At 69.0% G+C, this 57,671-nt stretch carries 52 protein-coding genes and 3 pseudogenes (1 of these 55 running past the window's edge); 23 read left to right on the top strand and 32 right to left on the bottom strand.

The features are described 5' to 3' along the window. Positions 1–242: the 3' portion of a hypothetical protein gene (locus ABZ078_RS24275; RefSeq protein ID WP_356578328.1), read on the top strand. It extends 1 nt beyond the left edge of the window; 242 of the gene's 243 nt are visible here — the last part of the coding sequence; its start codon straddles the left edge of the window (only 2 of its three bases are visible, at positions 1–2); its stop codon occupies positions 240–242. Between the two features lie 150 nt (positions 243–392). Beyond that, positions 393–668, top strand: coding sequence for a hypothetical protein (locus ABZ078_RS24270; protein WP_356578326.1), 276 nt, complete (start codon positions 393–395; stop codon positions 666–668). Positions 669–893: 225 nt separating this feature from the next. Here the strand turns inward: ABZ078_RS24270 and ABZ078_RS24265 are convergent, their stop codons facing one another. The 3 genes from ABZ078_RS24265 to ABZ078_RS24255 form a co-directional block, all read right to left on the bottom strand. Continuing rightward, positions 894–1,286: a hypothetical protein gene (locus tag ABZ078_RS24265; RefSeq protein ID WP_356578324.1), complete on the bottom strand. Its 393-nt coding sequence runs from the start codon at positions 1,284–1,286 to the stop codon at positions 894–896. A 143-nt stretch (positions 1,287–1,429) separates the two neighbouring features. Continuing rightward, positions 1,430–2,590, bottom strand: a complete 1,161-nt coding sequence (locus ABZ078_RS24260) for a S8 family serine peptidase (protein ID WP_356578322.1) — start codon at positions 2,588–2,590, stop codon at positions 1,430–1,432. Continuing rightward, entirely contained in the window at positions 2,590–3,300 is a 711-nt protein-coding gene (locus ABZ078_RS24255) for a hypothetical protein (RefSeq protein ID WP_356578321.1), read from the bottom strand. Before ABZ078_RS24255 ends, ABZ078_RS24260 begins: the two co-directional genes overlap by 1 nt. Positions 3,301–4,313: 1,013 nt before the next feature. On the opposite strand from ABZ078_RS24255, the gene ABZ078_RS24250 reads away from it, so the two are divergent. The 9 genes and pseudogenes from ABZ078_RS24250 to ABZ078_RS24210 form a co-directional block, all read left to right on the top strand. Then, positions 4,314–4,541, top strand: a complete 228-nt coding sequence (locus ABZ078_RS24250) for a hypothetical protein (RefSeq protein WP_356578319.1) — start codon at positions 4,314–4,316, stop codon at positions 4,539–4,541. 70 nt (positions 4,542–4,611) lie between these two features. Then, positions 4,612–5,937 (top strand): hypothetical protein, encoded by a 1,326-nt coding sequence (locus ABZ078_RS24245; protein ID WP_356578318.1) that lies wholly within the window; start codon positions 4,612–4,614, stop codon positions 5,935–5,937. 44 nt (positions 5,938–5,981) lie between these two features. Then, positions 5,982–6,479 carry a hypothetical protein gene (locus ABZ078_RS24240; RefSeq protein WP_356578316.1) on the top strand — a complete coding sequence of 166 codons (498 nt, stop codon included), beginning with the start codon at positions 5,982–5,984 and terminating at the stop codon, positions 6,477–6,479. Between the two features lie 58 nt (positions 6,480–6,537). Next, positions 6,538–7,050: a hypothetical protein gene (locus tag ABZ078_RS24235; protein ID WP_356578314.1), complete on the top strand. Its 513-nt coding sequence runs from the start codon at positions 6,538–6,540 to the stop codon at positions 7,048–7,050. A gap of 240 nt (positions 7,051–7,290) precedes the next feature. Then, the gene (locus ABZ078_RS24230; protein ID WP_356578312.1) at positions 7,291–8,634 is read left to right on the top strand and encodes an ISL3 family transposase; all 1,344 of its coding nucleotides are present in this window, start codon (positions 7,291–7,293) and stop codon (positions 8,632–8,634) included. A gap of 61 nt (positions 8,635–8,695) precedes the next feature. Continuing rightward, positions 8,696–9,106 (top strand): DUF4259 domain-containing protein, encoded by a 411-nt coding sequence (locus tag ABZ078_RS24225; RefSeq protein ID WP_356578311.1) that lies wholly within the window; start codon positions 8,696–8,698, stop codon positions 9,104–9,106. A gap of 180 nt (positions 9,107–9,286) precedes the next feature. Beyond that, positions 9,287–9,735: pseudogene (locus tag ABZ078_RS24220) on the top strand (transposase family protein); the annotation flags it as partial. Positions 9,736–10,255: 520 nt separating this feature from the next. Next, a complete protein-coding gene (locus ABZ078_RS24215) occupies positions 10,256–10,462 on the top strand; it encodes a winged helix-turn-helix domain-containing protein (RefSeq protein WP_356578309.1) in 207 nt (68 codons plus the stop codon). A 210-nt stretch (positions 10,463–10,672) separates the two neighbouring features. Continuing rightward, positions 10,673–10,807 (top strand): annotated as a pseudogene (locus ABZ078_RS24210) (IS630 family transposase); the annotation flags it as partial. A gap of 255 nt (positions 10,808–11,062) precedes the next feature. Here ABZ078_RS24210 and mycP (ABZ078_RS24205) read toward each other — a convergent pair. The 5 genes from mycP (ABZ078_RS24205) to ABZ078_RS24185 form a co-directional block, all read right to left on the bottom strand. Next, on the bottom strand, positions 11,063–12,427 hold the full coding sequence (gene mycP / locus ABZ078_RS24205; protein WP_356578307.1) for a type VII secretion-associated serine protease mycosin: 1,365 nt from the start codon (positions 12,425–12,427) through the stop codon (positions 11,063–11,065). Positions 12,428–12,600: 173 nt separating this feature from the next. After that, entirely contained in the window at positions 12,601–13,239 is a 639-nt protein-coding gene (locus ABZ078_RS24200) for a hypothetical protein (RefSeq protein ID WP_356578305.1), read from the bottom strand. 13 nt (positions 13,240–13,252) lie between these two features. After that, on the bottom strand, positions 13,253–13,894 hold the full coding sequence (locus tag ABZ078_RS24195) for a hypothetical protein (RefSeq protein ID WP_356578303.1): 642 nt from the start codon (positions 13,892–13,894) through the stop codon (positions 13,253–13,255). Between the two features lie 593 nt (positions 13,895–14,487). Then, on the bottom strand, positions 14,488–15,147 hold the full coding sequence (locus tag ABZ078_RS24190) for a hypothetical protein (protein ID WP_356578301.1): 660 nt from the start codon (positions 15,145–15,147) through the stop codon (positions 14,488–14,490). A gap of 518 nt (positions 15,148–15,665) precedes the next feature. Beyond that, the gene (locus ABZ078_RS24185; RefSeq protein ID WP_356578300.1) at positions 15,666–15,911 is read right to left on the bottom strand and encodes a hypothetical protein; all 246 of its coding nucleotides are present in this window, start codon (positions 15,909–15,911) and stop codon (positions 15,666–15,668) included. 668 nt (positions 15,912–16,579) lie between these two features. Here ABZ078_RS24185 and ABZ078_RS24180 point away from each other — a divergent pair. The 5 genes from ABZ078_RS24180 to ABZ078_RS24160 all read left to right on the top strand — a co-directional run bounded on the left by ABZ078_RS24180 (position 16,580) and on the right by ABZ078_RS24160 (position 20,191). Beyond that, a complete protein-coding gene (locus ABZ078_RS24180; protein WP_356578299.1) occupies positions 16,580–16,882 on the top strand; it encodes a hypothetical protein in 303 nt (100 codons plus the stop codon). Beyond that, positions 16,879–18,288 carry a putative T7SS-secreted protein gene (locus ABZ078_RS24175; protein WP_356578297.1) on the top strand — a complete coding sequence of 470 codons (1,410 nt, stop codon included), beginning with the start codon at positions 16,879–16,881 and terminating at the stop codon, positions 18,286–18,288. The genes ABZ078_RS24180 and ABZ078_RS24175 overlap by 4 nt, the downstream gene beginning before the upstream one ends. A gap of 2 nt (positions 18,289–18,290) precedes the next feature. Continuing rightward, positions 18,291–18,818, top strand: a complete 528-nt coding sequence (locus tag ABZ078_RS24170; protein ID WP_356578295.1) for a hypothetical protein — start codon at positions 18,291–18,293, stop codon at positions 18,816–18,818. Positions 18,819–18,883: 65 nt separating this feature from the next. Next, positions 18,884–19,492 carry a hypothetical protein gene (locus tag ABZ078_RS24165; RefSeq protein WP_356578293.1) on the top strand — a complete coding sequence of 203 codons (609 nt, stop codon included), beginning with the start codon at positions 18,884–18,886 and terminating at the stop codon, positions 19,490–19,492. 111 nt (positions 19,493–19,603) lie between these two features. After that, a complete protein-coding gene (locus ABZ078_RS24160; RefSeq protein WP_356578292.1) occupies positions 19,604–20,191 on the top strand; it encodes a GNAT family N-acetyltransferase in 588 nt (195 codons plus the stop codon). Between the two features lie 13 nt (positions 20,192–20,204). Here the strand turns inward: ABZ078_RS24160 and ABZ078_RS24155 are convergent. The 11 genes and pseudogenes from ABZ078_RS24155 to eccB all read right to left on the bottom strand — a co-directional run bounded on the left by ABZ078_RS24155 (position 20,205) and on the right by eccB (position 32,841). Further along, positions 20,205–21,325, bottom strand: a pseudogene (locus ABZ078_RS24155) (IS630 family transposase). Positions 21,326–21,710: 385 nt separating this feature from the next. Further along, a complete protein-coding gene (locus ABZ078_RS24150; RefSeq protein WP_356578374.1) occupies positions 21,711–22,829 on the bottom strand; it encodes a S8 family serine peptidase in 1,119 nt (372 codons plus the stop codon). 308 nt (positions 22,830–23,137) lie between these two features. Then, entirely contained in the window at positions 23,138–23,377 is a 240-nt protein-coding gene (locus ABZ078_RS24145; RefSeq protein ID WP_356578290.1) for a hypothetical protein, read from the bottom strand. A 741-nt stretch (positions 23,378–24,118) separates the two neighbouring features. Further along, positions 24,119–24,715: a hypothetical protein gene (locus ABZ078_RS24140; protein ID WP_356578288.1), complete on the bottom strand. Its 597-nt coding sequence runs from the start codon at positions 24,713–24,715 to the stop codon at positions 24,119–24,121. A gap of 630 nt (positions 24,716–25,345) precedes the next feature. Beyond that, positions 25,346–26,656 carry a type VII secretion-associated serine protease mycosin gene (gene mycP / locus ABZ078_RS24135; protein WP_356578286.1) on the bottom strand — a complete coding sequence of 437 codons (1,311 nt, stop codon included), beginning with the start codon at positions 26,654–26,656 and terminating at the stop codon, positions 25,346–25,348. 91 nt (positions 26,657–26,747) lie between these two features. Continuing rightward, positions 26,748–28,202 (bottom strand): hypothetical protein, encoded by a 1,455-nt coding sequence (locus ABZ078_RS24130; protein WP_356578284.1) that lies wholly within the window; start codon positions 28,200–28,202, stop codon positions 26,748–26,750. A gap of 36 nt (positions 28,203–28,238) precedes the next feature. Then, the gene (locus tag ABZ078_RS24125) at positions 28,239–28,589 is read right to left on the bottom strand and encodes a hypothetical protein (protein WP_356578283.1); all 351 of its coding nucleotides are present in this window, start codon (positions 28,587–28,589) and stop codon (positions 28,239–28,241) included. A gap of 55 nt (positions 28,590–28,644) precedes the next feature. Further along, positions 28,645–30,078, bottom strand: a complete 1,434-nt coding sequence (mycP, locus tag ABZ078_RS24120; RefSeq protein ID WP_356578281.1) for a type VII secretion-associated serine protease mycosin — start codon at positions 30,076–30,078, stop codon at positions 28,645–28,647. 186 nt (positions 30,079–30,264) lie between these two features. Beyond that, positions 30,265–30,555, bottom strand: coding sequence for a WXG100 family type VII secretion target (locus ABZ078_RS24115; RefSeq protein WP_356578280.1), 291 nt, complete (start codon positions 30,553–30,555; stop codon positions 30,265–30,267). Between the two features lie 121 nt (positions 30,556–30,676). Then, positions 30,677–30,988 (bottom strand): WXG100 family type VII secretion target, encoded by a 312-nt coding sequence (locus ABZ078_RS24110; RefSeq protein ID WP_356578278.1) that lies wholly within the window; start codon positions 30,986–30,988, stop codon positions 30,677–30,679. A 278-nt stretch (positions 30,989–31,266) separates the two neighbouring features. Further along, positions 31,267–32,841, bottom strand: coding sequence for a type VII secretion protein EccB (gene eccB / locus ABZ078_RS24105; RefSeq protein WP_356578276.1), 1,575 nt, complete (start codon positions 32,839–32,841; stop codon positions 31,267–31,269). A gap of 389 nt (positions 32,842–33,230) precedes the next feature. Here eccB and eccE point away from each other — a divergent pair, with 389 nt between their 5' ends. The 3 genes from eccE (at position 33,231) to ABZ078_RS24090 (ending at position 38,529) form a co-directional block, all read left to right on the top strand. Beyond that, entirely contained in the window at positions 33,231–34,553 is a 1,323-nt protein-coding gene (eccE, locus tag ABZ078_RS24100) for a type VII secretion protein EccE (protein WP_356578274.1), read from the top strand. Next, positions 34,553–35,407 (top strand): hypothetical protein, encoded by an 855-nt coding sequence (locus ABZ078_RS24095; protein WP_356578272.1) that lies wholly within the window; start codon positions 34,553–34,555, stop codon positions 35,405–35,407. Before eccE ends, ABZ078_RS24095 begins: the two co-directional genes overlap by 1 nt. Positions 35,408–35,616: 209 nt before the next feature. Next, positions 35,617–38,529, top strand: a complete 2,913-nt coding sequence (locus ABZ078_RS24090) for an SCO5717 family growth-regulating ATPase (protein WP_356578270.1) — start codon at positions 35,617–35,619, stop codon at positions 38,527–38,529. 86 nt (positions 38,530–38,615) lie between these two features. Here the strand turns inward: ABZ078_RS24090 and ABZ078_RS24085 are convergent, their stop codons facing one another. The 9 genes from ABZ078_RS24085 to rimP form a co-directional block, all read right to left on the bottom strand. Beyond that, positions 38,616–39,563: a bifunctional riboflavin kinase/FAD synthetase gene (locus ABZ078_RS24085; RefSeq protein WP_356578268.1), complete on the bottom strand. Its 948-nt coding sequence runs from the start codon at positions 39,561–39,563 to the stop codon at positions 38,616–38,618. A 147-nt stretch (positions 39,564–39,710) separates the two neighbouring features. Next, positions 39,711–43,424, bottom strand: a complete 3,714-nt coding sequence (locus ABZ078_RS24080) for a trypsin-like peptidase domain-containing protein (RefSeq protein ID WP_356578266.1) — start codon at positions 43,422–43,424, stop codon at positions 39,711–39,713. Between the two features lie 286 nt (positions 43,425–43,710). Further along, the gene (truB, locus tag ABZ078_RS24075) at positions 43,711–44,616 is read right to left on the bottom strand and encodes a tRNA pseudouridine(55) synthase TruB (protein WP_356578264.1); all 906 of its coding nucleotides are present in this window, start codon (positions 44,614–44,616) and stop codon (positions 43,711–43,713) included. Further along, positions 44,613–45,059 carry a 30S ribosome-binding factor RbfA gene (rbfA, locus tag ABZ078_RS24070; protein WP_099931662.1) on the bottom strand — a complete coding sequence of 149 codons (447 nt, stop codon included), beginning with the start codon at positions 45,057–45,059 and terminating at the stop codon, positions 44,613–44,615. The genes truB and rbfA overlap by 4 nt, the downstream gene beginning before the upstream one ends. Positions 45,060–45,107: 48 nt before the next feature. After that, positions 45,108–45,401 (bottom strand): DUF503 domain-containing protein, encoded by a 294-nt coding sequence (locus ABZ078_RS24065; protein ID WP_062156521.1) that lies wholly within the window; start codon positions 45,399–45,401, stop codon positions 45,108–45,110. 205 nt (positions 45,402–45,606) lie between these two features. Next, on the bottom strand, positions 45,607–48,714 hold the full coding sequence (gene infB, locus ABZ078_RS24060; protein WP_356578261.1) for a translation initiation factor IF-2: 3,108 nt from the start codon (positions 48,712–48,714) through the stop codon (positions 45,607–45,609). A gap of 146 nt (positions 48,715–48,860) precedes the next feature. After that, positions 48,861–49,157 (bottom strand): YlxR family protein, encoded by a 297-nt coding sequence (locus ABZ078_RS24055; protein WP_078504008.1) that lies wholly within the window; start codon positions 49,155–49,157, stop codon positions 48,861–48,863. 102 nt (positions 49,158–49,259) lie between these two features. After that, positions 49,260–50,246, bottom strand: a complete 987-nt coding sequence (gene nusA, locus ABZ078_RS24050) for a transcription termination factor NusA (RefSeq protein ID WP_271666103.1) — start codon at positions 50,244–50,246, stop codon at positions 49,260–49,262. 2 nt (positions 50,247–50,248) lie between these two features. Then, entirely contained in the window at positions 50,249–50,764 is a 516-nt protein-coding gene (rimP, locus tag ABZ078_RS24045; protein WP_356578259.1) for a ribosome maturation factor RimP, read from the bottom strand. Between the two features lie 220 nt (positions 50,765–50,984). Here rimP and ABZ078_RS24040 point away from each other — a divergent pair, with 220 nt between their 5' ends. The 4 genes from ABZ078_RS24040 to ABZ078_RS24025 all read left to right on the top strand — a co-directional run bounded on the left by ABZ078_RS24040 (position 50,985) and on the right by ABZ078_RS24025 (position 53,181). Beyond that, positions 50,985–51,563: a hypothetical protein gene (locus tag ABZ078_RS24040; RefSeq protein WP_356578257.1), complete on the top strand. Its 579-nt coding sequence runs from the start codon at positions 50,985–50,987 to the stop codon at positions 51,561–51,563. Beyond that, positions 51,560–52,024 (top strand): ferritin-like domain-containing protein, encoded by a 465-nt coding sequence (locus ABZ078_RS24035; protein ID WP_356578256.1) that lies wholly within the window; start codon positions 51,560–51,562, stop codon positions 52,022–52,024. Before ABZ078_RS24040 ends, ABZ078_RS24035 begins: the two co-directional genes overlap by 4 nt. Before the next feature lie 49 nt (positions 52,025–52,073). Then, positions 52,074–52,973 carry an aminoglycoside phosphotransferase family protein gene (locus ABZ078_RS24030; protein WP_356578254.1) on the top strand — a complete coding sequence of 300 codons (900 nt, stop codon included), beginning with the start codon at positions 52,074–52,076 and terminating at the stop codon, positions 52,971–52,973. An 85-nt stretch (positions 52,974–53,058) separates the two neighbouring features. Further along, positions 53,059–53,181, top strand: a complete 123-nt coding sequence (locus ABZ078_RS24025) for a hypothetical protein (RefSeq protein ID WP_356578252.1) — start codon at positions 53,059–53,061, stop codon at positions 53,179–53,181. Between the two features lie 231 nt (positions 53,182–53,412). Here ABZ078_RS24025 and ABZ078_RS24020 read toward each other — a convergent pair whose 3' ends face one another. From ABZ078_RS24020 to ispG, 4 genes are all read right to left on the bottom strand, one after another. Continuing rightward, complete coding sequence (locus ABZ078_RS24020) at positions 53,413–55,116, bottom strand: proline--tRNA ligase (protein WP_356578250.1); 1,704 nt, start codon at positions 55,114–55,116, stop codon at positions 53,413–53,415. Positions 55,117–55,188: 72 nt separating this feature from the next. Next, positions 55,189–55,755, bottom strand: a complete 567-nt coding sequence (locus ABZ078_RS24015) for a GNAT family N-acetyltransferase (protein WP_356578248.1) — start codon at positions 55,753–55,755, stop codon at positions 55,189–55,191. A gap of 116 nt (positions 55,756–55,871) precedes the next feature. Further along, complete coding sequence (locus tag ABZ078_RS24010) at positions 55,872–56,720, bottom strand: GNAT family N-acetyltransferase (RefSeq protein ID WP_356578246.1); 849 nt, start codon at positions 56,718–56,720, stop codon at positions 55,872–55,874. A gap of 126 nt (positions 56,721–56,846) precedes the next feature. After that, positions 56,847–57,671 (bottom strand): flavodoxin-dependent (E)-4-hydroxy-3-methylbut-2-enyl-diphosphate synthase (ispG, locus tag ABZ078_RS24005; protein WP_356578244.1); only part of this gene is annotated, 825 nt, incomplete at its 5' end.

Raw genomic sequence — 57,671 nt, 5'->3', positions numbered from 1 at the left:
TGCGGGCCTTCATCGATGGCCAGGACTGGCTTACCGTCTTGCAGTTACCCGCCTACGCGCCCAAGCTCAACCCGGTCGAAGTGTGGTCACCTGCTGCGACGCGGCTACACCGCCAACGTCGCCTTCACAACCCTGACCACCTCATCCGCACCGTCCGCGAGGGCCTCCGCAAGCTCCAGTACCGCCCCGCACTCCTCGACGGCTGCCTCGCAGAAACCGGACTCGCTCTCCGGCCCAGATAACTCACCCCGACACCACGAGTTCAAGCTCAGTAATGCCGGACAACGCTCAAGGTGCCCACGCTCCAGAAACATTGGATACCGCCGCAACTGTGAAGGAAGCTGACAGCCTCCGATGCAGTCCGGGCCACCGCATATGCCTGGCCAGCCCCCATGTACGGCGCCGGCGCACCGCCGTTCCAGGCGCCGCCCTTCGGGCAACGGCCGAACGCGAGCGGTCATCCGGTGGGCGCGGTCTTCCTCGGGTTCTTCGTCTCGGTCGTCGCCTCGCTGCTCTACAGCGGTTTCCTCCTGATCGCGTACAAGGATCAGTCGGTCGCTGTGGCCGTCGTCGCCGCGCCCGCGGCCATGTTCGGCTACACCAACGGCCTTGTGCTGATCTCCGCCGTCGAGGAATCACCCATGGCTCTCAGGGACTTGCTGGAGTAGGAGCCGTTCTTCCCGGGCCAAGGCACAGTGGAACCACTAGACCAGCGGCGGAGTCGACTGGTTCTCCCCGCTCGGCCTCGTACTCGCCGCGGCCGCCGCTTGGGGCATCGCCTACCTCATCGGTAACAAGCTCGGTCAGACGTGACTTCTCTTCAGATACCGGTCCGGGCGGCCACCGCCTGGCGCCCGGTCGGTAGCTGAACCCTGACTTTCGGTCGGCCCGCCTCAGTGAAAAGCGGGGCTGTCGCCAACCCCCGCCAGCGCTGCCGCGATACAGGTGACCATCATCGCCCAGCGAGTGTGGCCCATTCGCGCCAGCACAAAACTCCAACCGCCGAGGGCCACACCCATGGCATACGTGGCAACCCAGACACCGAGCGCATCGCCCTGCCCGAGGCGCACGACGATCAGGACCAGACAGACGACGGCGACCAACCCGGCGAGCCCCGCGTACACCCCGCGTGCCTGCCGCACGTCACGCCGCCGCTGCTCCGCGAGCCCCGGTCGGCCCTGGGCCTGGAACTGTGCCCGCAGCTCCTCCGCGCTCGCCTCGGAGGTCAGGGGCCGCCCGCCCGTCCCGTCCGGCCTGTTCACCGCGTCACCGCCTTGCGTAGTCATGGCAGCGGAGCTTAGCGGCCGACGGCCGACCTGACAGAGCCGGGACAACGGCGAGCCGATCCCGAGGCGGAGGCCCAGCGGGGCCTCTGTGCTTGTCCCGACACCCCGGCGTCTCGGCGTCCCGTCGTCCCGACGCCGACGTCTCACACTGCGGTTCTCTGTCGCTTGCTCTTGCGGAACAGCAAACAGCCACAGATCACCAGCAGCAGGCCCGCACCGGCAGCACCGAGGCCGACCGTGAGCAATTCCGTCTCCATCGGCGGGTGGGAGATCTTGTTGGTGCCGGTCGGCGACGCGAAGTGCTCGACGTCTCCCTTGTACGGCTTCGGTGCCGTGTCGACCTTCGGCGGGTTGGCTGCCGCGCGCACCGCGGCCGCGGCGTTGATCTGGCCGGCGCCGACAAACGCGTTGTGTCCGCCTGCCGGATGGTCGGCCGTCCGCATCAAGATCGCTCGCGTCTGGGCCGGGGTCAGGTCCGGGTTCTCGGCGAGCATCAGCGCGGTGACACCTGCGGCGAGCGCCGTAGCCGGGGAAGTGCCGTTGACCGGACGGTAGCCCCCGTCCTTGTCGGCGCTCATGATGCCGACCCCTGGGGCAGCGATGGTGTTGTGGGTACGCACGGTCGAGAAGCCGACGCGCTGGCCTCCCTGATTGGTCGCTGCGACGGAGATGACGTTCGCGTACCCGGCGGGGAAGTTGCCTTCGTTGCCCTCATCGCCGCTGTTACCCGCTCCGGCCAGCAAGGTGACGCCCTTGTGGACAGCACGGGCCGCGGCCGCCAAGTCCTCGCCTTGGAACTCGTGCACGACGCCGCCGCCGAGGGACATCGAGATGACGTCGGCCCCTTGGGCGACCGCGTAATCGATGCCGTCGCTGATCGGGCTGAGTCCTCGCTCGAGTGTTCCCTCCTCGCTCTCGTCGTCGCTGATCACCCGGACGCTGATGATCTCTGCCTTGGGCGCCACCTTGAGGACGTCCGACACCATGGCGGTGCCGTGCACGCCATAGTTGTCATCGCCGGGCTTGAGACCGTCCGAGTCGTAGAAGTCCGGGCCGACCTTGGTCACCCGGCCCTTGAGCGCAGGATGATCAGGGTCGATACCGGTGTCCAGCACGGCAACGGTCACGCCCTCCCCCTGGGTGGTCGCATGCGCCTGCGGCAGGCCAAGGGCAGCCGACTCCCAGCTGACCGGGGCGTTCTCGGCGGCTGATGCGGGGGCCACGCCGAAGCAGAGAGCGGCACCGGTCAGGACCGTCAACGCGGCACCCGTCACCGCCGTGTCGCGCATGAAGCCGGTCTTCATCACGAATCCCCCATCTGCAGGCGGTCCATGTGAGCGCGGAAGAGGGTGACGAGATCCGCGGCGTTGGCACTCCAGGACTCGCGATCGACGTTGTCGCCGTTGCTGTCGCCCCACTCGCCGGGCAGATCACCCGCGACGTAGCCATCGACGGAGCCGACACTCGCCGCCACGACGTACGGCATGTGCTCACCACCCACCGGGGCGAGATCGGCGCCGTTCCGGTGCTTCCACTTGGCGGCCAGAGTGCCGGGGACGGCGTAGGGGACAACCACTCCGTCGTCGAAGAGATGGTCCTGGTAAGCCTCGTAGATGTTGGTCCTCGCCCCGATCTCCGAGGATCCCTCCGGCAACACCACGACCGCGACTGTCGCGACCATGTTCGCGGTGGAGTCGACGTACGTGGCGCGCAGCACCGCCTTGCAGCCGTTCTCCTCGGCGGCCTTCAAGGTATGGCTCGTGAGGCCCTTGTCGCACTCGGTGTCCGGAGAGATCCCTACGCGGTTCCAGATGGCTGCCTCGCGGTCGTGGAGGCCGCCGTTGTATCCACCTCGGCCGCCGAGTGTGGCCGGGAAGAAGGAGTCCACCGGCTCATCCCGCCACATCACGTTGCCGTACTCGTAATTCGGCAGCTCCTGCTGGGCGTTGCTGTACGCGTGCGCGGTGAGCGCGCCACCACCGAGGAGCAGCAGAGCTCCGAAGGCGGCGAGCAAGGAACCCGCTACCTTTCGGCCCGTCCCGCTGCCGGGGGCTCCGCTCTGCGGGCCCTGCGGCGGCCAGGGCGCCTGCCCGTGGGTCGGGACGGCTGTGCCGGGCGGTGGCGCAGCCGACATCGGCGGCTGCTGGGCGTACGGATTGGCGCTGCCCTGCGGGCTTTGGCTTTGCACCGGCCATGGCGCCTGGCCGGGAGGCGGAACCGCTCCTTGGCCAGGCTGCGGTGTGCCCGGGCCCGACGGCTGCTGCGCATACGGATTTACGCTGCCCGGAGTCCCGGGCGGCGGGTACGACATCGGTTTCAACTCCCCCACACGATGCTGCTTCTGCCCGGGGGCACCTGTCAGCTGCAGTGAAGTAAAGATCGTCGGCTCGGCCGGTTCGCCCCCGGAGGGGATACGGTAACCCGTAGCGACCGGCAGCTTTGCGTATCCCCCCGCGAACGTCTGCTGCACCGCAGTACTTCGTTCGTCAACAGGGGTTGTTCTGCTTTTCCGGAAAGAACTCCCGTACCTCTTCCGTAAGAAGTCGTGAAGGTTCTGCGAACGGGCAAACACTCGGTCGGGTCTCACAGGCCCGTCGGATCGCGTGTGGCTTCATGCTGACCTCTGCCTTGACGAGCCCCGATGGCCACCGCGTCATTGCCGGCCCGCCTCGACCCGCTGGCGAACCTGACACGGAGATCTCGGCCGCGGCCTCTTCGAGGCGCTGACCGCGAACGACCACACAGTTGAACAGGCGCGAAGGCGTTCGGGATCGCCAGGTCCAGCGTGGGCAGTGACACGTCGCGGGCGTCACTGGTTCAACTCTGGTTCGCAGTCGCGACTATACTCACTTGCGGCAGACGTGCCCACGTCAAGCACCGATGCTTTCGTTCTATAGCGAACGTAAATCGACAGGGGGGCATGGCGTGACAGCCGGGACGGACATCCAGGATCCGGTAGAGCTCAACCGGGCGGGCGCTGGCGCACGCGAGATCAGTGGGCGCACACGAACCTCAGGGGCTCACCCCGTGGACGAGACGCGCTCGGCATCGCGGGACTTCGGCCCTGGCAACTGGGATGGAGGGCTGGGCTCGGCACTGACTGTCCTGTCGGAGACCTGGTCCTCTCAGGTCTCCGCACTCGTAGCCGACTGCGACAGCCTCGCCAGCCAGTGCGGCGCCTCGGGAACGCTGTATCAGCGCACCGAAGCCACGAACACGCAGAACATGCACTCCCTGGCGAGCGACTTCGGCTGAGCAGTCCTCAGCTCGCCGCCACCGAGCAACCAGCCAGGTCTCACGACTCCGCAAGGGATTCGCCGAGCTCATGCCAACGTACGAACAGCTGTATCACCTCAATCTGGGCAACCTCAAGGCGGCCGCTGACCGCTGGGGGGAAACCGCTACCAAGTTCAAGGCGTTGCACACCGCGTACGGCGACCAGGTCGCTCGGCCCTTCAAGCAGGCCGGCTGGACCCAGCCGGTCCTGACGGTGGCCAAGGCCGACAATGACATACGTGCTGCCCAGCAGCAGTTCGAGAGCGCCCACAAGGAAGCGAAAGGCATTGCCGGCGTTCTCACGTCACTGCACACCGAATTGAAGAAGGCCCGGGACGACCTCCGCCACCTCGCTGACGTCGAAGCCAAGGAACAGAATCTTCGCGTCAGCACCACTGGCACCGTCACCCCGCGCCACGACCTCTCACAGGACGTCGGTGCCCGTAACGACCCCGACGGCCAGGCCGCCATCCGTGAACAGCAAGAAGCCTGTGAGGAGTTCGCCCGCCGTCTCAGGCGCGTCCTGCAGCGCGCCGCCGACGCCGATGAGACCGCATGCTGGGCCCTGCGCCGCGATGTCGGCGGAAACCGAAGCGACTTCAACTCCAAGGTCGTCACCTCCCTCGACGACGCCGAAGCCACGCGCGCCGCCGAGCGGAAGAAGGATTCCCGTACGAAGACCGACGGGTGGGTCGCCGAGGGCGAGACCGAAGCCTCCGGACCCGGCACCGGCACATCGGTCACCGGAGCCGACACCGGGGCCGGCAAGTTGAGCGAGGCCCAAGCGCATGCCGACCTCGGCCGCGCGAGCGCTGAAGGCTCGCTCACGAACGGTCCCCTGAGTCTCACCGGGGCGGCCGAAGCCTATGTGGGCACCAAGGTCTCCGCAGCCGGCGGCATCACCCACGAGGGCATCAAGGGCGAGGTAGGCGCGTTCGTAGGGGGCGAAGCCTCCGCCAACGGGCGCGTCGACGCCGGCCCGGTCGGGCTGTACGGACGGGCGGAAGCCAAGGCGGGCGCCGAGGCGGGCGCCGGCGTCGGGATCGGTCCAGAAGGGGTGCATGCGGGCGCAGAGGCGTTCGCCGGGGCGAAGGCCGGTGTCGCCGGGGGCGCCGACCTGGGGGGCATCGGGGTGGGAGGGACGGCCGAGGGCTGGGTCGGCGTCGGAGCCGAGGCCGAAGCGACTCTCGGCAAGGGCGCAGACGGCAAGTGGCACATCGGTGCGAAGGCGGGCGCCGCCCTCGGGCTCGGTGGCGAGGTGGGCTTCGAGGTCACCGTAGACCCAGGGAAGGTCGCCGACACCGCGAGCGACGCAGCCGACGCCGTGGGCGATGCGGCCGGGGCGGTCGGAGATGCAATCGGCAGCCTGTTTTGATGCACTTTTCGACAGAGCCACTGTTCCCGTAAGGAGGGCTCGAGATGCCCACAACCCTTCCCGTACCGATCGAGTTCGAACTGCCCGAAGGCTGGCGCGCCGCACCGCCGGACGAAGTCGGCGCACCGGCCGCGGCGTTCGTCGCGCTGCATCCGCAATCGGATGCCGGCTTCACCGCGAACATCACGATCGACGGCGAGTACCGCCCGGATGAGGCGACATTGGCCGAGATCGCCCATGCGTCAGTGGAGCGCTTGAACCAGGCAGCCACGTCGGCCCTGGTCACCGGCAGCCGCGAGATCGGCTCTGCAGATGCGCCCGGTTTCACGCAGACGTTGGCTGTGTCCGCCGTCGTCAACGGCGTACCCCGCGATCTCGTCCAATCCCAGGTGTATCTCTCGATGCTGGACGTCACCGATCAGCGCCGGCGGGCGGTGATCCGACTTGTCCTGACAGCCACCGCGTCCCAACACCCGTCAGTCCTACGCGATTTTCAGGACTTCGTGCGCACAGTTCGCCCGGACACCAACGCGGCTCCTTAGTCCGTTCCGCGCACGGCAAGACGTGGACCACCAATCCGACTATTCATAGGTTGATTTCATGGGTCTCTTCGACAAGCTGACCGGAACCAAGCGCCCTGCCGAGGGAGTCGCCCCGCGCTCCGCCGCTGAAGTCCATGCGGCTCTACTGGGCCTCAACAATCCTGACGTCCCTTACATCGTTCGGGACGGCCGTGAGGAGGACGCCGACCTGGTGGCCGAGTGGCGCATCCTTGATCCTGCCTGGCAGACGTTCTTCATCCGCACTCAGGTCAGTCGAGTGTTCCAAGTCCGTATGCGCCTGGTACCTGAGAAGCACGAAGTTCGCTCCCTGGACCAGCAATACGAGGTCACGTGGGTCGGCGGCACCCCCCATCTGGCCATCACGGCCGAGGCCCAACGTGGCCAAGTACAGACGGTCTCGAAGCGCTGGACGCTCGGCGGAGGCGATGACGACGCCCAGCGAACGACCGAGACGTTCAGCTTCGACACCTCTGACCTGAAGACCCCCCTACAGGAAACCGTCCTGAGCTCGGGGTGGACATGGCGCGGAGTCATCACCGGCAAGTTGTGAAATGGGCGGGACTGCATCCGATTCAGGCTGCACGGGGCCCGCGGAAGGTCTGCCATGACTTGAGTCGTGCGACCGCCGCGCTCGACCGGGGCGTGTGCTGCGGACAGCGCACGGTTGACGGATCGCTGGGTCGGCATGAGGTCGTGGCCCGGCGGGCGTCTGAGGGGGCCTCGTCACCCACGGGCCGGCTCCCATGTAGGTGCGGCGAGGACCGGGACGCGTTGGCGTTCGCAGACCTGGGTGATACAGCCGGGGCTGACCCGCCGCCATGGCCGGGTCACCGAACGGCTGCGGGCCGCGCTGGGCGCGCTCGGGCTGGCGCTGGCCGGCCGGGCCGCAGCCCGGCTCGCCACGTTGTTGGGCATCGCGACCAGCCGCAGCACGCTGCTGCGCCGGGTCATGGACCTGCCCGACACGTCCGTGACGGAGCCGAGGGCTGTCGGGGTAGACGACTTCGCACTGCGCCGCGGCCACGTCTACGGCACCGTCGTGATCGACGCCGAGACCCACCAGGTCCTCGACCCGCTGCCCGAACGTGACGCCGCCACCCTCGCCCCGTGGCTCAGAGCCCATCCCGGCATCGAGGTCATCTGCCGCGATCGCTCCGGCGCCTATGCCGATGCGGCGGACACAGCGGCACCCCAAGCGGTCCAGGTCGCCGATCCCTTCCATCTCTGGCAGAACCTGACCGTCGCGGTCGAGAAGACCATCGCCGCGCATCGCTCCTGCCTGCGTGACCTGCCACCTCCCAGTCCGGAGCCCGAGCCCGAGTGGGAGACGCCTGCCGAGGCGGCAGTCGGCCAGGGCGACGAAGCAGACGACCCGACCGGCAAGTTCGCCGAGCGGGCCCGCGCCCACCACGCCTTGGTCCACGAGTTGCTCGACCGGGGCATGGGCCTGCGCCACATCGCCCGCCACCTGGGCTGGGGCCGGCACACCGTCCAGCGGTACTCCCGGGCCGCCCGCTGGCAGGACATGGTCAAGGGGCGCAAGCGTCAACTCCCCAGCAAACTAGACCCGTTCAAGCACTACTCGGCACAACGCTGGGGCGAGATGGATGGGAAGGTGACGATCCTCGACCTCTACCGCGAGATCACCGCCCGCGGCTTCCGCGGCCACTACTCCACCGTCCGCGACTGGGCGCGCCGCGGACTGCCCCGGCCAGAAGGCTTCACCCCCGCCCCGCCACCGCCGTCGGTACGGCTGGTCACCGGCTGGCTCACCTGGCACCCGGCCACCCTCACCGAGGAGGAGAAGCTGCACCGCAAGGTCGTGCTCGACCACTGCCCGGTGCTGGCATCGGCCGCCGAGCTGACCAGTTCGTTCGCGGAGATGCTCACCACGCTCAGCGGTACCGTGCTGCCCGACTGGACTGCCGAGGCCAGGGACGCCAGCCTGCCCGGCATCAGCAGCTTTGCCGTCGGCTTGCACAGCGACTTCGACGCGGTGACCGCCGGTCTGACGACGGACTGGAACTCCGGCCCGGTCGCGGGAGCAGTCAACCGGATCAAGATGCTCAAACGCCAGATGTTCGGCCGCGCCGGATTCGCTCTCCTGCGCAGGCGAGTACTCCTCGCTTCATGACCTCTGTCAGTGGCTCCTGGAATGCTGCCTCAGCCAATGACCAGCGATACCAGAGCCGAACATGGGAACGTGGGGAACCGGCCCATTCGACAGTGACCTTGCCGCAGACTTTGTTGAGGAGTTGGAGGGACTCTCTCCTGAGCAGATCATCGATGTGATGCACAGGGCCCTCCAGCGTGTCGCATACTCCGGCACCCGGGTGGATGGCGGAGACGGGGTGGAAGCCGTCGCCGCTGCTGCCCTGGTCGCTGCTCAAGTTCCTGGCAGCGGGATTGTGATCGACCCTGACGACGGACCGAAAGAGACGCTGCCGCAACTGCCAGTATCCCTACGTGCACTGGCTCGCAGGGCCCTCCACCGTGTCACCGAAGACGGATCCGAGATGACGCAGGGCTGGGTGGACAGCAACGACGCCATCGCCTGGCGCCAAGAGGTGCAGTTGGTCCGTGATGCGCTGGATACAAGCGGCTGACGACGGTCACGCACAGTGGTGGAACCACGGAACTTGCGCCAGACCCTTGCGATGGCCCCACCTGGTGACCGTGCCCGCAGGTGGGTGTCAGTGGGGCAGCTTCGGAACTTCACCCGGTGATCTGCACCTGCCCAGTGCCAAGTGGCCAATCTCAAGGGGCCGCTGAACAACGTCACAGCCACGCTCGCGGAGTGCGACCGGGTCGGCGACAGCCAGGCTGACTACTCCCACAAGCACCGTCGGCACGGAGTGAACATGCAGGTGATGACCGACCACTTGGACGGCTGCTGTGGATCTCGCCCGCGCTGCCCGGCCGCGCCCACGACCTGAGCGCGGCTCGCACCCAACGGATCATCCGGATCTGTGAGCGGCAGGACATCCCACTGCTCGCAGACCGCGCCTACATGGAAGCCGGCCCGTGGGTGACAACACCCCTCAGACGCCCACCGGGCCGCGAACTCACACCAACCCAGCAAACCGTCAACCGCGCGCCATCCCCCGCCCGGGCACCGGGCGAAGGCGGCGTCGCACGACTGAAGTCCTGGCGCACCTTCCGCAGGGCCCGGTGCAGCCGGAATCGAATGACGTCAATCACCGCCGCCGTCCTCACCCTGGAGCGGCAGCCCTGAAAAGGCTCAGTGATCCCCAGCACGATGCGACACTGACAACAGATCCTTGACGCCCGGGAGGGTGAGAACGCCGCGCCCCTTGCTGGCTGCGGTCCGGGCGGTACTCAGGTTGAACTCGTGGAGTTCGGCGGCTCGTGATGGCTCTTGATCGTTGCGGTACGACGTTGTCATGCGGTACGCGCATGGGGGCGGGCTGATACCCAGGCAGCGGGAAAAGCGGGAGGGGGTGCGCCTTGGGGCGGCCGAGCGGTTCGTTCGTGGTGAGTAGACCGAGGCCGTTGCGAGGGAGCTTCGGGTGACGTCGGGGTCGGTGCGACGTTAGCGGTGGGAGCGGGAGTGGGAGCAGGGCGGTGTGGACGCCCTGCGCTCGAAGGGGCCGGCCTCGGTGGAACGACTGAGCCGGTCGCAGTGGGAGCGGCTGGAGCGGGAGTTGAAGCGGGGCCGGCCCCTTCGAGCGCAGGGCTGGGACGACGAGTTCCAGGGGTGGACGCTGTAGCGGGTCAAGCTGCTGATCGGGCGGATGTTCCACGTTGGGTACACGATCCAGGGCGTGTGGAAGATGTTGCGGCGGCACGGCTGGTCCGCGCAGGTACCCCTGCGGCGGGCGATCGAACGCGACGACGAGGCGGTCGAGGTGTGGAAGGCCGAGGTGTGGCCGCAGGTAAAAGGACCGCGGCGGACCTGGGAGCCCGCATCTGCTTCGAGGACGAGGCGGGCCAGGGGCTGAGGCCGCCGAAGGGACACACCTGGGCGCCGCGCGGAGCCCGGCCGGTGGTGCGGGTGCGCGGCCGCAGCCGGGGGGCGGGTCAACATCGCCGGCGGGTCTGCCACCGGGCCGGGCACCGGTCCCGGATTCTTCTTCAAGCTGCACATCCGGCACGGACGCCGGGGCGAGCCGAAGGCGTTCTCCTGGCGCCAGTACCGGGATCTGATCGTCATGACCCATCTGCAGCTCGGAACCCCGGTGGTGTGGCGCCGGGACAACCTGAACGTGCACCCGGTCAAGGAGCTGGCCGGCTTCGCCGAGGAGCACCAGGACTGGTTACAGATCTTCCAGCTGCCCTCCTACGCTCCGCAGCTGAACCTGGCCAAGGGAATCTGGTCGCTCCTCAAGCGGCACCTGGCCGACTTCGCCGCCACCCGGCCTCCCACACCTCACCCGCGTCATCAAGCGGAACCTCAAGAAGATCCAGTACCGGCCTCACCTGGTCGACGGCTGTCTCCTACCCACCGGTCTGACCATGGACGAGGACGCGATCAGACCACCGGACTCCGCGAGTCCAACCTGAGTAGTTCCGGGTTCACGGTCTGTCCCAGGGAGTTACCCCTACTGCCCTTGGTGAGGCGGCTGTTGGGCGTAAGGGTTGGGGTGCTGCGGAGACTGCCCTGGAGGCATGGGGTAGCCCTGGTTGGGAGCCGTGTTGGGGTACTGCTGGTAGCCCGTAGGGGGCTGGGGCGGGTAGCCCGTGCCAGCTGGGGGCGTTCCGCCGCCGGAGCCGGGGCCGCCGTTACCGCCGTTACCGCCGTTACGGCGGCTGCGGATTACCGCGATGGCGATGCCGATGACGACCACGGCTGCTGCGATGCCGACGATGAGGAGGCTGTTGCCCGAAGAGGACTTCTTCTTTTTCTTTGCTGCCTGACTCGTGCTGTCGTTGTCGTCGGAGGCGGCACCGGAATTCGTGGACGTGGACGGCGACGCCTGGGCGAGAGGGCCCTGCTTGGGGCCCTTGGGGATGTCCATCGTCAATGCCGCGTACGGACGGATGATGCCGTAGCCGTACTCCTCATCAGGTGTCTTCTTGACGTCGTGGTCAAGGAACGTGGCCGATTTGATCAGGCGGTTGATGACCTGGCCTGCGGTGAGGTCAGGGTACTTGGCGCGGACGAGGGCTGCGGTGGCGGAGACATAGGCAGTTGAGTCAGAGGTGCCATCGGCTTGTGCGTAGCCATTTGAATGACTCGTGTCCACTCGGACGATGTTCACACCCGGAGCAGTTAGCGTCACTCCTTCGCCGAAATTTGAGTCAGACCAAATCTTTAGTGATTCATCAACAGCGCCTACCGCTACCACGCCTGGAAGCTTCGCCGGATACTCTAGCCCCGCAGCCCCATCATTTCCCGTCCCGGCTACAACAACAACGTTGTGCTGCTGTGCGTACTCGATTGCTTTAGCACCCTCAGAACCAGGCTGGGCGAGAGAATCAACAAATGACATATTGATTACGTCTGCACCCTGATCAACTGCGTATCGGACACCTTCTGCCCACTGCTCGTCATTGAACTCTTCACCATCTCCTGAAGCCTTGATCGGAAGGATCTTGGCCTTCGGAGCCAAGCCGATAACACCTGAAGCATTGTTCGTCCCATGTCCATGACCAGCGATGAGGCTTGCCATACCGGTGCCATGCCCGTTGGTATCATTCTGGGCATCGCCACCTCCGGTGACATCTTTGCCCTTCACTACCTGCCCAGTCAGATCGGGATGATTACCGTCCACTCCGCTATCAACGACGGCAACTGTCACACCCCGCCCCTGTGACTCTGACCAGACCTTATTGAAGTCCATGACGTCAATGACCCACTGCTTGTCGCGGATGTAATCCGCAGAGGCAGTCGGGGCCGAAGTGAGGAGCAAGGCTCCTGTCAACGTCACGACTCCCGTCGTGGACCAGAATCGCTTGACACCCAATTCCTTGCTCCTCACTCAACTACGAGCGGTTCCGCCAGCCTTCACACGGGCGAGCCGCACGCTCTCCGTGCGGCTCGCTTCGTGCGCCTACTCGATGGTCCGCGGTACATTGCGGTTCCGGTCTTCTTTCGAGTTCCAGGTCTCTTCGTCCTTGTGGCCAGAGTCCATCCCGGTCAGTGCTCCCCAGGACGATGCGTCAATGACAACAGATCCCCGACGCCCGGGAGCGTGAGAACGCCGCGCCCCTTGCTGGCCCCGGTCCGCGCGTTAAAGGTGTCACCCGCATACCAGGCGCCGTACTCCATGGCCTTGGGCCACCGCCGGTACGTCCTGACCGGATTCCAGACGGACATGAGGCCGGTCAGCCGTTCGTGCTCGGCGTACTGGAGCTGGACGGCGGCGGTGTATGCCTCCCATGTGCCCTTGGCTCTGCGTACATGCGGGATTAGCCGCCACGGGTGCGTCTCCAGAACACGCCGCATGCGCCTGACGCTGCCGAGCGATTTGTGGCTGAGGTAGAGAACAGCGGGATAGCCGATGACCCAGGCGATCAGAGCGGCGCCCCCGATCTTGTTGGCCGTCTCACCGGCGTCAGGATTCATGAGGGCACTGACCGCAACAAACGACGGCAGGCAGAGAACCCACCAGATCGTCCGGCGCCTCTTCAACTTGCGGTACGTCCTCTCCCAGGCGGCCCGAGTCTCTGGGTGGTCAAAGGCACGCTTATGCAAGGGCGCCTGAACTTTGAGCTGCTCCGCAGATGTCACCGCACTATGCTCGCCCGACGGAACGTGCCAGTCGTTGCTCTTCACGGAATCTCCAGGATCAGCCACGCAGTAGAATCGGCTTCCGCCAACTTCGTTTGTCGATACCGGCCTGCTTCGCCAGAGCAATACGCTCCGCACCAGCCTGCCCACGCCTCGAAGCCAGTTTATCCCAATCCGCAGGATTCAAGAACAGCATCGCGTTGCTACCCGGTACCACCATCACTCCTCCGAAGGCAAGATCCCCAGCGACCCACGCGCCGTTCTCTGTCCCCTCCGGCCAACGGCGGCGCCCGGCAGCGTTGATGGCCTTCATCAGCGGAGCGCCATGCTCGCCGCGCGTGGAGATCTTGACCTCAAAAACACTGCCGTACTCGGTCCAGAGCGAGCTCTTTTTGACCACGCGGGTGTGGAAAACGAGGGGGTAGTGGCGCAGCACCTTCCGGCATTGGACCAATCTGACGCCAGCCCAGAGACGGTAAGCCGTAAGGACAAATACGAACGCCGCTACCACGAGGGGTAGCGTCAGGAAGAATGACGCGGAAGCCCCCGCCCTGTTCAGGATAATCGGGACGACGACCAGGACTGCTATCACGGCTAGACGTGAAGCAATAAGTTTCGCCAAGGCGATGTAGTTGTCTCTCATCACCAGATCGACGTCTACCGCTGGCGGGCTGTCCGCTCCTGGATGGCTCTGTGACATCTCAACTCCGTCTCTGCGTACTGGCACTTGACTAACCGAAATCGTTTTCGATCGATTGGGCGGCGGATCCCGGCCTTTGTCCGCTGTCTGCCCCTTCCGTAAGCGACGGGTCGGTGAACGACACAGTGTGCGCGACTCCGAGCAGCACATCCCGATAGGAGTCAGCGAGCTCCACAGCAGATGTCACCAACTGCAGCACAGCGATGTCGCGTGTGCCGGCACCGGTCACTGCGACCGTCCCCTGCCATACGGTCCCCTCTGGAGGCGGGTCGCTCCCCTCAGGCGGAGCACCCTGTGCGGGCACTCGTCGTCTCTTCTCCGCGAGGAACCCCGCCCCGCACGGCAGCTCCAGCGGCCGCATGCCCTCGTCGGGCCGGTCACCAGCGGTTCCCGCAAAACTGGCGACCACGAGCTTGGCGTTGACCCCTGATGCCGAAAACGCCGAGACTGTGAGCACGGAGGACGCGAATCCGCCAGCCTCGTCCGGGTGCAGTCCAATTAGTGCAGTCCAATTAGTGCTGTTCACCACAACGTCGCCGACAGCCCGGGACCGATCGAATCGGTCCCCGGCGAATTCACGGCCAACTGGCCGCTCATCTCGGGTTCGGAATCGCGTCTAGGTGGCTCAAGCGGAGCGGCAACGCGTCCGACATCCGGCTCCATCCGTCACCCCAGAAGTGGACCGTGCACCAAGAACCATCGACGAAGCCGATCTCGTGGTCGCCGCCCACCACGTCGCCGCGATCCCGAATCCAGGTCACATTACGAATATCTGTGGCCCACCCCGCTTCAACCAGCCCGCGTTTGCCAGTGAAGGAGCGCACGCGAGACACGTACACGATTTGCAGGCGGCGGTCGGTCACCTGCATCACCACGGATGCCGGGTTTGCCGGGTTCTTCGTCCGCGGCACCAGGCCGCGGGCCAGATGGCCGGCCATGCTGTTCCAGCCGCCGTGAAACGGCTTGCCCGGCCTCTTCCTCTCACGCTCTGTAAACGCTTCGACCAGCCGCTCGACCGGGTTCCAGGTGGCAGTAAGGAGTCTCAAGAGCCAGCTCACCGGGAGCAGCAACCAGCCACCAAGCGCACGGCGCTCGGATCGCAGAACGCGCGGACGGCGGTAATAGCCGGGCGACGGTGCCCGTACGGCCAAGCTGACCCCGTGATCAGCACGCAGCGCTTCACCCTCTGGCGCCAACGCCCTCGCCCGCTCGACCGTCTCACGGACGAAGGCTGCCATGTCCAGTCTGCTCATCCGAAATCGTCCCTAATTGTCCTTGCCGCACTCGAAGGAGTCACGTCCGTACGCTCGTCGAAACTCTGTGGATCGGGACGCTGGTTGTACTCGTGACGCCAGTCGTGGCACCCATGTTCCTTGCTCCCCACTCAACAACGGCTGGTTCCGCCAGCCTTCATAGGGGCGAGCCGCACGCTCTCCGCGCGGCTCGCTTCGTGCGCCTACTCGATGGTCCACGGCACGTTCCGATAGCGGTCCTCTTCCGAAATCCAGGTCTCTTCGTCCTCCACCAGGTAGTGGGGACGGTCCGCCCTGGCTGTTCTCCTCAGACCGTCGGCCGTTGCAACCGCCCATGCCACCGGCCATGCCACCGGCCATCCCGCCTGCTACGGCGCCGCGCTGACTTCCGCCACGTTTGCCCTGCAAGCCCGCGCCGCCGACGACGCCCTTGCCCGTGACCGCCTTGGCTGCGCCGACCACGCCGCCACGAGACTTCGCGAGGGCTCCACGACCGCCTGAACCAGCACCGCCTCGCCCTACCGCACCAGCGTCTGCGCCGCCCACGCCGCCCATACCGGCTCGACCTCCGGCACCGCGGCCTGCCGCCCCGCCACCACCTGCCAGACCACCACGACCACCCGCAGCTCCAACGCCGTCCCGTGCGGCAGCACCGCGCCCAAGACCGGACGCTCCGCCAGCAGCCACAATGCCAGGACCCTGAGCTTCGCCAGCAGGGTAACGAGGCCGCCGCCTCCGCACCCCAACGCCGGTGTTCGTGCCAAGGCCGGCTCCTGTCAGGCCAGGAGTGATGCTGTCCACCTTCGCCTTAGCTGTCGGAAGCTGCGAGCCTCCCGTGATGTCCGGATCACGAGGCACTGTGGGGGCGGGCTTGACGCTGGTCGTCGGGCCAGCGCTCCACGGCTTATTACCCGAGGACGAACCGCTTGGGCGCGACGCACCAACACCGGGCGAGACGACCGGCAGCGGGTACGACATCTGTTGCCTACTCCCCCATGTGAGCCAACTTCTGACGGGAGCGGCCGCCCTCTTAGCTGGAGCAATGATCAGGCCATCAGCTCGGCCGCGTCGTGCTCGGCGAGGATACGGCAGCCGACGACACCCAAGAGTGCTGCCCCCGGCCCTTGCTGGACGGGGCGTCGGCGAGCTTGCCAACGGTCTCGTACGCTGCCCCTGCAGATACGTCCGACGTTCCAAGTCCGCTGAGAGCACTGCAAACCTCCGCGGCCCCGCAACCCCCTTTCATGGAAATGCTCAGCGTCACGGTCCCGCGCTGTGCTTTCTCAACAACGTGAACGCTGCTTCCCCCCTCATAGAAGGCCTGTGAGGGTTCTGCGAACGAGGAGCCCCCAACAGCCGCGATACACCTGCTGGATAGCATGTGCGAAGCGAGATCACTGCGCCATGCGAGAGACAGGGGGATGCCGGCGCCATGGGAGCGGGCTTCAAGGTAGACATAGCCGAGCTGGACACGTTGGTCAGGGAACTCCACCGGAGTCAGGACGAGATGCGCGCGGCGCTGAACGCACTGCGTGACACCGGCCCGAAGACCACGGGCAGCAAGGAACTCGACAACGCCTGCGACGAGTTCCACGACAGCTGGGACGACGCGATCACGAAAATCGCCGAGGGCACACAGGCCATCGAGGACGGCCTGAAGAAGACCCGCGACACCTACCGCGACGTCGAGACAGCACTTCGCGACGGCTTCGCCGGCAAGGGCGGCACCCAGTGAGCAGCGGCTCGTATCCTTCGCTCGGCTTCGACCCTGCACCGGGCAACCCCGGCAATGTGGACTCACTCGCCATCCGGACCCAGAGGGCAGCAGCCGCGCTCGACAACGCGCAGAACAGCATCAAGCGCCTCACGGGGAATGTCACTTGGGCTGGAGACGCTGCCTCGGCGTTTTCGAAGAAGGTCGGGGAACTGCCCCGCTATCTGAAGGACAGCCAGGAGGCGATGCGCACAGCGTCATCGGAGCTGTCCAAGTGGCGCGATGCACTGACCCACTACCAGAACACAGGCCGTACGTACGAGGCCCAGGCCAAGGCAGCCAAGGGTCAGGTCGGCTCCGCGGAAAAGGCCAAGGACGCCGCGACGACCCGCTACAACCAGGCCGCGTCCGACCCCGCGTTCCGCCTCAGCGGCCAGTACTTCACCGGCCCCGCTCTGCAGGACGCCCAGGCGAAGATCGACGCTGCGAGCGCCCGGCTCCAGCAGGCTGACGGCGAGCTGTCAGCAGCCTCAGCGCGGCTCGACCAGGCCGAGCGCGAACTCGAGGAGATCGTCAAGCAGGCCGAGCGGCTGCTCGAGGAGCACCAGACCGAGGCCCGCGCGGTCGCGAGTCACCTGCGCAAGGCGACCGAGAAGGCACCCGACCCTGGGTTTTGGGAGCGCCTGGGGGACCAGTTCCAGAAGCTCGGGCACGCCATCCAGGAGTGGTGCGCCCGGCACAAGGACCTGCTGAAGACGATCGGTGACTGGCTGAGTAACATCTCCGCTGTCCTCGGCATCCTGGCGCTGCTGACCCTTTGGTGCCCACCTCTGTCCGGGGCACTCGCGCTGGCGAGTGCGGGCCTTTCGGCGGGGGCGCTCCTGGCCCATGGTGCGGCCAAGATCGGTGGAGCCGACATCGGGCTGATGGACCTGGCGGGCGACGCCCTCGGCACCGTTCCAGGCTTGGGTTTCGCCAAGACGGCTATCACCGGCACAGCGAAGGTCGTGGTGCGCGCGGAGAAGGCGGGAGAGCTGGTGACATCGGTCGACGGCGCGGCAAGGGCCGCTCGGCTGGGCAAGCTCGTGGATGACGGAGTCGCCACGGCGGAGGACTTCGGCCGAGCGGGTAACCGAATCCTCAGCGAGGCTGAGGGCCAGGTCTTCAAAGCTGAAGGCGCCGCGAACAAGGTGAAGCTCGCCTGGGAGAATTCGGTGGCCAAGAACATGGGTGCCTCGATCGGTGAGACCGGACTGAACACCATTGTCGCCAACACTCCAGGGCTCAGAAACCTTGACTCCCTCCAAGCCGCGATACGTGCCGACGGCACCCTGGACCCGACGTCCTGGTGGTCGAAGGGGCCCCAGCTCGCGATGCAGGTGCCGGGCGCTGTTAGCGGCATTTACGACAGCGTGACGGGAGGATAGCCATGGCAGTCACGCCGCACTCCGATTCGGTCACCGACCCGGTCCTTCCGTTCCCTTCCAGGCTGGGACTTCTGCTGTGGTTCGTGCTGCAGTGGGTCCTCATTCCGGTGGAATTCGTTGCCAAACTCGTCTGGACGCTCATGGTCATCTTTGGAGACGGCCATGAGGACGACCTGATGCGGCTCCTCAACGCTCCCGCTCGGTTCATCTCACCTGGCAAGCTGGCGCTCCGCCTCTCTCGCAACCCAAGCAAGCACGAGGCTTCCTTGGACCGGGAGTTCGCCCGGCTCGGCGGGGAGATCAAGCGACAGCAGTTCGGTTGGCGCACGACGATCTACCACTTCGTCACCTTGGAGCCCATGCCTGACGGCGGACGCCTGAAGGGCGTCGCGCTGCACCCTCGTGAATTCCGGGGGACTCCCATCAGTGTTCTGACCCGCCTTGCACACAAGCACCACCTCGCCCTGGACGCGCCTACGGATCTGCGTCGCGGTGTGAGTCTGCGGCCAACCCACAGGAAGACTCTTTGATGTCCGCCCCTGGTAACGAACTGCACTTGGAGATACCCGGTGGGTTTCACTCACTGGGACTCGAGTTGGATGACGAGGAGCGCCAACAGCAACTCTGGTCCATCGCCGAGGACGTCTGGCCGCACGGCACTGACTTTCAGCGCGAGGTCACGTTTCACACCTACCGTGAAATGGCCGAGCTTGTCCTCGCTGAGAAGTCCTTCTATGCGGGCTTCTGCCTCGATGAGACGCCCGACGGCCGTATGACCACGGCATCGTTGCTTGCCCGCCTCGACCCGCTGGACGAGCCTGACGCGGAGCTCTCGGCGCGCGGCCTCTTCGAGACGCTGTCCCTGAACCCCAACAACACGGTCGAGCAGGTCCGCGTTCCGGTGGGGCCCGGCGTCCTCGTGCTGTGCGGGTTGGAATGGCAGCCTGACCCACAGGATGGCACGGCACCGTCCCTGCCCCTCGCCCGGGCCGACGTCTACCTTCCCCTGCCTCGGATGGGACAGCTGCTTGTCCTGAGCCTTACTACCCCGTCCTTGCCCGACCTCCCCTTCTACGTATCGCTGTTGTCCAAGTCCGCCCACGACCTGACGGTCTCCAGCGGAAGCAAGTCCCGCTCCGGGCCTGACAGCATGGATGAGACGAGGGGTACCGGGGCCGAGCAGGTCAGGGCCGACTTCGGGTAACAGTCGGCCCCGGCAGCCGATCTAGTGCTCTGACCGCATCCGTTCGCCGGGTTGGTGATCGGTACCGGATATCGAGTTCTGTCCGATGTCGGGCTGTGGCACGATGCCGCGATGATCACCTCAGCCATACCGCCCGTCGTCCCCGCAGGCCACATGGCCAAGCAGGAACAACCCGTGCTCGCCCTCCCCAGCGGTCTGGAACTGCGCCCCTGGCGCGCCAGCGACGCCGACACCTTGGTAACTGCTGGCCAGGATCCGGCAATTCGCCAGTGGAACCTACTGGTCGTGACGTCGCCTGCGGAAGCAGGCAAGCGTATCGAGCGCATGCACGAGCGCTGGCAGAACGAGCAGAGCGCGATATGGGCCATCGCCCACCCCGACGGCGGCCAAGCCGTGGGCTTGATCGGCTTGGGTGACATCGATCTCGCTGGTGGCAGCGCCGAAATCCTCTACTGGGTCCTGCCCGCAGGACGCGGCCGCGGCGTCATGGTCGAGGCCACGAAACGCCTCACACAGTGGGCGTTTGACGACCTAGGACTGCACCGGCTCCAACTGTGCCACTCGATGGCCAACCCGGCATCGTGCCGAGTAGCGACCAAGGCTGGCTTCTCCGTCGAAGGCACGATGCGCAGCGCCCTGCTGCATGAAGACGGGTGGCACGACCAGCATTTGCTCGCCCTGGTCCAGGGCGACATCTGACTATTCCGGGTAGTCAAGCCACGGCCTGAAGCGAGCGTCCGCCCCAGCGGATTCCCTTCTCGCTTCGGATGCGGGCGCGTTCCTTGCGTTGGGCGGCGAGTATGTCGGGGTGGCGGGCGTTGACGTTGCGCCAGCGCAGGTAGGCGTGCAGGGCCCGGGTCTGCGCAGGGTGGCTGCGGTGGTGGGAGTTGGCCAGGGTGGACTGCCGCAGCGGGCCAAAGTGGGCCTCGATCGGGTTGGTCCATGAGGCGTAGGTCGGGGTGAAGCACAGCTCGACCTTGTTCTTCTTCGCCCAGCGGCGAATGTCCGCGCCGGTGTGTGCGGAGAGGTTGTCCAGAATGATGTAGATCGGGGCGCCATCCGGGCGGGCGGCGCGGATCGACTTCAGCGCGGCCAAGGTGTTGGCGGTGCCTTTGCGGCGGCGGTTGACGCCCCACAGGCGGTCGTCACCGACGGAGTAGCAATCACGGAAGTAGGTCACACCGTGGGTGCGGTGGTAGGTGGCCGGCAGGCGGTTGGGCTTGCACTGTTCGGCCCAGCAGGAACCGCCGGTCGGCCGGATGCCCAAGGGCCCAAACTCGTCGAAGGCGAAGACCCGGTCCGGGAAGTACTCCAGCACGTGCTCAATGCGGTCGAGCTTGGCGTCGCGTTCAGGATCGGGCGACTCTTTCCAGGTCTTCTGCGCTGGAAGGTGATCCCGCGGCGCCGGAGCAGGCACCGTAACGCTTCCCGGCCGATCCGGATCATGCGTCCGTGTACTTTCCGCAGGTAGGCGGCGAGTTTGCGGATCGACCAGCGTGTGAAGGGCTGGCCGAGCTTGGCCGGGCGTGTGGTGGCCGTCTGGATCATGAAGCCCTCGTCGTCATTGCTCAGCAGACGGGGACGGCCTCCCGCCCACACAGGGTCCAGGGAGGCCAGGCCGATCTTGTTGAACCGGTGGATCACCTCCCGCACCGTGTCCTCGTCGGCCTGGACCATCTGGGTGATCACCGGGACGCGGTTCCCGCCGGCCGAGGCCAGCAGCATCAGCTCGCGCCGGTAGCGCACCGAGCTGGTACTGCCCCGGCGCACGATCTGCTGCAGCTTCTGTCCTTCCTGGTCGGTGAGTCGGCGTACACGAACAGGCTCGGCCACTCGCATCTCCAGCGATCGAAACGAACGTGACCACCCATCCAACCGCCCCAGCCACCAACCCGGCGAACCTTCCCGGTCACAGCACTAGCAACGTCTGCGGAGTAGGCGATGTATGCGGACGTAACCTCCTCCGATTCCGTCAGGACACCGAAGCCGTCGGTGATCGCTTCTTCCCCTGTCTTCTCCTCGAACTTTTTGAGGTAGTCCCGCAGATCGTATGCTTGCAACTCAAACTTGCGGGCCAAGCTCCTTCCCGCTCCGGGTTCGTAATACGAGGTTCCGTCGTCAGCCATTTACTGTGTGCGCGACGTAATCTCATCAACAGCGGATGAGGAATTCAGATCCGGCAGTTCGGGTGTCACAGCTACGCCGAAAGGAGCTATCCCTACTGCCCTTGGTGAGGGGGCTGTTGGGCGTAGAGGTTGGGCTGCTGCTGCGGGGACTGTCCCGGAGGCATGGGGTAGCCCTGGTTGGGAGCCGTGTTGAGGTACTGCTGGTAGCCCGTCGGGGGCTGAGGCGGGTAGCCCGTGCCGGCAGGAGAGGTTCCGCCGCCGGAGCCGGGGCCGCCGTTACCGCTGTTGCGGCGGCTGCGGATTACCGCGACTGCGATGCCGAGGACGACCACGGCGGCAGCGATGCCAGCGATTAGGAGGATGCTGCCCGAGGAGGACTTCTTCTTTTTCTTGGCCAGGCTCGTGCTGTCGTCGTCGGAGGCTGCGCCGGAATTCGTGGAGGTGGAGGTGGACGGCGAGGACTGGGCGAGGGGGCCCTGCTTGGGGCCCTTGGGGATGTCCCTCGTCAGTGACGCGTACGGGCGGATGACGCCATAGCCGTACTCCTCGTCAGGTGCCTTCTTGACGCCGTCCGGGAGATACGCTGATTTGATCAAGCGGTTGATGACCTGGCCTGCGGTGAGATCGGGGTACTTGGCGCGGATGAGTGCTGTGGTCGCGGAGACGTAGGCAGTTGCGTCTGAGGTGCCATCGGCTTCTGCGTAGCCGTTGGATTGGCTCGTGTCTGCTCTGACGATCTTCGTCCCTGGGGCAACCAGCGTTAGGCCTTCACCGTAGTTGGACCCGTCCCAGATCCTCAGGGACTCGTCAACTGCACCGACGGCAACCACCCCCGGTAGCCTCGCCGGGTAGGACACCTCGCGATACCCGTCATTTCCAGTGCCCGCGACCACAACAACATCATGCTGTTGTGCATACGCGATTGCTTTAGCTCCCTCAGAGCCGGGATAAGCTTGAGAGGCAGTGAATGACAGGTTGATGACATCTGCACCCTGATCCACTGCGTGGCGAACCCCGGATGGCCAGTTGTCCTCTACCTCGGAGTTTCCGGCCTTAATCGGCAAAATCTTAGCCTTTGGCGCCAAGCCCATCACGCCCGCAGAATTATTTACTCCATGTCCATGGCCAGCAATAATACTTGCCATGCCTGTGCCATGCCCATCAGTGTCATTGTGGGCATCACCGCCTCCAGTAAAATCCTTTCCCTTCAGTACCTGCCCGGTCAGATCGGCATGGCTACCGTCGACCCCACTATCACAACGGCAACTGTCACGCCGTCACCCCGTGACTCTGCCCATACCTTCTCAAAGTCGATGGCGTTTACTACCCACTGCTTGTCACGGATATAATCCGCTGAGGCAGCGGGCGCCGAGGTGAGGAGCAAGGCTCCTGTCAAGGCCACGACTCCCGTCGTAGACCAGAATCGCTTGACACCCAATTCCTCGCTCCTCACTCAACTAAGACTGGTCTCGCCTGCCCTCATAGCGGTCCGGAAAATCCCTCCGATCCGCTTCGCTGCCTATTCGATGGTCCGCGGCACGTTCCGGTTGCGGTCGTCCTCCGAGACCCAGGTCTCTTCGTCCTCGACCAGGTAGTCAGGACGGTCTCCCCGGCTGTTCTCGTCCTCGGCCCGTCGGCCGTTGCGGCCCCCCATGCCGCCAGCCCCGCCCGCCACGGCGCCGCGCTGTGTTCCCCCGCGGCTGCCGTGCAGGCCCCCACCGGCGCCCTTGCCAGTGACCCCCTTGGCCGCACCGACCACGCCGCCACGGGACTTCGCGAGGGCTCCACGACCGCCAGCACCAGCACCCCCCGACCGACCGCACCTGCTCCGGCGCCACCCATGCCGCCCATGCCAGCTCGGCCTCCGGCACCACGTCCTGCTGCCGCACCGCCACCGGCCAGACCACCACGACCGCCTGCGGCTCCGATCCCGCCCCGTGCGGCAGCGCCGCCCCGAGACCTTGCATTCCGCCACCCACGACGCCTGAACTCTGAGCTCCGCCGGTGCCGAGACCGCCGCCACCGCCGCTGACGCCGACAGAACCCGTGTTGGGGCCGGTCCCTGTCAGGCCTGGGGAGATACTGTCCACCTTTGTCTTGGCGGTGGGGAGCTGGGAACTCCCAGTGATGCCAACATCGCGGGGCACTGCAGGAGCCGGCTTGATGCTGCTAGTGGAACCTGCGCTCCAAGGCTTATTGCCCGCGCTAGCTGCACCCGGACCTCCCGCCGAAGCGCTCGGCATTGCGATTGGAGGAGGCATCGTCACGTCGGCGCTCGGCGGCGTGACGCCTCGCTCATCGTCATAGCCCCCGCCACTCTTAAGGTTCTTCCCATAGACCCTGTAGTTGGCCGCCAACTGCTCCATCAGCGCCATGGCCTGCAGGCGACGCTCCATCCCCAGCGACAAGTTCTTCTCGTTGGCCTCGGCAACGTTGCCAGCGCTCACGCCGGCAGCCAGATCCTTGTGGGCCTGGGAGTCATCGCGATTGGCATTGTCATTCATTTTGTCGCCCGCGCTCTCCAGCTTGGACGGTTCGTGAATGTCTGCCATCTTTGCCTTGGCGGCGTCGAGGTCCGTGCTGATTGCAAAGAGTTGCTCCGCCGTGAAGTTGGCGTGTGCAGCCCCGCTTCGACCGGACCGGGGTCGCCGGTGAAGGAACGCACGCGGGAGACGCACACAATCTGCAGGCAGCGGTCGGTCACCTGCGTCACTACGGTTGCCGGGTTTGCCGGGTTCTTCGTCCTCGGCACCAGGCCGCGGGCCAGATGACCGGCCATGCTGTTCCAGCCGCCGCAGAACGGCTTGCCCGGCCTCTTCTTCTCACGCTCCGTGAACGCTTCGACCAACCACTCGACCGGGTTCCAGGAGGTGGCCGTAAACAGTCTCAAGAGCCAGTACACCGGGATCAACAACCAGCCACCAAGCGCACGGCGCTCGGATCGCAGTACACGCGGCCGGCGAAAATTGCCGGGCGACGGTGCCCGTACGGCCAAACTGACCCCGTGATCAGCACGCAGCACCTCACCTGTCGGCACCAACGCCTTGGCCCGCTCGACCGTATTACGGACGAAGTCCGCCTGCTTCGTTCTACTCATCCGAAGTCGTCTCTAACTGACCTTGCCGCGCTCGAAGGAGTCACGTCCGTACGCTCATCGAGACGCTGCGGATCAGGGCTCGTCGAGTACTGATCACACCAGACCCAGGCTACTGACCATGCTGGGGAGGCTGCTGAGTGTATGGATTGGGGTACTGCGGCGGCTGCCCGGGAGGAGTGGGGTGTCCCTGCTGCGGAGGCGCGGGATATTGGGGTTGGGCAGGCGGGTAGACGGGCTGCTGAGTGGGATACCCGGGGTGGGCATGAGGTGCCGGGCCAGAGTAGACCGGACCGGCGCTGGAATTGCGACGGCTGCGAGTCACGGCGAATACCACGACGGCGGCGATCACGGCAGCAATAAAGATGATGCCGACGATTAGGACGATTGCGCCCATTTTAAGGAAAGTCCCTTCTCGTTCTCGGAACTGACTCGCCGCAAGCTGATATCGGGTATTGCAACGGCGGCCAGACTGTCGAAGCAGCGGAGCTCCCCGTGCGCACTGATTGAATCTTGTGACGTCGGAAACACGGTCAGGGACTGGTCGCTATGACGAGGAGCAGGCAACATGCCGGTGAAATGCCGCTCGGTCTGCGAGGCCATTTCACCGGCAGCGGCGAAGTCGTCGTATCCCTATCGGCCCTGGTACGGGGGCTGCTGACTGTAGGGACCGGGGTGCTGTGGGGTTTGCCCCGGAGGGGCGTACGGCTGCCCGGCGGACGGGTACGGGGGGTGCTGGGAGCCTCCACTGCCTGGGCCGGGGCCGCCGTTGCCTCCGTTGCGGCGGCTGCGTAGGACCGCGAAGGCGATGGCTCCGATGACCACGACGGCTACGACACCGCCAGCAAGAATGAGGAGGTTACCGGAAGAGGACTTCTTCTTCTTGGCCTGGGTCGACTTGTCCGTCCCCTTGGCCGCCTCACTGGAAGTCGAGGTGGACGACGAGAGCTGACCAAGAGGGTTCTTCTTGGGGCCGGCGGGGATGTCCATCGTTAGCGCCGAGTAGGGGCGCACAATTCCGTAGCCATATTCTTCATCGGGCGCCTTCAATCCCTTGTGGTGGGCGAAGGTGGCTGTCTTGATCAGGCGGTTGATTACTTGGCCTGCGGTGAGGTCGGGGTACTTGGATCGGACGAGGGCGGCGGCGGCGGAGACAAAGGCTGTGGCCTCCGAGGTACCACTGGACACTCCGTACCCGTTGGACATCGTCTTGTTTGCGCCAACGATTTCCACGCCAGGCGCCGTGAGTGTCAGCCCCTTGCCAGTGTTCGAATCAGCCCAAAGGTTGGCATTCTCGTCCACCGCACCAACAGATACAACCCCGGGCAGTGCCGCTGGTTCACTTACAGCCACAGACCCTTCATTCCCTGAAGCTGCGACAACGACAACATCGTGCGCTTGAGCATACGCAATTGCTTCACGACCAGCGCTTGTAGTCTTGCTGCCGCCATCGCTACCGAATGAGAGATTGATGACCTTAGCCCCTTGGTCCACTGCATATCGAACGGCAGCGCCCCAAGTCTCATCCAGGTTCCTGTCATCCCGCGTCTGAAGAGTTCGCAGAGGCAGGATTTTGGCTTTCGGCGCCAGGCCTGTCACACCGGACGCATTTCCCGCGCCATGCCCATGCCCGGCAATAAGGCTCGCCATCTTGGTTCCGTGACCGACGATGTCCTTTTGGGCGTCACCGCCGCCGGTGAAGTCCTTCCCCTCGAGCACCTGGCCACTTAGATCAGGGTGACTGGCATCTACTCCGGAGTCGACCACCGCAACAGTCACTCCCTGCCCTTCGGATTCGGCCCAGACATCCTTCGCTGCGAATGCAGTCAACGCCCATTGACGATCTCTGATGTAGTCAGCCGATGCGGTTGGTGCTGTAGTGAGGAGCAAAGCTCCCGTCAGCGCCACGACTCCCGTCGTAGACCAGACTCGCTTGAAACTCATTTCCTTGCTCCTCACTCAACTACGACTGGGGTCGCCAGTCCTCACACGGGAGAGCCGCACGCGTCTAGAGCGTGCGGCTCGCCTTGTGTGCCTACTCGATGGTCCGCGGAACGTTCCGGTTGCGGTCTTCTTCCGAGATCCAGGTCTCTTCGTCCTCGACCAGGTAGTCGGGACGATCGCTCCGATTTTCCTCTTCGGACCGTCGGCCATTGCGGCCACCCAGGCCGCCGGCCATTCCGCCTCCCATAGCCCCACGTTGCGTGCCGCCGCGGCTGCCGTGCAACCCTGCACCGCCACCTGCGCCCTTGCCGGTGATCCCCTTAGCTGCGCCGACCACCCCCCCACGGGACCTTGCCAGTGCTCCTCGGCCGCCGGCTCCGGCAGCGCCTCGGCCGCCGGCTCCGGCTGCTCCGGCGCCTCCCATGCCTCCCATACCTGCACGGCCTCCGGCACCTCGACCTGCTGCCGCGCCGCCTCCGGTCATACCACCACGACCGCCTGCAACACCGATGCCGCCGCGTCCGGCCGTGCCACGACCGGCGCCGGCGCCTCCACCGGCGGGCACGATACCGGGGCCCTGGGGCCCGCCCGTCCCGCCGCCCCCACCGGGGCCTGGGCCGCCCGGACCAGTGTTGAGGCCCGGGCCGGTACCGGACAGCCCCGGAGCGATGCTGTCCACTTTCGTCTTGGTGGTTGGGAGCTGTGTGCCGCCCGTGATGCCTTGGTCACGTGGCACGTTCGGCGCCGGCTTGACGCTGGTGGTCGCGCCGGCGCTCCACGGCTTGGGAGTGCCCCCCGAGGCGCCTGGTCGAGAAGCGCCGACGCCACCAGGGGTGACTGGCGGCGGATAGTCCACGTCACGGTTCGGTTCCCCGACGTGCCCGTCTCCAGGGTCCCTTAGGCGATTCCTCTGCAGGTTCCCCGAGATACGCATGTACTGAGCGCCCAGGTTCTCCATGACTGCAACGCCATTGAGCTGGGCTTCGCGGCTCGCACCGATCTTTCCCTCGTTGATTTCCGCTACTTCCTTAGCGGTCAGCTTGCGGTCCTGGAGATCGCTGGCTACTGCTTCGCCGTTGTCCCATTTCCAGTCGCTGAGTGCATCGCCAAGCTTCGCCCAACCGCTGGGCTCTTCGATCTCGTCCAGTTGTGCCTTGAACCGGCGCAACTGCGAGGCAGCATCGGCCATCTGCGAGCTGTTGAGGTCCGCGTGCCAAGCCGCATTTCGAATGCTGCGCGCAATCTTGCGCGCCTCCCTCTCGAAGGCTTGGGCCGCTTCCCCTTCCCAGTGTTCCAGGACATTGTCGACCGACTTATCAAGCAGGCCGGCAATACCCCCTCCCTCGCCACCAGAAAGAATTTCGTTGACCTTTCCCCAGTTTCGGCCCGTTTCCTCGATCAAGCCTGGGTTGGTCCCGTCAAGCATCTGCTTGAGCTCTTTGAGCGAGTAGTTAATGAATTGAGTTTTGGTCTGAGGCCGCCCCGGGTCCGCAACGCAGACGTCATTTTCGATCACGGGCTTGGGCTGGTCCTTTTCTCCGGCCACTTGAACTCCCTCCTTAACAGGTGATTCTCGATCGGACTACTTTGCGAACTCGCCGCTCGAGCCCCCTGTGCCACCACCCATTTGGTTCTTGTTCGCGTACTCCTGCTCGGTGTACTTGTCTTTCACCTTGGAGGTGCTCTTGCCGAACCTGTCGATCAGGTCGTGCAGCCCCTTGATCGCAGTCTCAAGGTCGTTCTTCGCGTCCTTGTGCGCGCTGAAGAGGTCACCCGCCTCCAGGAACATACAATTGTTCCCGAACGCGCCCATCGTAATCTCCGTGTTGTACCGAGACGTCTGCCCGGCCTTATCCATATCGTCCAGCAACGTCCAGAGCTTCCGGATGACCTCATCCAGCGCGCTCAGATCAACCCGCATCCCGTTGCTCATACCCCGTTGTCCTCTCCCCTGTTGTCCAAGTCGTCAGCACCCGTCGGTGCCCAAGTCATCGCCCAGTCCTGTAATACCCAGAGGGCCGTCCCGCTCGCCCAGTGGCTCCGGACTGGCCAACCCGCCGACTACGCCAGTCCCGCACAGCCACCCCACTCCCCGCAACCACAAGCGCCAACGCAAGCCCCGTGCCCAGCACATAAATGGCCACCCGGCGCTCCCGCTCCGCCTCGCTCTCCCCCATGGTCACGGCCATCGGCACGACGTCACCCGAGCCCGGCGCAACCGCCGGATCCGGCTTCGGGGAAGTGCCCGGCGTGGAGTCGTCCGACAGTGCGGCGACCGGGTCGACGACACCCCACCCGATGAACTGGTTGGGTTTCCGTCCCGGCCGCTGCGCCGTTTCCTCGATGCGCGTGGCGATCTGAGCCGCGTTCCACTCCGGGTACTTGTCCTTCAGCAACGCCGCGACGCCCGCGACGTACGGCGCCGCGAAGCTCGTGCCGTCCGCCGTGCACTGGCCGCTCTCCGGGACCGTGGAGACCATGCCGACGCCCGGTGCCGCGACGTCCACGAAGTCGCCGGACTGGGAGAAGAAGGCGCGTTCGTCGTTACGGTCGGAGGCCGCCACCGCCAGGACGCCGTCGTACGAGGCGGGGTACGTCTTCCCGGTGTTGCCGTCGGCGCCGTCGTTTCCGGCGGCGGCGATGATCAGGGCGCCCTGCCTCACGGCTTCGGCCACGGTCCTCCGCAGTGGGCCGTTGTCCTTCTTGTTCGCGGTGTCCGACGAGATGTTGATGACGTCCGCGCCCTTGGCGACCGCGTCCCGGATCGCGGCGGACATCGTGCCGGAGTCGCCCTGCTTCTCCTCGCCGCCCGTGTAGCGGTAGGAGAGGATCTTGGCCTTCGGTGCGATGCCCACGAAGCCCGTGCCCGGGAGCGGGCGGGCCGCGATGATGCCGGCGACCCGCGTGCCGTGGCCCTCGATGTCCTCTGTGGCGGGACCGTCGACATAGGTCTTCCCGCCGGCCACGGCGGCGGTCAGTTGGGGATTGCTGCTGTCGACACCCGTGTCGATCACCGCGACCGTGACGCCCTCACCCGTCGCCTGTTCCCACAGCTGGTCCAAGAGGATCCGCTGGAGCGACCAGGGCGTGGACTTGATGACGTCACCGCCGAAGTCGCACTCCGTGCTGTTCGACAGGCCGAAGTCCGTATGGCCGGAGCCGCCGCCCGAAGCAAGGGCGCCCGAGTCCGCGAGGCGGGTGGGTACCGCCGCATCCGCCGATACCGCCGAGGCCGCTGACGCGGGCGGCGCCGACACGAGGCAGATCCCGGTCACCGCGAGCACGCCAAAGGCCCGCTGCAGTGCGCGGGTTCCACCGTTGCGGCTACGCGAGCGGGCTGTACGGCCCGCCACGTTCAGGCCTCTCATGTTCAGGCCCCCCAGGGCTTCCTTGCCGTCGTGCTTCCTACGAAGCTGGGTCATGTATGTGTCACCGGTGTGGCGACGCGTGTGAATGTTTGCGGGATTTGCTGTGTGCGCCCCCGCAGGAGCCTCGTACGGTTCCGCAGAACCTGTGGACGACCCCGAAGCAGAGGTCGGCCCAGCGGACGTCATCGCGTCGGCTGGGCCGATTCTCTTCATCTCATGCCCCTCGGGTCGCCGACGGGCTCAGCCCCAGGTCTGGGCGTTGCTCTTCTCCGTGGCCTGGTAGTTCTCGGCGGCGTTCTGCAGTGCCGTGGAGATCTTCAGGAGGGTGGCGTGCAGGTCGGCGGCGGTCTGGTCCCACTCGCGCTGCTTGCGCTGGTAACCCTCCTGTGCCTCACCTTCCCAGGAGTTGGCGACGCGCTTGACCGCGGCCTCGAGGTCGTCCAGCTGCTGCTTGATGCGACCGGCGGTCGACTTCACGTCCGTGGACGCGTTGGTGATCGTTGCGTAATTGACGAGGATCGACATCGTCATTCCCTTTCAGGAAGAAATCGAAGGAAGTCGGTGGAACCAGGAAGAACTGGAAGGACCGGAAGGGCCCGAAGGACTGAAAGGCTTCGGGTGGAGCCAAGCGCTTCAGGACCGGACGGTCCGATCAGCCGAAGTCGGACATGATCTTGCTGATCTCGGCGTTCTGCTGCTCTTCGGACGCGGAGTAGTTGCTCCGCGTGGAGTCCACGGCTTCCTTGATGTCGTTGAGGATGTCACTCATCCTCTTCGCGTCCGCGTTCCAGCGGTCCTGGAGCTGGCGGTACGACTGCGCCGCCTGGCCCTTCCAGCCGCCGGCGATCTGGTCGATCACTCCGTTGAGGCGGCGGATCTCGCCCTGAAGCTGGCCGTTGACGGTGCTGATGTCGCCGGAGAGCTTGGCGAGTTCGTCCTCTGTTACCCGGAACTGGCCGGCCATGATGAACCTTCCCCCATGTCGTCGTTGATCCGGGAAACCTGTGCCGGTGCCCGGAGAAGCTTCGCGCGCCTCTAGCGCTGCAAACACTCTATCGTCAGCCTGTCACTCAACCACAGGCCGGGCCAATCAGTTACACGGCTCACACACTTGGGCGATCATCCTGTGACCCGTGCACCGTCCTGCTCCCAAGTGTGGCTACCCACCGGTCCGTTGACGCACTCGGACCCGGTCACCGGTGGGCAGCTCCAGGCGCGGTCAGCGCCTGGCTCGGGCCTGTGTCACTGGCTCTGCGGCTGGGCCGCGCTGCCGGTGTCCAGCGTGGGGCCCTTCGGGATGAACGTCGCCCACGTCTGCGGCACGATCGAGGGGTTGGCGATGTCCTCGTAACCCAGCCGGGTCCGCGCCTTGTCCGTCTCGCTGGCCTCGCCCTGCGACGACCCGCCCTGCGACGAGGACGAGCCGCCGGCGCCCTGCTGCGCCTCACTGTCGTTGCTCTTCGGCAGCGAGTACCGCAGACCGGTGTCCGTCAGCAGGTACTGCGCACCGCCACCCGCGGCCGCGCCGGTGACCTCCTGGAACAGCAGGCCCGAGCCGGACGAGACGTAGGCGCTCAGCGAGTCGGTGATGACCTTCTTGGGGTAGTTCGTCCCGGCCCAGGCGGCGAGCTGCGGCTTCTTGTCCGCACCGAAGGCGCCCTTGTAGACGCTGCACGAGGTGGTGCGGGCCGTGCCGGTCGACGTGTCCGTGGAGTTGGCCTGCCGGGGGACGGTCACGGGCCAGCCGGTGTCCGCGTAGAACTGGTCCGCCGAACCGCCGTTGGCGGCCGCGATCTTCGGGGTGTCGGCCTTGATGGGGTTGACCCCGCCGCGGGCGACCAGCAGGTTGGCGACGAAGGGCGAGATGACGGCGACCTTGTCCTTGAGCACGACGTAGAACTGGTCGTTCTGGGCGTCCCGCGCCCTGAGCACCTGCCCCACCGTGCTCACCCCGGGCAGCCCCTGGACGGAGGTCGGTTCACCGGCGTCCGGGACGGTGGGGAAGGTGATGTCGGTGCCCTCGTTGAGGGTGTTCAGCCACTCCTGGCTCACCGGCAGCGGACGGGCCGTGGCGCTGCTGCCGATGACGGCGGTGCGCAGCTGCTCCATGGAGGTGCCGTCGAGGCCGGCCTTGCCACCCAGCAGGAAGCGGTTCCCCTTGCCGTCCACCAGGTATTCCCGCCCGGTCTCGGTGTCCTTGACGTACAGGGCCTCGAGGTTGCTGACCTTCCCCGAGTTCTCGAGCGACTTGGCGTCGGCGGCGTCGAAGACGAAGACGGCGCGGTCGATGGCGCCCTCCTTGCCCGGGGCCGGGCGCTCGCACACCGCCCACGTCTTGGGCTCCTCCGCGTCCTGTTTGGAGGGCAGCCGGTCGGGGGCGTAGGGGATGCCGATCGTCGCGCCGTGCCGGATGCCGCTCTTGTCGATCTCCTTGCCGGGGACCTCGAGGACGCCGCCCTTGCCCTTGTCGAGCAGCAGCTTGGCGGAGGCGTAGTTGAGGACCGGGTGGAGCACCTTCTCCACCTTGCCGTCCTTGGGGTCGGGGTCGAGGACCACGTACCGCGTCGTGGAGTCGCTGTCGACGATGATGTGCTCACCCGGGGTGTCCCAGCCCTTGGGCGCCGTGGGCTTGATCACGCCCCACGCGATGAAGCCGATCACCAGCACCACGCCGACGGCGAGGCTGGGCATCACCGTGCGGATGGGACGCGGCGCACCTTCCTCCGAGCCGCCCGGCGACGGTGCCAGGAACGCCGCGACGGTGCGCTTGCGAGCGAAGGTGTAGGCGGCGAGCTCATCCCGACGCTGCTTTGCCATGGTCCCCGTTTCTCCCGTTTGTGATGCTCGATCGTGTTGCGGTACTCGGCGGTGTTCGGCAATGTTCGGCGGTACTCGATCGCGTTTGTCACGACTCGATCGATCGTGCTCGAAAGGCCCGATTCCCAGGCCCGCTTCGGCCGCGCAGGCACCTACTATGCCCTGCACCGCGCGACGATGATTCATCAGGTGTGCGGCCGACCCCGCATCTTCACAGAGCTTCACGACAGCGCTCCACCATGGGGGTCCGGTCCGTGAAAGGCTGACCACCTGGGGTTTCGGTGTCCCCTGTGTCGCCTCGCGTTCCGCAGCGGGTACCGTGAGCCACTCGCATTGACGATGTGGGCCCGGTGAACGGCCACAACTTCGCGAAAGGGATGTCCCGGGGGATGACCAGCGCTACGAGCACTCGGCGCGGACGCCGCGCACCGCAGCAACAGGGAGGTCCGGGCGGCAGACGTACGTCGGTCGCCCCGGCCGCCCCCGCCGCCGCGTCGCCGCGCACGCTGCCCCGTCCCGGCGGTCTGGGCCCGGTGCGGCTGCAGCAACTCATCCTGGTGGAACTCGCGGCGGCGGTCATGCTGGCCGCCTGGGCCGCCGACACGTCCTGGCTGCTGGCCCCCGCGGGTGCGGTGGCGGCGCTGCTGCTGCTCCTCGCGGTGCTGCGCCGGGGCCGGCGTCCGCTGCCCGAGTGGTACGAGACGACACGCGCCCTCAGGCAGCGCCGACGTGACGCCAAGACGCCCGTACCGCCGGGGACGGACGCGATGCTGGCCCCCGTCGTGGAGTGCGACCCCGCCCTGCGGACGTACAGCTTCGTGTCGCGTGACGACCGGTCGATCGGGATGATCGGCGACGGGACCTTCCTGACCGCCGTGCTCTTCGTGCAGCCGAGCGACGAGCCGCTGCGTCCCGCGGCCGCCGGGCGGCAGTTGCCGCTGCGGCTGATCCAGGACGCCCTGGAGGTCGACGGGATCCGGCTCGCCTCCGTGCAGGTCGTGCAGCACACGCAGCCCGCGCCCGCGCCGCATCTGCCGCAGCAGTCGCTGGCCGCGCGGTCGTACGGCCCCCTTCAGGCGCAGGCCGGTTCTCCCGCGCTCCGGCTCACCTGGGTCGCCCTCAAGCTCGACCCGGAGCTGTGCCCGGAGGCGGTGCAGGCCCGTGGGGACGGCGTTCCCGGCGCGCAGCGGGCGCTGTTGCGCGTGGCCGACCAGCTGGCGAGCCGGCTGGCCGGGGCCGGCTTCAAGGCGACGATCCTGGACGAGACCGAGCTGGTGCAGGCGCTGGCGACGTCGAGCTGCCTGAACCCGCGCGCCAACGCGCAGCACTCCCAGGAGGGGCGGGCCTCTCAGCGCCGTACGGTCGAGGCCGTGCGGACCTGGCGGGTGGACGACCGGTGGCACACCACGTACTGGGTGTCCCGCTGGCCGCAGTTGGGGAGCGGCGGAGTGGCGCTGCCCGAGCTGGTGACGCGGTTCACCTCGCTGCCGGTGCTCGCCACGACGTTCAGCATGACCCTGAGCAGGGCCGGCAACCGGGGTGTCGCCCTCACCGGGCACATCCGGGTCACGGCCCGCGGCGACAGTGAACTCGGCCAGGTGGGACGCGAGTTGGAGCGGGCCGCGAGTGCCGCGAAGGTCGGGCTCGTCCGTCTCGACCGGGAGCAGGTCCCCGGAGCCCTCGCCACTCTGCCGCTCGGAGGTACGTACTGATGTCCCACCCCGCCCCGACCATGCCCCCGGGACAGAACCAGGGACAGCAGGGCCGCGCTCCCGGACGTACGCCCGCGCACGTGGCGTCCCCGACCGACACCGGCATGATCCCGATCATCCGGCAGCCGGAGCCGCAGCAGCAGCAACGGCGCATCTTCAGCCCGGGGTTCGGGCTGCGCGGGCCGCGCCGGAACCGGCATGTCGTGACCGCCGACGAGCTCGCGGCGATCAGCATGCCGCTCGGCGACGACGGCGTGATCATCGGCACCGACCCGGAGTCGCAGCCGGCCGTGCTCGGACTGGCGCGCCCGACGCCGTTCGACGTCGTGCTCGTGGGTGGTCTGTGGCTCGCCCAGATGCTGGCGTTGCGCGCCGCCGCGACAGGGGCGCGCGTCGGTGTCGAGACCGGCCGTCCGCAGGCCTGGCAGCAGTTGGCCCAGGCGGCCGGCGGTGGCCAGCAGTGCGTGACGGTCTACCCGGTGGGACGGGTGCCCGCGCAGGGGCCGTCGGTGTCGAGTCCGGTCGTGCTGTTCCGGGACTGCGGCATCCGTCCGCCGCGCGGGCGGGTGACGTCCGTGCCGTGGCAGTCCGTGGTGACGGTGCTGCCGTTCGTCAGCGAGCACGCGCCGCGCTGGCTGGCCCAGGCCCATCTCGTCGGGATCCAGCGCATCTCGCCGTACGAGACGGAGGTCGTGCGGGACACCCTGGGCGTCCCGGAGGAGCATCTTCAGCACCTGCCGACCCTTCACGACGGCGTCGCACTGTGGTGCACTCGCAAGCACCACAAGTTCGTCATGACCGAACCCACGGATGCGGAGACGGGTCTTCTCGGCGTGGCCCGCCGTATGGACTGACGCGTCGTCGTCTCCCGCAGCGGGGCTCGGACAAGTCGCCCCCATGGGGCGTTTTCGTCCGCGCCCATGGGGGCTTTTCCGTCCCGCCATGCGAGTGATTAGGCTTCTGGTGGTGCGGTGACGATCGCAGTCGCGTGGGACTCGCCACTCGGTCCGCCCGGCCGCGACGACGACCAGCTCAGCAGCAGTGGCTGACCAGGAGGCAAGCAGTGAACAGGGATCGGTCCGAGTACAACGGCGGGAGCCCTTCCTCGGACGGGGACGATCACGAGGTGGATCTGACCGGCGAGTTCGAAATCGTCTACACACCTCCCGCCTGGTACGCCCAAGGCACGCAGGGTGGCTCCGCGTCCGGCGCACAGCAGGACGCCGGGCAGTCGTCACCACCACCGCCGACCGGACCACCCGTCGGTACGCCCACGGGGCCCCCGGGCGGTCCCTCGGCGCAGGGACCCGCACAGCCGTCGCAGCCCGCACAGCCGCAGCCCGCGCAGCCGACTCCACCCCAGGGCACGGCCCCGGGTGGCTACGGCTTCCCGCAGCAGCAGTCCGCCCCGGGCACCGCCCCCGCGGCGGCGCCCGGTGGCTACGGCTACCCCCAGCAGCAGCCGGGCCAGGACACGTCGGGTGGCTTCGCCGCGCCCCAGCCGGGCCATGACACGTCCGGCGGTTTCGGCGCGCCACAGCAGCACACGCCCGCGCAGCCGCCCGCCGCCGCAGCTCAGCAGCACGCCCCTGCCCAACCGCCCGCCGCCGCGCCCGGCTTCCCTGTGCTGCGCCCGGTCGACGAGGACGCCCAGGCCGGCGCCGCCGCCCCCGCCCCGGCTCCCACCGCGACCCCGGCGGCGGGTGTCCCGGCGGCGCCCGCGTCCGAACAGCCCGCCCCCGCCCAGCCGGTGGCGGAGCAGTCGGAGGCGGCCGAGCTCAACCATGCAGCCGCCGACGCCGAGGCGGCGCGGCTGTTCGGTGGCGACGACGACGATGAGCCGGACGAGCAGCGGAACGACGAGGCGGAGTCGGCTGACGCCGCCGCGTCCGTGACCGGTGCCGAGGGCGAGGGGCCGGCGCCGGTCCAGTCCGACGGCTCCTCCACGCAGGCCGATTCCGAGGCAGCCCCGGCGACGGCGGAGCCGCAGCCCCAGCCCGCGCAGCCACCCGCCCAGGGGGTACCGCAGCCGCCCCCGGCTCCGGCCCAGCAGCCGCAGGCACAGCCGCAGCCCACCGCACAGGCCCCCGCGGCCCCCCAGGCCAACCAGGCGCTGCCCCCGCTGCCCCAGGGCTTCGTGCCGGCGGACCCCGCCCAGGGAGCGCCGCCGCAGGCGGGCCAGCCTGGCCAGCCGGACCCGCAAGCGGCAGCAGCAGCAGCCCAGGCCGCCGCCGCACAGGCCGGCGCATACGGCTACCCCCAGCAGCCGGGCCAGCCAGACCCGCAAGCCGCGGCAGCAGCCGCGCAGGCCGCCGCCGCACAGGCCGCCGGATACGGCTACCCGCAGCAGGCACAGCCGGGCCACCCGGCCCCGCCGCAGGGCTCGTTCGGCCCGGCCCAGCCCGGCTACCCGACGCCGCAGGGCGGACAGCCCGCACCGGTCGACCCCCGCCAGGCGTCCCAGCCGGGGCAGCCCCAGCCTCAGCCGCAGGCCGCCGGTTACGGCTACCCGCAGCAGGCGCAGCAGCCGGCACAGCCCGGTTACGGCTACCCGCCCCAGCACATGCCCCAGCAGCCGGGCTACGGCTACCCCCAGCCCGCCCAGCCCGCCCCGCCGCAGCAGCCCGCGGCGCCCCAGCAGCAGCCCCAGGCCGCCCAGCCCGAGCACCAGCAGGCGCCGCAGCAGCAGCCCCCGCACAACCCCGCCCAGAACCCGGCTGTCCCGCCCGCCGCCTACGGCAACCAGGGCGCCCAGGGCAACCAGGGCTGGAGCGCCCCGCCCGGCCCCCAGGCCGGCCCCGGCGCTCCCCAACAGCAGCAAGCCGCGCCCGGCACCCCGCTCGGTTACAACGCCGCCGTGGAGCTCTCCTCCGACCGGCTGCTGCGCAACCAGCCCAAGGCCCGCAAGAACAACCAGGGTCCGTCCCGCTTCAAGCTCGGCGCCAAGAAGGAGCAGGCGGAGCGGGAGCGGAAGCTGGGGCTGATCCGTACGCCGGTGATGTCCTGCTACCGGATCGCGGTGATCAGCCTCAAGGGCGGCGTCGGCAAGACCACGACGACCATGGCGCTCGGCGCCACGCTCGCCTCCGAGCGCCAGGACAAGATCCTCGCGATCGACGCGAACCCCGACGCCGGTACCCTCGGCCGACGGGTGCGGCGTGAGACGGGCGCCACCATCCGTGACCTGGTGCAGGCGATCCCGCAGCTGCACAGCTACATGGACATCCGCCGCTTCACCTCGCAGGCGCCCTCCGGTCTGGAGATCATCGCCAACGACGTGGACCCGGCGGTCTCCACCACCTTCAACGACGACGACTACCGCAGCGCGCTCGACGTGCTGGGCCGGCAGTACCCGATCATCCTCACGGACTCGGGCACCGGTCTGCTCTACAGCGCGATGCGCGGAGTGCTGGACCTCGCCCACCAGTTGATCATCATCTCCACCCCGTCGGTGGACGGCGCGAGCAGCGCCTCGACCACGCTCGACTGGCTGTCGGCGAACGGCTTCGCCGACCTCGTCCAGCGGTCGGTCACGGTGATCTCCGGTGTCCGCGAGACGGGCAAGATGATCAAGGTGGAGGACATCGTCGCGCACTTCGAGACCCGCTGCCGCGGTGTCGTCGTGATCCCGTTCGACGAGCACCTCGCGGCGGGCGCCGAGGTGGACCTCGACATGATGCGTCCCAAGACGCGCGAGGCCTACTTCGATCTCGCCGCCCTCATCGCCGAGGACATCGCCCGCACCCAGCAGGGCTTCGGCAACCCGAACATGCAGTACCAGCAGCACCCCCAGCAGGGGTACCCGCAGCAGCAGCCCCAGCAGCCCTACGCCCAGCCGGGCGGCGCCCCCCAGCCGGGGCAGGCGTGGCAGCAGGCTCCGCAGCAGCCCGCGCCGGACCAGGGCTGGCAGCAGCAGGCGCCGCCGCCCCAGGACCCGCAGCAGGGCGTCGTACCGCCCGGCTGGACGCAGCAGTAGCGGTGAACGACGAAGGGCGGCCGGTGCCCCGCAGGCACCGGCCGCCCTTCGGCGTCGTGGGTACGAGTCGGCGTCGTGGGTACGAGCTACTCGGCCGCGGCGATCAGCTCCCGGCAGCGCTTCACGTCCTCGGCCATCTGCTCCAGCAGGGCTTCGAGCGACTCGAACTTCGCCTGGCCGCGCACGAAGGCGAGGAAGTCGACGGCGACGTGCAGGCCGTACAGGTCCAGGCCCACCCGGTCGATCGCGTACGCCTCCACCGTGCGCTCGGTGCCGTCGAACTGCGGGTTCGTGCCGACGGAGATGGCGGCCGGCATCGCCTCGCCCTGGGCGTGCAGCCAGCCGGCGTAGACGCCGTCGGCGGGGACGGCGGTGTGGGGCAGCGTCTCGACGTTGGCGGTCGGGAAGCCGAGTTCGCGGCCGCGCTGGGCGCCGCGTACGACGACGCCCTCCACGCGATGCGGGCGGCCCAGGATCTCGGCGGCGCCGGTGACGTCGCCCTCGGCGACCAGGCGCCGGGTCAGGGTGGAGGAGAACGGCTCGCCGCCGCCCGCCTCGCCGGTCACGTACAGGTCGACGACCTCGACCTCGAAGTCGTAGACCTTGCCCTGTTCGGCGAGGAACTCGACGTTGCCCGCGGCGCGGTGTCCGAAGCGGAAGTTGGGGCCCTCGACGACGGCCTTGGCGTGCAGCTTGTCGACCAGGACCTTGACGACGAACTCGGCCGGCGACAGCTTCGAGAACTCGGTCGTGAAGGGCAGGATCAGCACCGCGTCCACGCCCAGTTCGCCCATCAGTTCGGCACGGCGGTGGTGCGGGGCGAGCAGGGGCGGGTGGCTGCCGGGGCGGACGACCTCGCTGGGGTGCGGGTCGAAGGTGACGACGACCGAGGGGACCCCCAGCTCGCGGGCGCGTTCCACGGCATGCCGGATGATGAGCTGGTGCCCGCGGTGGACGCCGTCGTAGGAGCCGATGGTGACGACGCTGCGTCCCCAGTCCTCGGGGATGTCCTCCAAGCCACGCCAGCGCTGCACTGTGCTTGCTCCTTGTCGCAAACTCGTCGAACCGGTGTCCGTCTTTTGCCTCACACGCTCTTACGCAGGTCTAAGGGTGCCATGCCGGGCGCCCCGGGCCCGCATCGGCATGGGGGCTGTGACCGGGTGCACGTACGGACCCGCAGGTCATACCGGAACTCGTACGCCGGCCAGGTTCTCGATCATGCGGCGCGTGCTGGGGCCGACCACGGCCGTCCAGTCCTGGGGGCTTTCGGTCAGCCAGCCGGCGACCCGCCCGGCGAAGCCGGGAACGCGGCGGCCCAGGTCGACCAGGCACCGGTCGAAGCGGGCCGCGCCGTCCGGGGTGCGGACGAGGAGCAGGCCGATGTGCTGGACGAGGTCGCGCATGTCGTCGTCCGCCGGCCGCTCGCCGCCTTGCCGCACGGCGGCGTTCAGCAGGGCGTCCAGGACGGCCGGGGCGTGTTCGTGGGCGAGCAGGAAGTCGAGGAGTTCGCGGCGCAGGGGGCGCGAGTCGGGGGCGCCCGGGGCGGCGAGGACGGTGGCGAGGGCGGCCCGCACTTGTTCCGTGCCGCCGTCCAGCAGGCCGGTGACCAGCGGGAACAGCACCGCACGGGCGGTGGGTCCATGGTCGAGGCGCCGGTCGACGTACGCGGCCACGTCCGCCGCGGTCTCGGGGTGACGCCCCACCGCCTCCCGGACCAGGGCGGCGACCCGCCGAGCGAGGTCCGGCGTGGTGACGTCGGCGAGGGTGCGCAACGCCGGACCGGCGTCCGGTCGCCTCAGACGCGCCCGGAACGCTTCGAGGACCGGTTCGGGGTGCGTGGCCAGGGCGGCGACCAGGGCACTGGGCGGGAACTGCGGGTCCGCGGCCGCGAAGATCGCCAGCGCCTGCGGCAGGTGACGGGCGCGGGTGCGCGGGTCCCGGACGAGGAGGGCGAGCGCGCCGCTGTGCAGGCAGCGGTCGGCGGGACGGTCGAGCAGGGCCTGGGCGGCGTAGCGGAGCAGTTCGCGGTCGGCTTCGGTGTGGACGTGGGGCGCGGCGCGCAGCCCGTACGCCACCGCCGCGACGCGCCGCGCGGGCCGTTCGTCGTGCGCCCAGCGGTCGACGGCCCGGCAGATGGCGGACGGCTCCTCCTCGGCCAGTACGGCGAGGAGTTCGTCGGCCTTGCGGTGCGCGCTGTCCACGAGCGTCTCGGTGAGGTCGTCGAGGGCGCGGTGCCGGTGGGTGTAGAGCAGCGCCTGGGCCGCGCGGGCGACGGTCGCGTGGGGGGTGGCGGGCAGGGGCCGGTCGTCGTCGAACCAGCGGGTGAGGTGGGGTTGGACGGCGGTGGGGGTGGTGGCGAGGAGGTGGGCCGCGGCGTCGAGGTAGCGGTCGGGGTGGGAGGGGGGTGCGGTGGATTCGGGCGAGGCCAGGGCGGTGCCGGCGTAACTGCCTGTGGTGTACGGGCAGTTCCCGGTCGGCAGGGTGGTGGCCGAGCCGCTGTCGGTCGGGACGGTGCCGGCCTCGTGCGGAGGTCCGTCGGCGCGGACGAGGTCGCGCAGGAGGTCGAAGCGGTCGGTGTCGGGGAGCCGCAGGGCGGTCCAGAAGCCGGGGCCGAATTCCGGGAGGGCGGGGCGTTCCCGCTGCCGCCGGGCCACGATGTGCTCGACGAGCAGGCGCAGGACGTCCAGGTACGGCGTCGCGTCGGGGACGCGTACCAGGGTCTCGGAGAGCAGGCGGGCGGCCCACCAGGAGTGCCCGTCGGCGTCGAGGGCGTACGTCAACTCCTCCAGTCGGGCGGCGAGTTGGCCGGTGCCGTGCTGGCGGGCCAGCAGGAGCAGGGCCTGCACGACGGGGCCGATGCGGTGGTGGGGTACGGGCAGGGGGTGCGGGGTGGCGGGATGGCTGCGGCGGCGGTGGACCAGGGCCTGGAGGGCCTCGTCCAGGTCGAGGTGCATGCCCTGGATCCAGTCGGCGAGTTCCTCGTGGGCGAAGCGGTAGCCGTTGCCGGCGGGGACGAGGAGGCCCTCGGTGAGGACGGCGGACGCCCAGCCGGTGCCGCCGCCGAGCCGCGCGGGGGCGGGGCCCCAGGGGAACACGGCCTCGAACGACGCCCGGTCCAGCTCGCCCTGTCCCGGTCCGAGGCTGCGGCGGGCGGCCTCGTGGACCTGGCCGGAGACCTTGGCGGCGAGGCGGCGTACGGCGGTGCCGCGCAGGCCGTTCTCGGCGGCGAGGCGTACGGCGACGCGCAGGCACATGAGGTCGAGGTGGGCGGAGAGGACGTCGTCGCGGTCGAGCCGCTGGGGAGCCGGCGTGCCCGGGCTCGCTGGCTGTGCGGCGAGGGCGGCACGCACCTCGGAGAGGAGGCGCAGGGTGAGAGGGTGCCGGGCGTCGGGGTCGGCGAGGGCGCCGTCCGGGATGCCGTACCGGGCACGCGCCTGTCGCGCCTCGTCGGGGCTGAGGTCGCCGAGCCGTACGCAGGGCGGGAACGGCCGGACGGTCTCGCGCCCCGCGTGCTCGGCGGCCCCGTACAGCGACTCCTGCGCGAACTCCGCCCCCGCGCCCTCCCAGAACTCCGCGCCGCACGCCACGACCAGCCGCGCCCCCGTCTCCCGCAGCCACCGCGCCGTGCCCTCCGTCCAGTCGGCGAGGCGGTGGGCGAGGAGCGGCGGCATCTCCTCGGGGCCGTCCAGGAGGAGCAGGAGGGGGCGGCCGGCGGCGTGGGCGAGGTGGGCCAGGCGTTCCGGGGAGGTGTCGCCCAGGGCGGTGGGGTCGCAGGACATCGACGCGGCCACGATGCGGGCCGCTCGGGCCAGGGCCCGCCGAGCGGCGTCGGCCACCGAGGTGTCGTCGTCCTTCAGGTCGGCGCCGCGCAGCCACAGCGTGGGAGCCGGTTGCGGACCGCGGTTGCGGCGCGCGGCCAGGGCGGCGAGTTCCGTCGTACGGCCACTGCCCGTGGGCCCGACCAGGCCCAGGACCGCGGCCGGGCTCTCCAGGAAGGTGTCGAACTCCCGGGCCACCGCGGCCCGTTCGACCGGAGCCACGGCCCCCGCTCCCCCGCTGTCCGCCCGGTCCGCCCAGCCCGCGGGCGCCCCCTGCGGACCGTCCTGGCCCACCGACGTGGCCGTCAGTTCCAGTACGCCCGCCAGGTTCAGGTCGGCGCCGTACCCCGGCACCGTCGCCGCGTTCTCGGCGAGCAGCCCGGCCAGCGGCCCGTCGGGGAGCGGCCGCAGCGGCACGGCGAACCCGGCGTCGCGGTCGCCGGACCGCAGGGCCGTGCCGAGCACACCGACGACCGCGCCGGTCCCGGCGTCGAGCACCGGTCCCCCGGCCGCCCCTCCGCCCGGCCGCAAGGCGTCCCGGCCGGCCGTGCCGATCGCCAACTCCAGGGCGTCGTCGAGCAGTCGGGGCCCACTGGTCGCCGTGTACGTCACGGACACCGGGCCCAGCACCCGCGCCTCGCGCCAGCCACCGGCCGCGATCCGGACGTACGCACCGGTCTCGACCCGGTCCCGCACGGTCACCGGCAGCGGATCCACGCCCAGGCCCTCGGTGCGTACGAGGGCCAGGTCCAGCTCGGGCAGCGGGGTCACCGCACACGCGGACACCGCACAGCCACGGCCCTCCTCGACGGCGCACAGGACCAGACGGGACTGGCCGTCGACGACCTCGTGGCTGGTGAGGACCGTGCCGTGGTGATCGACCACGAAGCCGAGACCCCGGGGCCGCCCGCCGAGGTCGTGGATCCGGACCAGGGCCCTGTCCCGCGACGGCTCCCCCGCGCCGCATGCCGAGCCCCGCGAGTCCTGCGAGTCCTGCGCGGCATACGCGTCCCGCGCTCCGCAGGCGTCGCGCGCGCCCTCCGTCTCATAGGGTTCCCGCGGGCCCCGTCCCGCCATCGTCGAACCTCCACGCCGTACGTCCATACGCCCCACACCCCCGCGCCCTGCCGTCGACGGTAGGGCGGAGATGATCAGTGGGACAGATCGCGCGGCGAACGCGCCCCCTTCCGCTCCCTCGGTTCACTCCGAGCGCCCGCACGGACGGGTGAACAGGCGGGGGTCGCTGGATACACCCTAGGGGTGGGGGAACCGAGGGGGACCGCGGAGCGGCGGGCAGTGAACAACCCCGTGACCGTCGCTCCGCGGGCAGGCACCCGTATGAGACGCCGGGTGGCCCGGCGTCTCAGCCGAACACCGCCAGGCTCTTGGCCTTGCCCTTGTGGTGCTCCACGAGCGCCAGGAAGCGGCCCTCGGGGGCGAAGACGGCGACGGGACCGGCACCGGCGTACTCGTCGGGCATGTCGAGGCGGACGCCGTTCGTCAGCAGCCGGGCACGTCTGGCGTCCACGTCCCAGCGCGGGAACGCGGCCGCGGCGGCCTCGGCGATCGGCATCACCGCCAGCTCCTGCTGGAGCTGGTCCAGCGTCCTGGCGGAGTCGATCCGGTACGGGCCGACGCGGGTGCGGCGCAGCGCCGTGAGGTGGCCGCCGACGCCCAGCCCGGCACCGAGGTCGCGGGCCAGGGCGCGGATGTACGTGCCGGAGGAGCAGACCACCGACACGACCAGGTCGAGGACCGGGGTGCCGTCGGCGGCGACCGCGTCCCGGACGTCGTACACCGTGAAGGAGGAGACGGTGACCGGCCGCGCCGGAATCTCGAAGTCCTCGCCCTCGCGTGCCCGCTTGTAGGAGCGCACACCGTCGATCTTGATGGCGCTGACCTTGGACGGCACCTGCATGATGTCGCCGGTCAGCTTGGCGATGCCGGCGTCGACGGCGTCGCGGGTGACCTTCGAGGCGTCGACCGACCCCGTGATCTCGCCCTCGGCGTCGTCGGTGAGCGTGGTCTGGCCGAGGCGGATGGTGCCGAGGTACTCCTTCTCGGTCAGGGCCAGATGGCCGAGGAGCTTGGTGGCCTTCTCGACGCCGAGGACGAGCACGCCCGTCGCCATGGGGTCGAGGGTGCCGGCGTGCCCGACGCGGCGGGTGCGCGCGATGCCGCGCATCTTGGCGACCACGTCGTGCGAAGTGAAGCCCGACGGCTTGTCGACGATGACAAGGCCGTCGGGCGTCCGGTTGTGCTGGGTCATTCGGCGGTGTCGTCCTCGTCCTCGCCCGGCTTCTTGTACGGGTCCGCCTCACCGGCGTAGGTGGCGCCGGCCGAGACCTCGCGCACCTTCTCGTCGGACTGGCGGGCCTTGTCGAGGAGGTCCTCGATGGTCCGGGCGGTGTCGGGCAGCGCGTCGGCCACGAAGGTCAGCGTCGGCGTGAACTTCACGCCCGCCGCCGCACCGACCGCGGAGCGGAGCACGCCCTTGGCGCTCTCCAGTCCGGCGGCCGCGGCCGCCCGCTCCTCGTCGTCCCCGTACACGGTGTAGAAGACGGTCGCCTCCCGCAGGTCACCCGTGACCCTGGTGTCCGTGATGGTGACGTGCGAGCCGAGCCGCGGGTCCTTGATCCCGCGCTGCAGCTTCTGGGCCACCACCTCTCGGATGAGGTCCGCCAGCCTTTTAGCCCGCGCGTTGTCGGCCACTGGTCCGTCTCCCGTTCTTTCTTCTTCTACGTTCTCTGGCTCGGGTCATCAGTCGTCGTCACCGTGGAAACGCCGCCGTACCGACAGCAGTTCCACTTCCGGACGGCCGGCGACCAGCCGTTCGCACCGGTCCAGTACGTCGCTGAGGTGACCGGCGTCGCCGGACACCATGGCGATGCCGATCTCGGCTCGCCGGTAGAGGTCCATGTGGTCCACCTCGGCCGCGCTCACCGCGTACTTCCGCTGGAGCTCGGCGACGATCGGGCGGACGACGGAGCGCTTCTCCTTCAGCGACCGTACGTCGCCGAGGAGGAGGTCGAAGGACAGCGTCCCCACGTACATGTGTGTAACCGGTTCACCCGCCGGTACGGGATCGATGGCCCTGCCGTCCATGGGGCAGGGACATCAGAACCGTACAACGAAGAGGCCAAGAGGATCGACGGGTATTACGCTCCGTAGACCCTCGCGCCCGCCTTCGGTGCCGGTCGGCAAACGGCGCGCTGGCCGACAGGACCGAAGTCCCGCCGGCCAGCACGAACCGTCGGCTTTACGCCCGCGGCTTCTCCCGCATCTCGTACGTCGCGATGACGTCGTCGACCTTGATGTCGTTGAAGTTGCCGAGGTTGATACCGCCCTCGAACCCTTCGCGGATCTCGGTGACGTCGTCCTTGAAGCGACGCAGACCCTCGATGTTGAGGTTCTCCGCGACCACCTTGCCGTCGCGGATGAGGCGTGCCTTGGTGTTCCGCTTGACCTCGCCGGAGCGGATGAGAACACCCGCGATGTTGCCCAGCTTGGACGACTTGAAGACCTCGCGGATCTCCGCCGTACCGAGCTCGACCTCTTCGTACTCCGGCTTGAGCATGCCCTTGAGGGCCGCCTCGATCTCCTCGATCGCCTGGTAGATGACCGAGTAGTACCGGACGTCCACGCCCTCGCGCTCCGCCATCTGCTGCGCACGACCGGCTGCCCGGACGTTGAAGCCGATGACGATGGCGTCGGAGCCCATGGCCAGGTCGATGTCGGACTCCGTGACCGCACCGACGCCGCGGTGCAGGACGCGGATGTCGACCTCTTCGCCGACGTCCAGCTGCAGGAGGGAGGACTCCAGAGCCTCGACCGATCCGGACGCGTCGCCCTTGATGATCAGGTTCAGCTGCTGGACCTCGCCGGCCTTCAGCACCTTGTCCAGGTCCTCCAGCGACACGCGGCGCGTGCGCTTGGCGAAGGCCGCGTTGCGCTCGCGAGCGGCACGCTTCTCCGCGATCTGGCGGGCCGTACGGTCCTCCTCGACCACGAGGAAGTTGTCGCCCGCGCCCGGGACGTTGGTGAGGCCCAGGACCTGCACCGGCGTCGACGGACCGGCCTCGGCGACGTTGTTGCCGTTGTCGTCGAGCATGGCGCGCACACGACCGTAGGCGTCGCCCACGACCATCGTGTCGCCGACCCGCAGGGTGCCTCGCTGGACGAGGACCGTCGCCACGGCACCGCGGCCGCGGTCGAGACGGGACTCGATCGAGATGCCCTGCGCGTCCTGGTTCGGGTTGGCCCGCAGGTCGAGCGAGGCGTCGGCGGTGAGGATCACGGCCTCCAGCAGGGAGTCGATGTGCAGACCCTGCTTGGCGGAGATGTCGACGAACATGGTGTCGCCGCCGTACTCCTCGGCCACCAGCCCGTACTCGGTGAGCTGACCGCGCACCTTGGTCGGGTCGGCGCCCTCGACGTCGATCTTGTTGACCGCGACGACGATCGGGACGTCGGCCGCCTTGGCGTGGTTGAGCGCCTCGACCGTCTGCGGCATGACGCCGTCGTTGGCCGCGACGACCAGGATCGCGATGTCGGTCGACTTCGCACCACGGGCACGCATGGCGGTGAACGCCTCGTGACCCGGGGTGTCGATGAAGGTGATCTTGCGCTCTTCGTCGTTGACCTCGGTCGCGACCTGGTAGGCACCGATGTGCTGGGTGATGCCGCCGGCCTCGCCCGCGATGACGTTCGTCTTGCGGATGGCGTCGAGCAGTCGGGTCTTACCGTGGTCGACGTGACCCATGACGGTGACGACCGGCGGACGGACCACCAGGTCCTCCTCGTCGCCCTCGTCCTCGCCGAACTCGATGTCGAAGGACTCGAGCAGCTCGCGGTCCTCCTCCTCGGGGCTGACGATCTGAACCGTGTAGTTCATCTCGTCGGCGAGGAGCTGCAGCGTCTCGTCGGAGACGGACTGCGTGGCCGTGACCATCTCGCCGAGGTTCATCATGACCGCGACGAGCGACGCCGGGTTGGCGTTGATCTTCTCCGCGAAGTCGGTGAGCGACGCACCGCGCGACAGGCGAATGGACTCGCCGTTGCCGCGAGGCAGCATCACGCCGCCGACCGACGGGGCCTGCATGGCCTCGTACTCCTGGCGCCTCTGCCGCTTCGACTTGCGGCCGCGACGCGCGGGACCACCGGGACGACCGAAGGCACCCTGCGTGCCACCACGGCCACCGGGGCCGCCGGGACGACCACCGAAGCCGGGACGGCCACCGCCGCCACCGCCGGGACCACCAGGACGGCCGGCGAAACCGCCGCCACCGCCACCGGGACCGCCGGGACGACCGGCGAAGCCGCCACCGCCGCCACCACCGGGACGACCGGCGAAGCCGCCGCCGCCACCCGGGCGACCGCCGCCGCCACCGGGACGACCGCCGCCACCGGGACCGCGGCCACCGGGGCCACCGCCGCCGGGACGCGGGCCGGCGGCAGGACGCTGCGGCATCATGCCGGGGTTCGGACGGGGGCCGCCGGGGCCACCGCCGGGACGCGGGCCGCCGCCCTGCGGACGGGGCATGCCGCCCGGCGTGGGACGCGCGCCGCCCGGAGCCTGCGGACGAGGACCGCCCGCCGCGCCCTGGGGACGGGGACCGCCGCCCTGGCCCTGCGGACGCGGGGCGCCACCGGGGGCACCGGGGCCGCCCGGACGCGGGGCACCGCCCGGACGGGGCGCCTGCGGGCGCGCCATGCCGGTGGAGCCACCAGAGGTGAAGGGGTTGTTGCCCGGACGGGGACCGGCCGGACGGGCACCGGGACGCGGGGCGCCGCCACCCGGACGCGGAGCGCCGGAACGGTCGCCACGGTCACCACGGCCCTGGCCGCCCTGGCCGGGACCACCCGGACGCGGAGCGCCGGGACGCGGCGCCTGGCCGGCCGGACGCGGGGCGCCCGGACGCGGGCCGGAGCCCTGGGAGGCGGCCGGCGCGGCGGGAGCCGACGGGGGTGCCGTGAACTCGGGCGTGGTCGGAGCCGGGGACGCCGGGGCGGGCCGCGGCGCGGGCTTCGGGCCCGGAGTGGGACGGGGGCCGGGAGCGGCCGGCGCGGCGGGAGCCGCGGGCTTCTCGGCGGCCGGCTTGGGGGCCGGCGGGCGCGGGGCGGCCGGACGGGCGGCCTGCGCCGGAGAGGGGGCTGCCGGCTTCGCCGGGGCAGCCTTGCGTGCGGGGGCGGACTTGCCGCCTCCGTTGCCCTGCTGGAGGGCGTCCGTCAGCTTGCGGACAACGGGCGCTTCGATGGTCGAAGACGCCGAACGGACGAATTCACCGAGTTCTTGGAGCTTGGCCATGACGACCTTGCTCTCCACCCCGAACTCCTTGGCGAGTTCGTATACCCGGACCTTAGCCACTTCGCTCCTTTTAGGTCCGGGTTGCGGCCGGACCGTCGCTACTTCATGGGCGTACTCATCGCGTACTCATCGAGTGCTCATCGCAATCTCGACCTACTTCCGACTCGCGAGGTACCAGGGCCGCACGGGGTTCCGCGCGACGCTTCTTACGGTGTTGCCTGCTCAGCAACTGTTGTCTGCTCGACGTATCGGCGCAACGCCTTTGTGTCGAGCGCTCCCGGGGCGCGCAACGCCCGCGTGAACGCCCGGCGGCGGACCGCCTGGTCGAGACAGACCAGTGCGGGGTGTACGTACGCACCCCGGCCGGGCAGCGTACCGCGAGGATCAGGGACGCATTCGTCCTTGATCGCCACGATGCGCAGCAGATCAGTCTTGGCCGCTCGCTCCCGGCACCCCACACAGGTGCGTTCAGGGCATGCGCGGACGCGTGTCCGGCCAGACACTCCTAAGTCTACCTCCCCGTACCGACCTCACCCCTTTGGGGGAGGATTCGAACAGTTGCCGGGCGATAACCTGACGTGATCTAAGCGACCTACGGCTTGGATCTATTCCCCGGTCTGCTCGGTGTCCGGCCGGATGTCGATCCGCCAGCCGGTGAGCCGGGCCGCGAGCCGGGCGTTCTGGCCTTCCTTGCCGATCGCCAGCGACAGCTGGTAGTCGGGCACCGTCACGCGCGCGGAGCGGGCCGCCATGTCCACGACCTCCACCTTGGAGACGCGGGCCGGAGAGAGCGCGTTCGCCACCATCTCGGCCGGGTCGTCCGACCAGTCGACGATGTCGATCTTCTCACCGTTCAGCTCGCCCATGACATTGCGCACCCGGCCGCCCATGGGGCCGATGCAGGCGCCCTTGGCGTTCAGGCCGCTGCGGGTGGACCGGACGGCGATCTTGGTGCGGTGACCGGCCTCACGGGCGATGGCGGCGATCTCGACGGATCCGTCGGCGATCTCCGGCACCTCCAGGGCGAACAGCTTCTTCACCAGGTTCGGGTGCGTGCGCGACAGGGTGACGGACGGGCCGCGGACGCCCTTCGCCACTCGGACGACGTACGACCGCAGCCGCATCCCGTGCGGGTACGTCTCGCCCGGGACCTGCTCCTGCACCGGCAGGATGGCCTCCAGCTTGCCGATGTCCACGAGGACGTTCTTCGGGTCGCGGCCCTGCTGGACCACACCGGTGACGATGTCGCCCTCGCGACCGGCGTACTCGCCGAGCGTCGCGTCGTCCTCGGCGTCGCGCAGCCGCTGCAGGATGACCTGCTTGGCGGTGGTGGCGGCGATACGGCCGAAGCCGGACGGGGTGTCGTCGAACTCGCGGGCCTCCTGGCCCTCCTCCAGATCCTCGGGATCCTCCTTCGCCCACACGGTCACATGGCCGGTCTCCCGGTTCAGCTCCACGCGCGCGTGGCGGCGGCTTCCCTCGGTGCGGTGGTAGGCGATGAGGAGGGCCGACTCGATCGCCTCGACCAGCAGGTCGAAGGAGATCTCCTTCTCCCGTACCAAGCCCCGCAGGGCACTCATGTCGATGTCCACGGCTACGCCTCCTCTTCCTTCTCGTCCTTGCTGTCCTTGCTGTCCTTGCGGCTGAACTCGACCTGCACGCGGGCCTTGGCGATGTCCGGGAAGTCGAGTCTGCGGCTCGTGGCCTTACGGCCCTTCACGCCGGGGACTTCGAGGTCGAGTCCGTCGTCGTCGACCTTCAGGATCCTGGCCACCAGCTCGCCGCCCTCGGCCAGTTGGAACTTCACCAGCCGGTCGACGGCACGTACGTAGTGCCGGTGCTCCGTGAGGGGGCGCTCCGCGCCCGGGGTGCCGACCTCGAGGGTGTACTCGCCCTCGCCCATCGCGTCCGTCTCGTCGAGCTTCGCCGAGAGCACACGGCTCACATCGGCGATCCGGTCCAGGTCCGCTCCGGTGTCGGAGTCGACGACGACGCGCAGCACACGCTTGCGTCCGACGGAGTCCACTGCGATCTCTTCGAGGTCCAGGCCCTGGGAGCTGACGAGCGGTTCCAGTAGTTCTCGCAGCCTCTCGCTCTGGGTGGTGCTCATCCGGGTGACTCCTCGGCCGCGTGTGCTGTTGTGGGATGGGTCGCGTGTCTGGTCAAAGGGTATCGGGTCGCGAGGTGTGTTGCCGTCCACCTGCGTACGGGCGGTGCCGCTGAGTGGTGCCGTCCGGTTGCGCGGGTACGGTGATCACGGGCCTGCGGCCCGCTGATCCCGTCGCTGCCTCCGTAGCCGCTTTCGTACGAGTTCTCCGAGGACGTCTGCCGTGCCGTACCCTCCGCCGTCGCGCATCCCCTCGGGGCCGCGCAGAAGAACCCTGCTCGCCACGGCCGCCGGGGCCGCCCTGCTGGTGGGCTGCTCCTCCGGGTCCGGGGACTCGGACGGCGGCACGACCGGCGGCAGTCCGTCGCTCACCGAGCGGGCACGCGCGCGTGCGGCCCGGGACAGCGAGGGGCTGGTCGGGCGGTACGACGCCGTGCTCGCCGCCCATCCGGTGCTGGCGGAGCTGCTGGGACCCCTGCGGGCGGCTGCCGTACGGCATGTGGAGGCGTTCGGCGGGGGAACGCCAGGGCCTTCCGGAACCCCCGGACCGGACGAAGGCGCCGCCACGCCGTCGCAGACGCCGGGCGCCGGGAAGGCGGCGTCGCCGTCGGCCGGAGCGTCCGCCCCCGTGCCCGCGGACGAGAAGGACGCGCTGGCCGAACTCGCCGCGGCCGAGCGTGCGCTGGCGGACCGGCGGGCCGAGGCGCTTCTCGGCGTGCCGGGCGAGCTGGCCCGGTTGCTGGCCTCCGTGGCGGCGGCCGGGGCGGCGCACGCGTACCTGCTGACGGAGGGGACCAAGTGAGCGAGGCGAAGAAGCGGCGGCTGACGGCCCTCCAGGCGGCGCTCGCCGCCGAGCACGCGGCCGTGTACGGGTACGGCGTCGTCGGCGGCCGGATCCGCGAGGAGCGGCGCTCGGAGGCACGCGCGGCGTATGACGCGCACCGGGCGCGGCGGGACGCGCTGGCGCGCGAGGTGCGCGATCTGGGCGCCGATCCGGTCGCCGCGAGCGCCGCGTACGCGCTGCCGTTCCCGGTGCCGGACTCGGCCGCGGCCGTCCGGCTCGCCGCCGAACTGGAGGACCGGGTGGCCGGGGTGTACTCCGACCTGGTGCGGGCAGCCGAGGGTGAGCTGCGGAGTACGGCCGCCGAGGCGCTGCGGGAGGCGGCGGTGCGGGCGGTGCGCTGGCGGGGCGAGAGCGTAGCCTTCCCTGGGCTCGCCGAGCGGGCGGGCGCCCCGTCGGCAGCGGCGGCGCCCACGGGGTGACGCGGCCGGAGAACACGTACGGGCAGTACGGGAAGGGAACGACTCGCGCATGGCTTTCGAACCGCCGCAGCGTCTGGTCAGGGCGCTCGGTGAGACGGCACCGGACGGTGACGACTGGTTGGGGAAGCTGCCGGAGGCGGCCCACCAGGCCGTCGCGCTGCGCGAGTTGACCGTGGAGCGGGTGCAGATGCCGGGCGGTCGCAGCAGCCTGGTGATGCTGGTGCGGCGCACGGACGGCACCCCGGCCGTGCTCAAGCTGGCGCCGCCCCGCGCCCGGCCCGAGAGCGAGCGGGCCGCGCTCGCGCACTGGGGCGGTCTGGGCGCCGTTCAACTGCTGGAACCCTTCGTGACCGAGGGCGTGCTGCTGCTGGAGCGGCTGCATCCGGATGTGTCGGTGCGGTCGCTGCCGGAGGCGAAGGCGCTGCTGGAGGCGGCGGGGACGCTGCGGCGGCTGTGGGTCGGGCCACCGGCCGGGCATGGCTTCGAGACGGTTGCCGAGCGCACCGGGCGGCAGGCCGAGGCGATGCGGGCGACCGCGTCGGCTCATGCCGAGGTGGCTCCGCTGGTGGACGCCGCCCTCGCCGCGCGCGAGGAGTTGCTGGCCGCACCACCCGAGCACCGGCTGCTGCACGGCACCTTCCGGCAGAGCAAGGTGCTCGCCGGGGAGCGGATGCCGTGGCTCGCGGTGGGGCCGGACCCGGTGGTCGGTGAGTGCGCGTTCGACCTGGCGCGGCTGGTGCGGGACCGGGTGGAGGACCTGATCGCCTCGCCGTCGGGGGCCGCGACGACACGGCGGCGGGTGAAGCGGCTCGCGGAGTCGCTGGACGTCGATCAGGAGCGGTTGCGGGGGTGGACGCTGTTCCGGGCGGTGGAGTCGGGCGTACGGGCGCGTCGCGTGGGCCGCGCGCAGGACGCGGAGCTGCTGCTGGAGTTCGCGAGCTGGCTGTAGGCGGCGCTCGCATGAGCACGCGCACTCAGACGGCTGAGTGACCGCGCCCAGGCCCGAGGGGCTCGCGGCCGGACGGACTCCTGCGGTGAGAGCGACCGGACGGCCGGACGCCGAGGAGCGGCACCGGCTGGCGACCTCCGCTGCGGCCCGGCAGCAGCGGGCACAGGCCGAGGAAGCCATCCGCCGCTGGGCGACTGGGGCGGTCTGACCGGCGGAGGCCCGGACACCGGCGGGGTGGGAGGGCTGCGGTACGCGCTGGATCAGCTGGATTACCAGCGGGTCGAGGGCTGACGGCCGACGGGCTGCGCCTGCCCGGGCCCGAGCTGAACGATCCGTCGTTCACCGTGCAGGGTGACGACCCGTGGGACCTGGTGGAGCCCGCCGGAACGACGGTGGCCGCGGCGCGCGCACGCCACGGCACCGTCTTCTCGGTCCGAGGTCAGGCCGTGAGGCGGGCGATCGCCTCGTCGACCGTCAGTTCCTCGCGCTCCCCCGTCCTGCGGTCCTTGAGCTCGACGACACCCTCGGCCGCGCGCCGCCCGGCCACCAGGATCTGGGGGACGCCGATCAGCTCGGAGTCGGTGAACTTCACGCCCGGCGAGACGCCCGCGCGGTCGTCGCACAGGACGCGCAGGCCGGTCGCGGCCAGCTTCTCGGCGACGTCCAGGGCGAGTTCGGTCTGCAGGGCCTTGCCGGCGGCGACCACGTGCACGTCGGCCGGGGCGACCTCGGCGGGCCAGCACAGGCCCTTGTCGTCGGCGGTCTGCTCGGCGAGGGCGGCGACGGCGCGGGAGACGCCGATGCCGTAGGAGCCCATGGTGACGCGGACCGGCTTGCCGTTCTGGCCGAGGACGTCGAGCTTGAGGGCGTCGGCGTACTTGCGGCCGAGCTGGAAGATGTGGCCGATCTCGATGGCGCGGTCGAGCTTGAGGCCGGTGCCGCACTTCGGGCACGGGTCGCCCTCCTGGACGACCACGACGTCGACGTACTCGTCGACCTCGAAGTCACGGCCCGCGACGACGTTCCTGGCGTGCGTGTGCTCCTTGTTGGCGCCCGTGATCCAGGCGGTGCCGGGGGCCACGCGCGGGTCGGCGAGGTACTTGACCTTCTCGCCGAGGCCCTGCGGACCGACGTAGCCGCGGACCAGGTCCCGGCGCTCCGCGAAGTCGGCCTCCGTGACCATCTCGACGACGGCCGGGGCGAAGTGCGCCTCCACCTTGTCCATGTCGACCTCGCGGTCGCCGGGGACGCCGACGGCCACGATCTCGCCGTCGACCTTGACGAGGAGGTTCTTCAGGGTGGCCGAGGCCGGGACGCCGAGGGAGGCGGCCAGGGTCTCGATGGTCGGGGTGTCGGGGGTGGGGATCTCCTCGGCGGCGGGGACGTCGGCGGCGTCGACCGGCTTCAGCTCGTACGAGATCGCCTCGGTGTTGGCGGCGAAGTCGCAGTTCGGGCAGTCCGCGAAGGTGTCCTCGCCGGCGCCGGCCGGGGCGAGGAACTCCTCCGACTTGGAGCCGCCCATCGCGCCGGCGGTCGCGGCGCAGATGCGGTAGTCGAGGCCGAGGCGCTCGAAGACGCGCTGGTAGGCCTGGCGGTGCAGGGCGTAGGAGCGGGCCAGGCCCTCGTCGTCCAGGTCGAAGGAGTAGGAGTCCTTCATCAGGAACTCGCGGCCGCGCAGGATGCCGGCCCGCGGGCGGGCCTCGTCGCGGTACTTGTGCTGGATCTGGTAGAGGATGACCGGCATGTCCTTGTAGGAGGACGCCTGGTCCTTCACCAGCAGGGTGAAGATCTCCTCGTGGGTCGGGCCGAGCAGGTAGTCGCCGCCCTTGCGGTCCTTGAGGCGGAACAGCTCCTGGCCGTACTCGTCCCAGCGGCCGGTGGCGTCGTACGGCTCACGCGGCAGCAGCGCGGGGAGCAGCACCTCCTGGGCGCCGATGGCGTCCATCTCCTCGCGGACGATGCGCTCGACGTTGGCGAGGACCCGCTTGCCCAGGGGCAGCCAGGACCAGATGCCGGCCGCGGTGCGGCGGACGTAGCCGGCGCGGACGAGCAGCTTGTGACTGAGGACCTCGGCGTCCGCCGGGTCGTCGCGCAACGTCTTCGCCATCAACTGGGACATGCGCTGGACCGGTGCGTTCGCCATGGTTCTTCGACTCCTGCTGCGTAAGGGTTGTGGCAGGAGGTTAGCCGGGCCGTACGGGCCGGTGGAAATCGGTCAGCGGCGGCGGAGGGGAAGCGGGGCTCCCATGACGGCGTACGGCTTCGGGGCGCTGGGGAAGAGGACCTGGCGGGCGAGGTCCTGGTAGCCGAGGGAGCGGTAGAGGCCGCGGGCGGGGCTCTCGATGTCGATCGCCGAGAGGATCGAGCGGGGTTCGGTGGCGCTGTCGGTGATGGTGGTGATCAGGGAGCGGCCGATGCCGCGGTTCTGGTAGCGGGGGTGGACGTGGAGTTCGGTGATGACGAAGGAGTCGTCGAGCCAGTCGTCGTGTCCCTGGGCCCGGAGGTAGGGCTCCACGATGGTGGACCACCAGTGGGTGCGGTCGTTGGGCATGCCGTAGACGAATGCGACGAGGCGCTCCGCGAGGGTGGCGCCGAGGGCGCGGGCGCCGGGGTACGTCATGTGGCGCAGGACGATCTGGCGGCGTACGGCCACCTCGTCGGGGCCGAGGCCGAAGGCGACGGCTTGGACTGCGAGGGCCTCGTCGACGCGGGCTGAGAGGTCCAGGGGGGCGATCACGAGGTCGTCGGGTCGGCGGCGGTGTCCGTGACCGGGAAGGCGCATGTGGGGAGCGTACAGGGGACTACAGGTTGTGGTTCGGCTGCGGGCGGCGGGGGTTGTCGCGCGGTTCCCCGCGCCCCTGCGGACGTTGCCCGGGCGCCTCTCAGAAGGGAACGCCCTCAGAACAGGACGCTCATGAAGGCGCCGACCTCCTGGAAGCCCACCCTGGTGTATGTGCGCCTCGCCGCCGTGTTGAAGTCGTTGACGTACAGGCTCGCCACCGGGGCCACGTCCGCCAGGGCGTAGCGCAGTACCGCTGCCATTCCGGGGGCCGCCAGGCCCCGACCGCGATACTCGGGCGCCACCCACACGCCCTGGATCTGGCAGGCTCGGTCGGTCGCGGCGCCGATCTCCGCCTTGAAGACGACCTTGCCGTTCTGGTCGAGGCGGGCGAAGGAGCGGCCGGCGCCGACGAGTTCGGCGACCCGGGCCTGGTAGAGGAGCCCGCCGTCGCCGGCCAGCGGTGATACGCCGACCTCCTCGGTGAACATCGCCACGCACGCCGGCATGATCGTGTCCATCTCGTCCTTGCGGATGCGGCGGACGTACGGATCCGGGGTGATGTCTGCCGGCATGCGGTCGGTGACCATGAGGGGCTGGTGGGTGCGGACCTCACGGGCCGGGCCCCAGCCGGGTTCCAGCAGGCGCCACAGCTGGGCGGTGGACTCGGCGGGGCCGACGATGGAGGAGCAGCGGCGGCCCGCGCGCCGGGCCCGGTCGGCGAAGGCCCGTACCGCTCGCGGAGTCGCGCAGATCGGGACGAGGTTGGCGCCCGCGTAGCACAGGGACGTCAGCATGCCGCCCTCGTACCAGCCCCACATCTCGCCGCCGAGGCGCCACGGGTCGAGGCCGGCGACCTGGACTCGGGACGTCACGAAGGCGTTCGCGACCGGCTCACGGTCGAGGACGGCGAGCGCGGCGTCCAGGTCACTCGGTTCGAGCACCCGTGAAGTGGTCTGGGTCAACACGTGCGGGGGCCCTCCGGGGGAGCTGCTGGTCTCCGCACTGTACCTGCGGAAGCTGAGGCATGCCGCTCTGCCTTGGTGCCGCTTGCTCGGAGGTGGCCGTCGGCTGCGCCCCTTCGGGCGCTGCGGTCAGCCGGCCACCGACACCGACGGCTCACCCGATGCGACGCCGTCCGCCTCCATCTGCTCGGCCAGCTTCATGGCCTCGTCGATGAGGGTCTCGACGATCTTGGACTCGGGTACGGTCTTGATGACCTCGCCCTTGACGAAGATCTGTCCCTTGCCGTTGCCGGAGGCGACGCCGAGGTCGGCCTCGCGGGCCTCGCCGGGGCCGTTCACCACGCAGCCCATGACGGCTACGCGGAGGGGGACCTCCATGCCGGTCAGGCCCGCCGTGACCTCCTCGGCCAGCTTGTAGACGTCGACCTGGGCGCGGCCGCAGGACGGGCAGGAGACGATCTCCAGGCCGCGCTGCTTGAGGTTCAGGGACTCCAGGATCTGGATGCCGACCTTCACTTCCTCGGCGGGGGGCGCGCTCAGCGAGACGCGGATGGTGTCGCCGATGCCCTGGGAGAGCAGGGCGCCGAAGGCCACGGCCGACTTGATGGTGCCCTGGAACGCCGGGCCGGCCTCCGTCACGCCGAGGTGGAGCGGGTAGTCGCACTGGGCGGCGAGCTGCTTGTACGCCTCGATCATGATGACCGGGTCGTTGTGCTTGACCGAGATCTTGATGTCCCGGAAGTCGTGCTCCTCGAACAGCGACGCCTCCCACAGCGCCGACTCCACCAGGGCCTCCGGGGTCGCCTTGCCGTACTTCTGGAGCAGGCGCCTGTCCAGCGAACCCGCGTTGACGCCGATGCGGATCGGCGTGCCGTGCTCCTTGGCGGCGCGCGCGATCTCCTTGACCTTGTCGTCGAACTGCTTGATGTTGCCGGGGTTCACGCGGACCGCCGC

Origin of the sequence: Streptomyces sp. NPDC006385 (genome assembly GCF_040612485.1) — a bacterium.
In the GTDB taxonomy this organism is placed as follows: Bacteria; Actinomycetota; Actinomycetes; order Streptomycetales; family Streptomycetaceae; genus Streptomyces.
Note: the sequence above shows the minus strand (reverse complement) of the source record. Positions and strands in the feature narration are given on the sequence as shown.

Coding starts and splice junctions, on each gene's coding strand:
- ABZ078_RS24270 (WP_356578326.1), top strand. CDS start 393: ATGTACGGCGCCGGCGCACCGCCGTTCCAGGCGCCGCCCTTCGGGCAA.
- ABZ078_RS24265 (WP_356578324.1), bottom strand. CDS start 1,286: ATGACTACGCAAGGCGGTGACGCGGTGAACAGGCCGGACGGGACGGGC.
- ABZ078_RS24260 (WP_356578322.1), bottom strand. CDS start 2,590: ATGAAGACCGGCTTCATGCGCGACACGGCGGTGACGGGTGCCGCGTTG.
- ABZ078_RS24245 (WP_356578318.1), top strand. CDS start 4,612: ATGCCAACGTACGAACAGCTGTATCACCTCAATCTGGGCAACCTCAAG.
- ABZ078_RS24240 (WP_356578316.1), top strand. CDS start 5,982: ATGCCCACAACCCTTCCCGTACCGATCGAGTTCGAACTGCCCGAAGGC.
- ABZ078_RS24235 (WP_356578314.1), top strand. CDS start 6,538: ATGGGTCTCTTCGACAAGCTGACCGGAACCAAGCGCCCTGCCGAGGGA.
- ABZ078_RS24225 (WP_356578311.1), top strand. CDS start 8,696: ATGGGAACGTGGGGAACCGGCCCATTCGACAGTGACCTTGCCGCAGAC.
- ABZ078_RS24215 (WP_356578309.1), top strand. CDS start 10,256: ATGTTCCACGTTGGGTACACGATCCAGGGCGTGTGGAAGATGTTGCGG.
- ABZ078_RS24195 (WP_356578303.1), bottom strand. CDS start 13,894: ATGTCACAGAGCCATCCAGGAGCGGACAGCCCGCCAGCGGTAGACGTC.
- ABZ078_RS24190 (WP_356578301.1), bottom strand. CDS start 15,147: ATGAGCAGACTGGACATGGCAGCCTTCGTCCGTGAGACGGTCGAGCGG.
- ABZ078_RS24180 (WP_356578299.1), top strand. CDS start 16,580: ATGGGAGCGGGCTTCAAGGTAGACATAGCCGAGCTGGACACGTTGGTC.
- ABZ078_RS24170 (WP_356578295.1), top strand. CDS start 18,291: ATGGCAGTCACGCCGCACTCCGATTCGGTCACCGACCCGGTCCTTCCG.
- ABZ078_RS24160 (WP_356578292.1), top strand. CDS start 19,604: ATGATCACCTCAGCCATACCGCCCGTCGTCCCCGCAGGCCACATGGCC.
- ABZ078_RS24140 (WP_356578288.1), bottom strand. CDS start 24,715: ATGAGTAGAACGAAGCAGGCGGACTTCGTCCGTAATACGGTCGAGCGG.
- mycP (WP_356578286.1), bottom strand. CDS start 26,656: ATGAGTTTCAAGCGAGTCTGGTCTACGACGGGAGTCGTGGCGCTGACG.
- ABZ078_RS24125 (WP_356578283.1), bottom strand. CDS start 28,589: ATGAGCAACGGGATGCGGGTTGATCTGAGCGCGCTGGATGAGGTCATC.
- mycP (WP_356578281.1), bottom strand. CDS start 30,078: ATGACCCAGCTTCGTAGGAAGCACGACGGCAAGGAAGCCCTGGGGGGC.
- ABZ078_RS24115 (WP_356578280.1), bottom strand. CDS start 30,555: ATGACGATGTCGATCCTCGTCAATTACGCAACGATCACCAACGCGTCC.
- ABZ078_RS24110 (WP_356578278.1), bottom strand. CDS start 30,988: ATGGCCGGCCAGTTCCGGGTAACAGAGGACGAACTCGCCAAGCTCTCC.
- eccB (WP_356578276.1), bottom strand. CDS start 32,841: ATGGCAAAGCAGCGTCGGGATGAGCTCGCCGCCTACACCTTCGCTCGC.
- eccE (WP_356578274.1), top strand. CDS start 33,231: ATGACCAGCGCTACGAGCACTCGGCGCGGACGCCGCGCACCGCAGCAA.
- ABZ078_RS24095 (WP_356578272.1), top strand. CDS start 34,553: ATGTCCCACCCCGCCCCGACCATGCCCCCGGGACAGAACCAGGGACAG.
- ABZ078_RS24080 (WP_356578266.1), bottom strand. CDS start 43,424: ATGGCGGGACGGGGCCCGCGGGAACCCTATGAGACGGAGGGCGCGCGC.
- truB (WP_356578264.1), bottom strand. CDS start 44,616: ATGACCCAGCACAACCGGACGCCCGACGGCCTTGTCATCGTCGACAAG.
- ABZ078_RS24065 (WP_062156521.1), bottom strand. CDS start 45,401: ATGTACGTGGGGACGCTGTCCTTCGACCTCCTCCTCGGCGACGTACGG.
- rimP (WP_356578259.1), bottom strand. CDS start 50,764: ATGAGCACCACCCAGAGCGAGAGGCTGCGAGAACTACTGGAACCGCTC.
- ABZ078_RS24030 (WP_356578254.1), top strand. CDS start 52,074: ATGGCTTTCGAACCGCCGCAGCGTCTGGTCAGGGCGCTCGGTGAGACG.
- ABZ078_RS24020 (WP_356578250.1), bottom strand. CDS start 55,116: ATGGCGAACGCACCGGTCCAGCGCATGTCCCAGTTGATGGCGAAGACG.
- ABZ078_RS24015 (WP_356578248.1), bottom strand. CDS start 55,755: ATGCGCCTTCCCGGTCACGGACACCGCCGCCGACCCGACGACCTCGTG.